General features: G+C 42.0%; 56 protein-coding genes, 1 tRNA gene and 1 pseudogene (2 of these 58 running past the window's edge). 5 read left to right on the top strand and 53 right to left on the bottom strand.

The features are described 5' to 3' along the window. The 46 genes and pseudogenes from recJ to rpsB all read right to left on the bottom strand — a co-directional run. A protein-coding gene (gene recJ / locus WC639_00450) for a single-stranded-DNA-specific exonuclease RecJ (GenBank protein ID MFA6306269.1) crosses the window boundary here: on the bottom strand, nt 1-16 show its beginning. The gene continues 1,787 nt to the left of window position 1, outside the view; only the first 16 of its 1,803 coding nucleotides appear in the window; its start codon is at nt 14-16; its stop codon lies off the left edge, out of view. A gap of 415 nt (nt 17-431) precedes the next feature. Further along, nucleotides 432-2,249 (bottom strand): translation elongation factor 4, encoded by a 1,818-nt coding sequence (lepA, locus tag WC639_00445; GenBank protein ID MFA6306268.1) that lies wholly within the window; start codon nt 2,247-2,249, stop codon nt 432-434. Between the two features lie 133 nt (nt 2,250-2,382). Continuing rightward, a complete protein-coding gene (locus WC639_00440) occupies nt 2,383-3,762 on the bottom strand; it encodes a phosphoribosylamine--glycine ligase (GenBank protein MFA6306267.1) in 1,380 nt (459 codons plus the stop codon). A gap of 119 nt (nt 3,763-3,881) precedes the next feature. Next, nucleotides 3,882-5,564 carry a murein biosynthesis integral membrane protein MurJ gene (gene murJ, locus WC639_00435; protein MFA6306266.1) on the bottom strand — a complete coding sequence of 561 codons (1,683 nt, stop codon included), beginning with the start codon at nt 5,562-5,564 and terminating at the stop codon, nt 3,882-3,884. 113 nt (nt 5,565-5,677) lie between these two features. Continuing rightward, nucleotides 5,678-6,730 (bottom strand): acetate/propionate family kinase, encoded by a 1,053-nt coding sequence (locus WC639_00430; protein ID MFA6306265.1) that lies wholly within the window; start codon nt 6,728-6,730, stop codon nt 5,678-5,680. Between the two features lie 5 nt (nt 6,731-6,735). Further along, on the bottom strand, nt 6,736-8,325 hold the full coding sequence (gene gpmI / locus WC639_00425) for a 2,3-bisphosphoglycerate-independent phosphoglycerate mutase (GenBank protein ID MFA6306264.1): 1,590 nt from the start codon (nt 8,323-8,325) through the stop codon (nt 6,736-6,738). Nucleotides 8,326-8,347: 22 nt separating this feature from the next. Continuing rightward, on the bottom strand, nt 8,348-9,931 hold the full coding sequence (gene gpmI / locus WC639_00420; protein ID MFA6306263.1) for a 2,3-bisphosphoglycerate-independent phosphoglycerate mutase: 1,584 nt from the start codon (nt 9,929-9,931) through the stop codon (nt 8,348-8,350). Nucleotides 9,932-10,111: 180 nt separating this feature from the next. Continuing rightward, nucleotides 10,112-11,371: a phosphopyruvate hydratase gene (gene eno, locus WC639_00415; protein MFA6306262.1), complete on the bottom strand. Its 1,260-nt coding sequence runs from the start codon at nt 11,369-11,371 to the stop codon at nt 10,112-10,114. A 123-nt stretch (nt 11,372-11,494) separates the two neighbouring features. After that, on the bottom strand, nt 11,495-12,253 hold the full coding sequence (locus tag WC639_00410) for an SIMPL domain-containing protein (GenBank protein ID MFA6306261.1): 759 nt from the start codon (nt 12,251-12,253) through the stop codon (nt 11,495-11,497). Nucleotides 12,254-12,299: 46 nt separating this feature from the next. Continuing rightward, nucleotides 12,300-12,449: pseudogene (locus WC639_00405) on the bottom strand (hypothetical protein). A 1,874-nt stretch (nt 12,450-14,323) separates the two neighbouring features. Continuing rightward, complete coding sequence (locus WC639_00400; protein ID MFA6306260.1) at nt 14,324-15,475, bottom strand: phosphoglycerate kinase; 1,152 nt, start codon at nt 15,473-15,475, stop codon at nt 14,324-14,326. Nucleotides 15,476-15,717: 242 nt separating this feature from the next. Then, complete coding sequence (locus WC639_00395) at nt 15,718-16,869, bottom strand: S1C family serine protease (GenBank protein ID MFA6306259.1); 1,152 nt, start codon at nt 16,867-16,869, stop codon at nt 15,718-15,720. Between the two features lie 30 nt (nt 16,870-16,899). Then, nucleotides 16,900-17,661, bottom strand: a complete 762-nt coding sequence (locus tag WC639_00390) for a hypothetical protein (GenBank protein ID MFA6306258.1) — start codon at nt 17,659-17,661, stop codon at nt 16,900-16,902. A gap of 32 nt (nt 17,662-17,693) precedes the next feature. Then, entirely contained in the window at nt 17,694-18,107 is a 414-nt protein-coding gene (locus WC639_00385) for a hypothetical protein (protein ID MFA6306257.1), read from the bottom strand. 202 nt (nt 18,108-18,309) lie between these two features. Continuing rightward, on the bottom strand, nt 18,310-18,639 hold the full coding sequence (locus WC639_00380) for a hypothetical protein (protein MFA6306256.1): 330 nt from the start codon (nt 18,637-18,639) through the stop codon (nt 18,310-18,312). A gap of 72 nt (nt 18,640-18,711) precedes the next feature. Further along, entirely contained in the window at nt 18,712-19,251 is a 540-nt protein-coding gene (locus WC639_00375; GenBank protein MFA6306255.1) for an epoxyqueuosine reductase QueH, read from the bottom strand. 315 nt (nt 19,252-19,566) lie between these two features. Beyond that, complete coding sequence (locus WC639_00370; GenBank protein MFA6306254.1) at nt 19,567-20,697, bottom strand: NADP-dependent malic enzyme; 1,131 nt, start codon at nt 20,695-20,697, stop codon at nt 19,567-19,569. Between the two features lie 4 nt (nt 20,698-20,701). Next, nucleotides 20,702-21,910: a replication-associated recombination protein A gene (locus WC639_00365; protein MFA6306253.1), complete on the bottom strand. Its 1,209-nt coding sequence runs from the start codon at nt 21,908-21,910 to the stop codon at nt 20,702-20,704. Between the two features lie 80 nt (nt 21,911-21,990). Continuing rightward, nucleotides 21,991-22,701: a polyprenyl diphosphate synthase gene (uppS, locus tag WC639_00360; protein ID MFA6306252.1), complete on the bottom strand. Its 711-nt coding sequence runs from the start codon at nt 22,699-22,701 to the stop codon at nt 21,991-21,993. Nucleotides 22,702-22,801: 100 nt separating this feature from the next. After that, the gene (locus WC639_00355; protein MFA6306251.1) at nt 22,802-23,083 is read right to left on the bottom strand and encodes a DUF167 domain-containing protein; all 282 of its coding nucleotides are present in this window, start codon (nt 23,081-23,083) and stop codon (nt 22,802-22,804) included. Nucleotide 23,084: 1 nt separating this feature from the next. Next, the gene (locus WC639_00350; protein MFA6306250.1) at nt 23,085-23,738 is read right to left on the bottom strand and encodes a trimeric intracellular cation channel family protein; all 654 of its coding nucleotides are present in this window, start codon (nt 23,736-23,738) and stop codon (nt 23,085-23,087) included. A gap of 61 nt (nt 23,739-23,799) precedes the next feature. Then, nucleotides 23,800-24,750 carry a DUF4349 domain-containing protein gene (locus WC639_00345; GenBank protein MFA6306249.1) on the bottom strand — a complete coding sequence of 317 codons (951 nt, stop codon included), beginning with the start codon at nt 24,748-24,750 and terminating at the stop codon, nt 23,800-23,802. Nucleotides 24,751-24,769: 19 nt separating this feature from the next. Then, the gene (locus WC639_00340; GenBank protein ID MFA6306248.1) at nt 24,770-25,165 is read right to left on the bottom strand and encodes a TspO/MBR family protein; all 396 of its coding nucleotides are present in this window, start codon (nt 25,163-25,165) and stop codon (nt 24,770-24,772) included. 64 nt (nt 25,166-25,229) lie between these two features. Then, nucleotides 25,230-25,745: a DeoR family transcriptional regulator gene (locus WC639_00335; protein ID MFA6306247.1), complete on the bottom strand. Its 516-nt coding sequence runs from the start codon at nt 25,743-25,745 to the stop codon at nt 25,230-25,232. A gap of 217 nt (nt 25,746-25,962) precedes the next feature. Further along, nucleotides 25,963-26,088, bottom strand: coding sequence for a hypothetical protein (locus WC639_00330; GenBank protein ID MFA6306246.1), 126 nt, complete (start codon nt 26,086-26,088; stop codon nt 25,963-25,965). Between the two features lie 13 nt (nt 26,089-26,101). After that, a complete protein-coding gene (locus tag WC639_00325) occupies nt 26,102-27,466 on the bottom strand; it encodes a restriction endonuclease subunit S (protein MFA6306245.1) in 1,365 nt (454 codons plus the stop codon). 1 nt (nt 27,467) lies between these two features. Continuing rightward, nucleotides 27,468-28,043: a hypothetical protein gene (locus WC639_00320; protein ID MFA6306244.1), complete on the bottom strand. Its 576-nt coding sequence runs from the start codon at nt 28,041-28,043 to the stop codon at nt 27,468-27,470. 2 nt (nt 28,044-28,045) lie between these two features. Beyond that, nucleotides 28,046-29,974: an N-6 DNA methylase gene (locus tag WC639_00315; protein MFA6306243.1), complete on the bottom strand. Its 1,929-nt coding sequence runs from the start codon at nt 29,972-29,974 to the stop codon at nt 28,046-28,048. A 5-nt stretch (nt 29,975-29,979) separates the two neighbouring features. Beyond that, nucleotides 29,980-30,621 (bottom strand): transcriptional repressor LexA, encoded by a 642-nt coding sequence (gene lexA, locus WC639_00310; protein MFA6306242.1) that lies wholly within the window; start codon nt 30,619-30,621, stop codon nt 29,980-29,982. Between the two features lie 353 nt (nt 30,622-30,974). Then, a complete protein-coding gene (locus WC639_00305) occupies nt 30,975-31,316 on the bottom strand; it encodes a phage holin family protein (GenBank protein ID MFA6306241.1) in 342 nt (113 codons plus the stop codon). A 65-nt stretch (nt 31,317-31,381) separates the two neighbouring features. Then, nucleotides 31,382-31,455, bottom strand: a tRNA-Ala gene (locus WC639_00300). 6 nt (nt 31,456-31,461) lie between these two features. After that, nucleotides 31,462-32,346 (bottom strand): peptidylprolyl isomerase, encoded by an 885-nt coding sequence (locus tag WC639_00295; GenBank protein MFA6306240.1) that lies wholly within the window; start codon nt 32,344-32,346, stop codon nt 31,462-31,464. Nucleotides 32,347-32,350: 4 nt separating this feature from the next. Next, a complete protein-coding gene (locus tag WC639_00290; protein MFA6306239.1) occupies nt 32,351-33,100 on the bottom strand; it encodes a hypothetical protein in 750 nt (249 codons plus the stop codon). A gap of 3 nt (nt 33,101-33,103) precedes the next feature. Next, complete coding sequence (locus WC639_00285; GenBank protein ID MFA6306238.1) at nt 33,104-34,549, bottom strand: CCA tRNA nucleotidyltransferase; 1,446 nt, start codon at nt 34,547-34,549, stop codon at nt 33,104-33,106. A gap of 402 nt (nt 34,550-34,951) precedes the next feature. Further along, nucleotides 34,952-35,488 carry a hypothetical protein gene (locus WC639_00280; GenBank protein ID MFA6306237.1) on the bottom strand — a complete coding sequence of 179 codons (537 nt, stop codon included), beginning with the start codon at nt 35,486-35,488 and terminating at the stop codon, nt 34,952-34,954. 152 nt (nt 35,489-35,640) lie between these two features. Continuing rightward, nucleotides 35,641-35,847 carry a 4Fe-4S binding protein gene (locus WC639_00275; GenBank protein MFA6306236.1) on the bottom strand — a complete coding sequence of 69 codons (207 nt, stop codon included), beginning with the start codon at nt 35,845-35,847 and terminating at the stop codon, nt 35,641-35,643. Nucleotides 35,848-35,851: 4 nt separating this feature from the next. After that, nucleotides 35,852-36,118 (bottom strand): hypothetical protein, encoded by a 267-nt coding sequence (locus tag WC639_00270; protein ID MFA6306235.1) that lies wholly within the window; start codon nt 36,116-36,118, stop codon nt 35,852-35,854. A 17-nt stretch (nt 36,119-36,135) separates the two neighbouring features. Continuing rightward, a complete protein-coding gene (locus tag WC639_00265; GenBank protein ID MFA6306234.1) occupies nt 36,136-37,908 on the bottom strand; it encodes a [FeFe] hydrogenase, group A in 1,773 nt (590 codons plus the stop codon). Then, nucleotides 37,905-38,897 carry an NADH-ubiquinone oxidoreductase-F iron-sulfur binding region domain-containing protein gene (locus WC639_00260; protein MFA6306233.1) on the bottom strand — a complete coding sequence of 331 codons (993 nt, stop codon included), beginning with the start codon at nt 38,895-38,897 and terminating at the stop codon, nt 37,905-37,907. The genes WC639_00265 and WC639_00260 overlap by 4 nt, the downstream gene beginning before the upstream one ends. Next, nucleotides 38,897-39,283 (bottom strand): hypothetical protein, encoded by a 387-nt coding sequence (locus WC639_00255; protein ID MFA6306232.1) that lies wholly within the window; start codon nt 39,281-39,283, stop codon nt 38,897-38,899. Before WC639_00255 ends, WC639_00260 begins: the two co-directional genes overlap by 1 nt. Before the next feature lie 4 nt (nt 39,284-39,287). Then, entirely contained in the window at nt 39,288-40,325 is a 1,038-nt protein-coding gene (gene gap / locus WC639_00250; protein MFA6306231.1) for a type I glyceraldehyde-3-phosphate dehydrogenase, read from the bottom strand. Between the two features lie 150 nt (nt 40,326-40,475). Beyond that, a complete protein-coding gene (locus WC639_00245) occupies nt 40,476-41,183 on the bottom strand; it encodes a hypothetical protein (GenBank protein ID MFA6306230.1) in 708 nt (235 codons plus the stop codon). Nucleotides 41,184-41,434: 251 nt separating this feature from the next. Continuing rightward, a complete protein-coding gene (locus WC639_00240; GenBank protein ID MFA6306229.1) occupies nt 41,435-41,734 on the bottom strand; it encodes a hypothetical protein in 300 nt (99 codons plus the stop codon). A gap of 44 nt (nt 41,735-41,778) precedes the next feature. Then, on the bottom strand, nt 41,779-42,612 hold the full coding sequence (gene ricT / locus WC639_00235; protein MFA6306228.1) for a regulatory iron-sulfur-containing complex subunit RicT: 834 nt from the start codon (nt 42,610-42,612) through the stop codon (nt 41,779-41,781). Between the two features lie 50 nt (nt 42,613-42,662). After that, a complete protein-coding gene (tsf, locus tag WC639_00230; GenBank protein ID MFA6306227.1) occupies nt 42,663-43,460 on the bottom strand; it encodes a translation elongation factor Ts in 798 nt (265 codons plus the stop codon). Between the two features lie 154 nt (nt 43,461-43,614). Continuing rightward, nucleotides 43,615-44,319 carry a 30S ribosomal protein S2 gene (rpsB, locus tag WC639_00225; GenBank protein ID MFA6306226.1) on the bottom strand — a complete coding sequence of 235 codons (705 nt, stop codon included), beginning with the start codon at nt 44,317-44,319 and terminating at the stop codon, nt 43,615-43,617. 395 nt (nt 44,320-44,714) lie between these two features. Here rpsB and WC639_00220 point away from each other — a divergent pair, with 395 nt between their 5' ends. The 4 genes from WC639_00220 to prmC all read left to right on the top strand — a co-directional run bounded on the left by WC639_00220 (nt 44,715) and on the right by prmC (nt 47,931). Beyond that, the gene (locus WC639_00220) at nt 44,715-44,975 is read left to right on the top strand and encodes a hypothetical protein (GenBank protein MFA6306225.1); all 261 of its coding nucleotides are present in this window, start codon (nt 44,715-44,717) and stop codon (nt 44,973-44,975) included. A 340-nt stretch (nt 44,976-45,315) separates the two neighbouring features. Beyond that, nucleotides 45,316-45,600, top strand: a complete 285-nt coding sequence (gene rpmE / locus WC639_00215; GenBank protein ID MFA6306224.1) for a 50S ribosomal protein L31 — start codon at nt 45,316-45,318, stop codon at nt 45,598-45,600. Nucleotides 45,601-45,985: 385 nt separating this feature from the next. Continuing rightward, entirely contained in the window at nt 45,986-47,020 is a 1,035-nt protein-coding gene (gene prfA, locus WC639_00210) for a peptide chain release factor 1 (GenBank protein ID MFA6306223.1), read from the top strand. Nucleotides 47,021-47,064: 44 nt separating this feature from the next. Further along, on the top strand, nt 47,065-47,931 hold the full coding sequence (gene prmC / locus WC639_00205) for a peptide chain release factor N(5)-glutamine methyltransferase (protein ID MFA6306222.1): 867 nt from the start codon (nt 47,065-47,067) through the stop codon (nt 47,929-47,931). Nucleotides 47,932-48,074: 143 nt separating this feature from the next. Here the strand turns inward: prmC and WC639_00200 are convergent, their stop codons facing one another. The 5 genes from WC639_00200 to WC639_00180 all read right to left on the bottom strand — a co-directional run bounded on the left by WC639_00200 (nt 48,075) and on the right by WC639_00180 (nt 52,235). Next, on the bottom strand, nt 48,075-48,581 hold the full coding sequence (locus WC639_00200) for a hypothetical protein (GenBank protein MFA6306221.1): 507 nt from the start codon (nt 48,579-48,581) through the stop codon (nt 48,075-48,077). A 5-nt stretch (nt 48,582-48,586) separates the two neighbouring features. Next, nucleotides 48,587-49,126, bottom strand: coding sequence for a type II secretion system protein (locus WC639_00195; protein ID MFA6306220.1), 540 nt, complete (start codon nt 49,124-49,126; stop codon nt 48,587-48,589). A gap of 181 nt (nt 49,127-49,307) precedes the next feature. Next, entirely contained in the window at nt 49,308-49,976 is a 669-nt protein-coding gene (locus WC639_00190; protein MFA6306219.1) for a 50S ribosomal protein L25, read from the bottom strand. Between the two features lie 79 nt (nt 49,977-50,055). Continuing rightward, entirely contained in the window at nt 50,056-51,162 is a 1,107-nt protein-coding gene (locus WC639_00185; protein MFA6306218.1) for an FtsW/RodA/SpoVE family cell cycle protein, read from the bottom strand. Between the two features lie 113 nt (nt 51,163-51,275). Then, the gene (locus tag WC639_00180; protein MFA6306217.1) at nt 51,276-52,235 is read right to left on the bottom strand and encodes a hypothetical protein; all 960 of its coding nucleotides are present in this window, start codon (nt 52,233-52,235) and stop codon (nt 51,276-51,278) included. Nucleotides 52,236-52,463: 228 nt separating this feature from the next. Here WC639_00180 and gyrB point away from each other — a divergent pair, with 228 nt between their 5' ends. After that, nucleotides 52,464-54,497 (top strand): DNA topoisomerase (ATP-hydrolyzing) subunit B, encoded by a 2,034-nt coding sequence (gene gyrB / locus WC639_00175; protein ID MFA6306216.1) that lies wholly within the window; start codon nt 52,464-52,466, stop codon nt 54,495-54,497. 53 nt (nt 54,498-54,550) lie between these two features. On the opposite strand, the gene thrS is transcribed toward gyrB, so the two are convergent. Together thrS and WC639_00165 are read right to left on the bottom strand one after the other, a co-directional pair. Continuing rightward, the gene (gene thrS / locus WC639_00170; protein ID MFA6306215.1) at nt 54,551-56,302 is read right to left on the bottom strand and encodes a threonine--tRNA ligase; all 1,752 of its coding nucleotides are present in this window, start codon (nt 56,300-56,302) and stop codon (nt 54,551-54,553) included. Nucleotides 56,303-56,728: 426 nt separating this feature from the next. Next, nucleotides 56,729-57,671, bottom strand: partial view of a hypothetical protein gene (locus WC639_00165; GenBank protein ID MFA6306214.1) — the 3' portion only. The gene runs 374 nt beyond the window's last position; 943 of the gene's 1,317 nt are visible here — the last part of the coding sequence; its start codon lies off the right edge, out of view; its stop codon occupies nt 56,729-56,731.

Below are 57,671 nucleotides of genomic sequence, written 5' to 3'. Positions count from 1 at the left end.
CCCATCTGCTAGACATATTTAAATGCTAAGGTTATTTGGAAAATTATTTTTCCTGCTTAGGCGAAAATTGTGCGTTTTTACGAAAATTATTTTTCAGTATATTTTTCAGGTGATAATTTTCGTAAAAACTGCTACATTTTCGTATGCGCGATAAAAATAATTTTCCAAATAACCTAATTTCAACAAAATTAAAAAAACACGCCCACGGTCCAGGCCAGCATGGAAAAAATTACCATGATGCTGATAATCGTCCAGATTATTCTTTGGAAAGGTTTTTTTTTCATAATATTATTGTCATTGCGAGGAGCATTCGCGACGAAGCAATCTCACTTATGACACATTTAAATTAAAGTGGCTATTTAAAATAATCATTAATCTTCGTGAGATTGCTTCGCTTCTTAAGAGAAGCTCGCAATGACAGATTAGTTGTTTTACCTTTTTAACAATTTTACAAAAGTATCGCTGGGAATTTCCACCTTGCCTTTGCCGTGAGCTTCCATCTTCTTTTTGCCTTTTTTCTGCTTTTCCAATAATTTTCTTTTGCGCGAAACATCGCCGCCGTATAATTTAGCCGTTACGTCTTTGCGCATGGCGGAAATCCTTTCGGCCGCGATAATTTTCCCGCCGACCGCCGCCTGCAATTTAATAGCGAACATTTGTTTGGGCAAAGTTTCTTTTAAAGTATTAACCACGTCTTTCCCCCGCTTAAAAGCATCGTCGCGATAAACTATCATGGCTAAAGCCTCAACCGCGTCTTCGGCCACTAAAATATCCATTTTAACCACATCGGCCGGCTGATAGCCTTTAAATTCATAATTTATGGAAGCATAGCCGGAGCTGGCGCTTTTAATCTTGTCATAAAAATCCGTTAAGATCGCCGCCATGGGAATTTCGTAATGCAAAATCACCCGGCTCTCGTCAATATATTCGGTATTTTTATAAACGCCGCGTTTTTCTTGCACTAAATTCAAAATCGCTCCGATATATTCTTTGGGCGCGATAATATCCAGACTGACCCACGGCTCTTCAATTTTATCTATCGCCGAAGGGTCGGGCAGTTTTTGCGGGCTGCGGATAATCGCGTTATCGCCATTTTTTTTATAAACCTTGTAAGCTACGCTGGGAATGGTAACCGTTAAATTTAAATTATATTCCCGGCTTAAGCGCTCTTGAAAAATTTCCAGATGCAAGAGTCCTAAAAAACCGCACCTAAAGCCAAAGCCTAAAGCCTCGGAATGCTCCGGCTCGTAAATCAGGGCCGCGTCATTTAATTTTAATTTGGAAATCGCTTCCCTCAACTCGTCAAATTCATTGCCTTCGCGCGGAAAAACTCCGGCGAACACCATGGGCTTTACTTCATCATAGCCCTTAAGCGGATTAATTTTATTCTCCGATTTCAGCCAAGCGACCGTATCGCCGACGCGGCACTCGCCGACATCTTTAAAGCCGGTCACGATATAGCCGATCTCGCCGGTTTTTAATTCTCCGGTAGATTTATATTCGGGCTTGAAAATCCCCACGTCCAACGCTTCGCTCTTAGCTTTGGTGGCCAAGAGCATTATTTTATCGCCCTTTTCAATCCGGCCGTCAAAAACTCTGATATAAGCCACCACGCCGCGATATTCATCATAAGTTGAATCAAAAATCAGGGCCCTAAGAGGTGCATTTTCAGCCGCCACAATAATCGGCTTGCCCTCCGAAGCTTCAGCGTAGGAGGGCGCCGGCACATGCTCTATAACCGCTTTTAAAACTTCTTCTATGCCCTGGCCGGTTTTGCCTGAAGCCAGAATAATTTCCTCGGCTGAACAGCCTAAAAGCTGAATGATTTCTTTTTTGGTTTTCTCTACATTGGCGGCCGACAAATCAATTTTATTGATTACCGGGATTATGGTTAAATTTTGCTCCAAGGCCAGATACAAATTCGCCAAAGTTTGCGCTTGGATGCCCTGCGACGCGTCCACGAGCAGCACCGCGCCTTCAACCGCCGCCAAACTGCGCGAAACTTCATAAGTAAAATCAACATGCCCGGGCGTATCAATTAAATTCAAAGCATATCCCTGGTAATCCATTTTTACCGGCTGCAGCTTAATCGTGATGCCTCTTTCTCTTTCTAGATCCATGCGATCCAATACCTGATCTCTCATTTTTCTTTTTTCAATCGTGCCGGTAATTTCCAGCATGCGGTCAGCCATGGTTGATTTGCCGTGGTCAATATGGGCGATGATGCAAAAATTGCGTATATTATCCATAATTTATTATACAAAAACAGGTTAAAAACCTGCGTCTACACTCTCAATCCTACTAGTTTTTTGCTGTTTGGTCAAATAAAAACAAGAACCAGCTATAATCAGTTCTTGTTAATTATTATTGAAAAAATAAAAATTATCTCAAATATTCCCAAGTATGCAGGCGGTCAGAATCCACGGCCCAGCGCGAGCCGATATCGGTGCGGTAGATCATATTGGGAATAATTATATTTTTTACCCGGCCATAAACCAAATGGCGGGCGTCTTCCACGGTCGTGCCGCTGCCGGTTATCACCAATAAGCAGCCGGAGACTCCGGCTACCCGCCAAATTCCCTTATCATTTTTAATGTCTTCAATATGCAAGCCTTCAAGATTATGATGATTTTTAAAAGATATCGCCAGGTCATGATATAAATCCACGATATCAGAGCCATCGTCTTTGGAAAAATAAGATTCCACTAAAATTCTGACGCCGATCTGGAAGCCGCGCTTGGTCTTTAATTCAAAATCTTCGCCTTTAGCCATTTTATACAGCCATTCGCCGGTCGGATTTAAGATTCCTTCCAGTTGAATCTGAATCGTCGGATAGCCGAATCTGGTAGTAAACTCCAAAGGGTAAATTCCCCGGCCGTTAACAATGCAATTTATATCAACATAGCCGACATAGCCGGACTCTTTCAGAGCTGGCAGCATTTTTTCCAAAGTGGCGCGGAACAAATTATTGGGCGAGCTCCAATACATTAAAGTTCCCATCTCGCCGGCGAACGGGCCGATGTTGCCCGGGTAAATCCTTTTATGCTCAAAATTCACGTTAATCGGATAAATAAAATCATGGCCGTTAAAATAAGCGCCCACGGCCACTTCCACGCCCGTAATATATTTTTGCAGTAAAAACAGAGGCGCTTTTTTCTGCCAAACGTCTTTATTCTGCTCTAAAAGCTCCAGCAAGTCTTTACCGTCTTCTTCCTGGCCTAAAAATAACAAGCCTTTGCCGCCGGAAGGCGTATTGCCCGAAGGCTTAAAAACATAGCGGGCGGGATTGGCTTTTATAAATTCAATGGCTTCGGCGTAATTATTAAACTGCCAGCTGGGCAAGATATTAATGCCGTGGCTTTTCATCTCGGCCTGGCCGAATTCGCGGTCTATTTCCAATCTGTCCGTATAGGCGCTGCCGCCGATGACTAATTTGCCCTGCTTCCTTAATCTCTCGGCGATCGGCCCGAAGCCGACGTCGTCAAACAATATGACATCCGCCCAGTCTTTATAAGCTTCCCAAGAATCAACTTTTTCCACAAAGCCGTCGTAAACGTCAGCATCGCTTTTAGCTTTAATATAAGCTTTAACCGAATGCCCCTCTTTAACCAAGCTCCAAGCCAAATCGCCGCTTAAGCTTTCCAGCGAAACAAACAAAAATTTTTTCGGCTCAACGGTTTTAGGAATTAATTCATGGCTTTCCCCGTTGTTTTTTTTATGATTGCCGTTTTCGCCGTTGGTCGGTTTTTTATCGTTTGACATAAATGGAATATGTTGAATAAAAAAAATAAAAAATATTTTCCGCGAAAATCGCCCGTTTGATAAAATTTTAATTCTCTGCCTTTAATTATATGCGATTAAAATAAATTGTCAACTAATTTTTAGATTCCCCGCGCTTCTCCCCGGTCGGGAGTTTCAATTTTTTTAATGCCAGCCAGGCGGCGCTTTAAGGACGACCAAAAATTAAATAATTCTTCGCTTTTTAAAATATAGCAGACCAAAACATAAACCAGCAGTCCGGCCAAGCCGGCGGCCAAGCCTTGAACCGCGACTTCCCAAAACCGATCCAAATCTATTTTGCTGCCGATCGCCAATTTAGCCCCCTGAACCGCTAAGCCGGCGGCCAAAGCGGCTAAAGAAAATTTTACTGTTGAAATAAGAATTTTCAGCTCATCAATCCTGCCTATTTCAAGATTCAGCCAAGCCCAAAGCAAGATTAAATTTAATACATTGCTTATGGAAAAAGCCAAAGCCAATCCGGCCACGCCCAGGCTTTGTGAAAATCTAAATGAGAGAAAAATATTAATCAAAGCCGACCCGAAGCCGATAAAAAAAGGCGTTTTAGAATCATGGCGCGCGTAAAAAACGCGGATTAACAGCGGAATCAAGGCTTGGGCGAAAAGCGATATGGCGAAAAAACCCAAAGTATCAATAGTTAAAAGCGTATCCTGCCAGTCAAACTTGCCGGTGCCTAAAATAACCCTGATAATTTGCGCGCGCAAAGCCAATAAAATAACCGTTGACGGAATGATAAAAAATAATATCTGCCTGACCGTCAAAGACAAATCTTTGACTAAATTCTTTTTATCAAAAGCCGAAGCCGCTAAGGCGGGAAAAGCGGCTATGGCGAAAGAAATGCCGAAAATACCCACGGGAAAAGACTGCAGATTATTGGCAAAATTAAAAACCGCGAGCGACCCCGAGGCTAAAGTTGAGGCGATTACGGTAATAACTAGGAGATTCAACTGCGAAATAGCCAAACTCATAGTCCGCGGCACCATCATCAGCCAAATTTTAATTACCCTGGGATTTTTAATTTCAAATTTAAAACTATATTTGAAACCTAGCTCCAGCAAAGCCGGAAGCTGCACCGCCATATGCAGAACCGCGCCCAAAACCACGCCCCAGGCCAAACCATAGATCCCCCAAAGCGGAACAAAATATAACGCGCCGATGATTATGCCGATATTATAAAATATCGGCGACATTGAATAGACAAAAAACCTTTTAAACGACTGCAGAATCCCGCCGAAAACGCTGGAAATGCCTAAAAATATCGGCGACAAAAACATAATTCTGGATAGACTTACGGTTAAATCCATTTTCTCTTGGCTAAAGCCCGGAGTAATTAAGCGCATAACCCCAGGCGCGAAAATCACGCCCAAGCCGCACAAAAGCAAAAGCCCGAGGCCCAGGATATTTAAAATATTACTGGCCAACTGCCAAGCTTCTTTACGTTCGTCTCCTCCCAGCAAAGATTTTATTTTCTCCAAAGGGCTTTTAATCAAGGCGGTAAAAATAGGGATAAAGCCGGCCGACAAAGCGCCTAAAACCAATAAATTAAAAATTAAATCCGGGATGCGGAAAGCGGCGTAATAAATATCCAAGGTATCGCCGGCGCCGAATTGCCCGGCCAAAATACGATCGCGAAAAATTCCCAGCAAGCGGCTAACTAAAGAAGACCCGCCGACCAGCAAGGCGGCCAAGGTAATGCTGTTTATTTCACCGCTGAATAATTTTTTTATCATAAATATCGTGTATGCATCAAGGTTTGGCTTTGTCATTTTTTGAAGTGAGGACTGCCTGCCTGCCGGCAGGCAGGTCTGAGCCCGAGTAATCTCGGGCGAGTTCCGCAACGAGAAAAATTACAAAGCCAAACCTTTGCCTACTGCCATTATCAATGATTACCAATCAATTCTTTTACTTCTCTCATTATCATCAGCTCCTCATTGGTTTTAACCGCCAGCATCGGCAATTTGCCCAAGCATTTTATTTTTTTCATCACTTGGTTGCGCGTCAGCGGATTGCCGGCGCCTATAGCCCCGGTAAAAACAATCGCCTGGGCTTTGCCTTCCAGCTCGGTCCAGTAAGCGCCGATATATTTTATTAAACGGTTAATAGCTAAATCAAAAGCCAGATTAGCTTCTTGGCTGCCGAGCGACACCATTTTAAGCAACTGCTGGAAATCATTAACGCCGGACAAGCCTTTGATGCCCGACTGCTTATTCAATAAATCATAAACCATGGCTAGCTTATCCCGGTTTATCTCTTCCGGCATTTCTTCCAAAAGCTTAAAAATTATTCCCGGGTCAATATCTCCGGCCCTGGTCATCATCACTAAACCCTCAAGCGGAGTCAGGCCCATAGAAGTGTCAATCGGCCGGCCGTTTTTTATGGCCGTAATTGACCAGCCGCCGCCCAAATGGCAGCTGATTAAACTGATTTTACTAACTTCCGTTTTAAGCAGTTTAGCGCTTTCCTGCATAGCGTATTTATGCGAAGTGCCGTGAAAGCCGTAGCGATAAATTTTATATTTTTCGCTTATTTCTTTAGGCAGGGCGTAAAGGCGGGAAATCTCCGGCAAATCAGCGTAAAAAGCCGTATCAAAAACCGCCACCTGCTTAATTTGCGGCAGATATCCAACCGCCGCTTTAATGCCGGCTAAATTATAAGGATTATGCAAAGGCGCCAGATTATTAAACTGCTCTAATTCCAAAAAATTATCTTGGTTTATTACCAGCGGTTTAAAAAATTTATGCCCGCCATGCACTATCCGATGGCCGACCGCCTCTAAATCCTGCAGCCCGCCGACATCCCTTAAAACTTGCTTTAACGCCGCTTGATGATCGGTAACGCCGGTGATTTCTCCCTGCTTAATTTCCGTTTCATCGCCAGCGAACAATTTATATTTAACCGAGGTTGAGCCGGAATTTATAACTAAAATAGACATAAAAATTATATTAAACTTCTCCCTGTCATCTCGCTTGGTTTTTCCAACCCCATGGCCTTAAGAACCGTCGGCGCCACGTCGGACAGCATGCCCTGGGGCTGAAGCAGGCTTAAATCGCCGCCGGGCGCGTCGGGCAAAGACAAGCTTTTACCTTCGTAATCTTTGCCGATAATCAAAAACGGCACCGGATTGGCCGAATGCTCTTTATCAATTTGCCCGGTTTGCATATTAAACAGTCCTTCAGCATTGCCATGATCAGCCGTAATAAACAACAAGCCGCTTTTGCCTAAAACCGTATTAACAATTTTGCCGACGCATTTATCAACCGCCTCAACCGCCTTGATAGTCGCGTTTAAATTGCCCGTATGCCCTACCATGTCGGTATTGGCGAAATTCAATAAAATAAAATCGTAATTGTCCTCTTCAATCGCCTTAATCACTTTATCGGTCACTTCCAAAGCCGACATCTCCGGCTTAAGGTCATAGCTCGGCACGGCCGGGGACGGAACCAATATCTGGTCCTCGCCTTCGGACTTTGTTTCGCGGCCGCCGTTAAAAAAATAAGTCACGTGGGCGTATTTTTCCGTTTCCGCGATCCGCAGCTGCTTTAAGCCGGCGCCGGACAAAACTTCGCCCAAAGTATTTTTTAAAACTTCCGGAGGGAAAACCACTTCCACCGGCAAATTTTTTTCATATTCGGCGAAGGTGGCGAAAAGAATATTCAAATATTTTTTACGCTTAAACTTTTCAAAGCCCGGCAAAACAAAAGCTTTGGTAAGCGCTCGCGCCCGGTCAGGGCGGTAATTAAAAAATATTACCGCGTCGCCGTCTTCAATTTTAGCCAGCGGCTTGCCGTCCGCGGTTATGACCGTCGGCATAAACTCCTCGTCATATATCTTTTTTTCATAACTGGCTTCAACCGCTTTCTCCGCCGACTCGCTTTTTTCACCCGCGCCTAGCGCCATAGCTTCATACGATTTAATCGTCCTATCCCAGTGATTATCCCGATCCATAGCGTAAAACCGGCCATGGAGAGAAGCGATTTTGCCTTTAGTTCCGGCTAGAGACGCCTCCACTTCTTTAATAAAATTCAAACCGGAATTAAACTGCGTGTCTCTGCCGTCTAAAATCGCATGAACATAAAATTCATTAACTTGCTTTTCCGCCGCTAAAGCGATTAAAGCCTGAAGATGCTCCAGCGAAGAATGAACGCAGCCGTTGGAAGCCAAGCCGAGAAAATGCAATTTTGATTTATTATTTTTAACATGATCAATCGCCTTGAGTAAAATTTTATTTTTATAAAAATTGCGGTCGGCGATAGCTTTATTGATCCTGGGAAGATTCTGGTATAAAATTCTGCCTAAGCCTAAATTCAAATGGCCGACTTCGCTATTGCCCGACTCTCCCCATGGCAAACCGACTCCTTCGCCGGAAGCCACTAAAGCCATGGCCGGATACTTAGCGATGTAACTTTTTATATTTGGTGTATTGGCTTGGCTGATAGCGTTGCCGGTATAGGGATTAGCTATGCCCCAGCCGTCAAGAACCATTAAAACTACCGGTTTAGGTCGCGCTTGTTGTTTTTTTTCTGCCATAAATGTTTTTTGAAATTGAAAATTATTTTATTAAGCTCTGTCCGGTCATTTCTTCCGGCTGATCAAAACCCAGTAATTTTAATATTGTCGGCGCGACATCGGCCAAGACTCCGTTGCTTCTTAATTTAGCCTTAGCGGCCATATTTTTATTTACCGCTATAAACGGCACTTGGTTGCTTGAATGCTCGGTATCTATTTCTCCAGTTTTTAAATTAACCATCTCTTCAATATTGCCATGATCCGCGGTTATAAGAATAGTGCCGCTCGCTCGTAAATAAGCTTTCACGATTTCTCCCAAACATTTATCAACCTCATGGCAGCATTCTATGCCGGCGGATAAATTACCCGTATGGCCGATCATATCCGGCGCAGCAAAATTCAAAACCGTAAAATCGTACTTTTTTTTAGCTAAATTATCCAATATCTCTTTAGTCAAGCCGTTTGAACTCATGGCCGGGGTGGCATCATATGATTTTACGTCAGGCGAAGGAATAACCCGCCTGGCTTCGCCGTTAACCGGATCGGCAAAGCCGCCATTAAAAAAATAAGTCACATGGGCGTATTTTTCCGTTTCCGCGATATACAGCTGCCTTAAATCCTTAAGCTGCATCGGCAAAGTCTTTTTTAAATCAGCCGACGGGAAAGCGGTTAAAATGCTGTCTAAATCCGGCCCAAAATCAGTCATGGCCACAAACAATAAATCCTTAAGAAATTTTTTTCTGGTAAAGCAGGACTTATTAAGCTCGCAAAGGTCTTTTTGCACAAAAAATTTGGCTAACTGCCTGGCCCGGTCGGACCTTAAATTAAAAAATATCACGCTATCGCCCGAAGCTATCCTCGGCAAAGGCCGGCCGTCTTTCATAATAATATACGGTTCAACAAACTCATCGCTTTCGCCCCTGTTATAGCTCTCGGTTATGGCCGCCTGGGCGCTTTCGGCTTTTCTGCCCGCGCCGTCAACCAGGGCATCATAAGCTTCTTTAGTCCTTTCCCAAGCCTTTTTTCTGTCCATGGCGTAAAATCTGCCCATAACCGTAGCGATGGCTTCGCCGTTTTTAAAGGCTTTTTGAATATCCGCGATCAATTTTAACGAAACATATTTCGGCGAATCCCGGCCATCGGTAAACAAATGCAGATAAACTTCTCCCACGCCTTTTTCTCTGGCTAAAGACATTAAGGCCAATAAATGATCCGGATCGCTATGCGCGCTCATGCCGTTGGAAATCATGCCCATTAAATGGAGCCGGCTTTTATTTTTTTTAACATGCCTGATTGCCTCAATAAAACCGGCATTCTTTAAAAAAGTGCCGTCATTAATGCTCTTGGAAATTTTAACCGCGTCCTGCTCAACTACGCGTCCGGCGCCGATATTCATATGGCCGGCTTCGCTGTTGCCTGATTGGAATCCGGGCAGTCCGACGTATTTGCCATGGGCGTAAATCTTGGTATTCGGATACTTCTTTATTAGGCCGTCCATGGTCGGAGTTTTAGATAAAAAAATAGCATTGCCTTTATTCGCCGCGGCCAGGCCCCAGCCGTCAAGGATGACGAGAATCATGGGCAGGATATTTTTTAACGGTTTATCTGATTTTTCTTGTTTAGGCATAAAAAACGTAAAATCTGTCATTGCGAACCCCGTACTCGGGGTGAAGCAATCTCACAAACAGTTTAAATAAAATAAATCTTTATTGCAGAAACAATCTGTAATTATAATAAATAGTACGTTAGATTGCTTCGTCGCCCTGAGTACAGGGCTTCTCGCAATGACAATTATAGAATTTATTTGTCATTTTAATCCATCTTCAATTTCCATCAGCCGATTGTATTTCGCCACTCTTTCGCCACGAGCGAGCGAGCCGGCTTTAATATAATCAGCGCCGGCCGCCACGGCCAAATCAGCGATAAAGTCATCCGTGGTTTCGCCGCTTCTATGGGAGACGATGATTTTATAATTATGTTTTTTAGCCAGCTTAACGCAATTAATGGTTTCAGTTAAAGTTCCGACCTGATTGGGCTTGATTAAAATAGCGTTGGCCGCGCGCTCTTTTAGCCCTTGCCTTAAACGCTCAAGATTGGTTACGAACAAATCATCGCCGACCAGCATAACGTTTGATCCCAGCTCTTTATTTAACTCCCGCCAGCCGGCCCAATCATCTTCGGCCAAACCGTCTTCAATGTAAATAATCGGATATTTTCTGAACCACTCGTAATACAAGCCGGTTAAGGTAGCCGCGGTAAAGCTGGCTCGGTCTAATTTAAAAATATATTTGCCGTCAGCTTTGTTATAAAGCTGGGACGAGCCGACGTCTACGCCCAAAGCGATTTGGCTTCCCGGCTTAAACCCGGCTTTTAGGGCCGCGGCCATGATTAATTCAATGGCCTGGATGGAAGAAACTATGTCAGGCGCGTAGCCGCCTTCGTTGCCGACGTCAGTGTCAAAACCGGCCCTTTTTAAAACCTGGCCCAAAGAGTGAAAAATTTCCGCGCCGATTCTGACCTTTTCCTTAAAGCTGGCGTCCAAAACCGGAATAATCATAAACTCCTGAAAATCCAAATTAGTATCCGCGTGCTTGCCGCCGTTAAAAATGTTAAAGCAAGGCGTGGGCAGAGTATAGCGTGTTATGCCTAAGGCATAGCTTTTGCTTATATATTCATATAACTCAACGTCCAAAGCCAAAGCGCCGGCGCGAGCGCAAGCCAGCGATACGGATAAAATAGCGTTAGCGCCCAGCTTGCTTTTATTTTCCGTGCCGTCCAGCTTTACCATTAAATCATCAATTTTTTCCTGATCGCCGGCTTCCAGGCCGATTAATTTCGGCGCGATTTTCTGCTCAACATTTTTAACCGCGTCTAAAACTCCCAGTCCGCCGTATCTGGCCTTATCGCCGTCGCGCAATTCCACGGCTTCATGCGCGCCCGTAGAAGCGCCCGAAGGCACGCTAGCCTTAAGGCGCGCGCCATTATCCAGCCAGACGCAAGTTTCCACCGTCGGATTGCCGCGCGAATCCAAAATTTCGCGGGCCGTAATTTTTTTTATTTTAGGCATACATCATTTGTAATCAAATAAAAATTTTATGGCCGTAGGGCTTTGCACGCTATAAAATTTTTATTTGATACCTTATATTTTTTGAAAATATTAAAAACTTTTTTAAAAAAAGTTTTTAAAGGTTTATAATATCTCATACTGCACCGTAGCGAATATCGTGATCTCATTGCTGCCGGCTTCAACCGCGGGCGCGGTTCCGCCGCCGCCCATGCCTGCCGCCGCTTTATCCATGGCGTAGAGCGGCACCGGCTGGCTGTCGTTGGCTGATTCGCTGAAAGAAATGACTTTACCCAGTTTAACGCCGACCACCTTAGCCAAAGCTTCGGCTTTTTCTTTGGCCTGCGCCAAAGCTTTCTCGCGGGCTTCTTGCTTTAATTTTTCCGGATTATCAATCTCAAAGCTTAGATTGCCAACCTGGTTTAAGCCGATTGAACCGGCGGCTTCAATGATTTTGGAAACTTTATCCATCTGCCTTAATTTAACATTTAAACTCTGGCTGACTAAATAGCTCCTTAAAGTTTGTTTGCTGTCATTCCAGTCATACTGTGGCGAAATATAATAATTGGCGGTCTGGATGTCTTTAACGTCAATTTGAAAATCTTTTTTCAGCTTGTCTATCATGGCGTTCATTTTATCGCTGTTATCTTTTTGCGCCGCGGCCACGGTCGGTTTTTCCACGCTGTAGCCCAGCTGAATTTTAGCTATGTCAGGCACGCCGGTCACCTTGCCTTCGCCGGTAATATAAAAAGAATGGCTTTCTTTAGGACTGACGCCGATATAATCATGGGACTTAACCGCGTTCCAGCTTAAAATACCCAGATAAATTGTACCGAGCGTTAAAAAAACGCCGATGAAAATTGTTACGATTTTGTTGGGAATCATAGATTTTAAGGGGTGCTAGCCCCACGTTAATTATTATTCATTAAAATTATAACTTGCCTTCTCCTTTCGGATTAAAGCCGCCGTTCACTTCTGCGCCGTCTTTAAAGCCGTCGCCGTCGGTATCGGCTTTGTTCGGATTAGTTCCATATTGCGCTTCCATCTCGTCGGACAATAAATCGCCGTCAGAATCTTTCTCGCGAGCCGCGCCTGAATAAGTAATGGCTTGCATGGTGTTCCAATCTTCGGTGGTTTTCGGCGTATAGCCGTAGATACTCTTGAAAGTTTTAATGCCGGACTTTTCGCTGTTTAAATTCCTGTTTTCCGCTTTCTGCCTTAGCCCGTAAGCCATAACTTTAATAGCGACATTATCTTTAGGATCATTTAAATCCGGAACTCTCTTATAAATTTTAATAAACTGCTCTTTAGCCGCTTTCTCGGCTTTATCGCTGATCAATGACGGAAATCGGCCATTGGCGATTTTAATGGCATCGGTTAATTCAGCTTCGGTTTCCGGTAATTTTGCGAAGGCCGCTTTATAAGAATTAATAACCGCCGCCCTCTCGCCGGCGCCCAGCTTCACCGTATTAGCGTCAACGCCGTAAGTAATAAAATCATTAATCGCATTTTTCATTTTTTCCGATAAATCTTTTAAATCGCTGGCTAATGATTTTAAATATTTAATTTCATTCTGCTGTTCTTTAACGATATTGCGAAGCTGTTTAAGCTCGGAAAGAATAGAGTCGTATTTGTCGTCAGCCATGTCTTTGGCTATATATTTCATTTCAATTATTTCTACTTTATTTTCCGTTATTTTAGGAGTTGCGGTTGGAGCCTGGACTTTGGTGGTAGCAGGAAGGGTAGAAACATCAGAGGGAATGGCGGCAGGGACGCAATTAAATTCCGCATACTCACCGCGCCCATCATATCCGCCGGTTCCATCCATCGTCGTATAGGCATAACCGCCGCAAGAACTTTTCCAGGTTATTTTTTCTCCTTTAGTTCTAACAACATCCATAATGCAAGATTCTTTGCCGGAGCAACTAAGGCCATCATTATCAACCGCGGCATAACACTTTTGTTCGGTTTGCGAGCCTTTAAACCAACATTTCACCTTTTCGGAAATAACATTAGTTTCTTGGCATGAATAAACCGTACAGCCGCTTGAATCTACTTTTCCTGTATTGATAAAATTGCCGCCATCACAGACAGGCCTGCTGCAAGTTTGGCTTACGCACTCATGAATTATACAGCCAAAAGAGTTTATTTTTCCGGTATCATAAAGTTTGGAACCATCTTTGCAGACAGGCACACCACATGTTTGCCCCGGACATAAATAAATTGGGCAACCATTTGCATCTGTCTTCCCGGTATCTGCTCCACCGACACAAGCAGCACATACCTTCGGCTGATCGGCAATCTTAAAATAGCTATCGCTTGAGTCGCAAGTTGAAGTGCCAGACTGGCAAACTTGAATGGTATAAGAACCTTCAGGAACAAGTCCGTCGGATAGTTCTTGAATCGCGCCAATAATCCAATTGTAATAGTTGACAGAAATATTTTTAACAATTTTGTAGATAGCGGAAGCAGATTGCACGCAAGCCATACCTGCCGGGCAAGGCGAGGAATAAGTGACTAGATTGATATCATACAAACGCGCATTATCAGCGCAAGTTGAGGAAATACCAGAAGAGGTTGAGTTGGTACATGTCGGCGTGGGCGTGTTGTCTTGCCACTTAATCGTCTGTTTTGTTCCTTTTGCCCATGTTTCCCCGCCGTTCGGCGAAAGGACAGTAATAGTTAATTTATCCGAAGAAATCGGACAACTTTCTACCTTGTTCCATCCGACCGGTACATCGCAAGGAGTAGAAAAATCTTTACATTCACCGGTTGTGGAATTTTGAGCCGGAGTAATAACTTGAGCGCAAGAGAGATCATCGGTCGCTTTAACTGACAAAACGCTTAAAATACCAACAACGCTTGTTATGATAAAAAAAGTTATAGCCACGAACATTTTTCCGAACTTTAATTTTTTCATAAACTTTTTTTAATTAATAAATATTTTAAAAAAAATTATTTCACAATCCCTTTGAGCCCGGGCATCTTCTCGCCGCTTAAATAAGCCAGCATGGCTCCCCCGCCGGTGGAAATCCAGTCAATATAATGATCCATTTTAGTAAGCTTCAGCGCTTCAATGGTTTCGCCGCCGCCGACCGCGCCGAAAGCCGAACCGGTGGAGCGGGCGGCCACGAAGCGGGCGATGGACAAAGTGCCGTGCTTAAAATGCTCATTTTCAAAATAGCCCAGCGGGCCGTTCCAAATTATGGTGTTGGCCTGCCTGATAAAATTTACGAATAATTTAACCGTCCGCGGCCCGATATCTAAAATAATATCGTCTTTAGCTACCTGGTTGACCGGCTTAACTTCCGCGTTTTTACTGTTAATTTTTTTAGCCACGATAACGTCAACCGGCAAAAGGATATTTTTATATTTTTTAGCCAGCTCGGCCGCTATTTTTATGCTGGCTTTATCGGCGAGCGACTTGCCGATTTTAAAACCATGGGCGGCGATAAAATTATTAGCCAAAGCGCCGCCGATTAAAACCCGGTAGGATTTTTTAGCTAATTTTTTTATCAAGGAAATTTTAGTCTGGATTTTAGCGCCGCCGATTATGGCAATCAAAGGCTCTTTAGGCTCTAAAATTTTATGCAAATTTAAAATTTCTTTTTCTAAAAGCAGGCCGGCGTAACTAGGCAGATATTTTTTAATGGCGCTAAGCGAGGCGTGGTCGCGGTGGTCAACGCCGAAAGAATCGTTGACGTAAATATCAGCCAAGCCGGCCAGCTCCCTGGCGAATTTTTTATCATTTTCTTCCTCGCCCGGATTAAAGCGCAAATTTTCCAAAAAAATTATGTCCCTATTTTCCATTTTCCCCGCGGCTTCTTTGGCTTTTCTGCCGGCGCAGTCATTAAGGAATAGTATCTTCTTATTTAGAAGCTCGGCTAATCTTTTAGCCGCCGGTTTAGCCGAATTATCCTTATCCATGTGGGTAGCGATGATTATTTTTGAGTTATGCCTTAATAAATAGCGGATGGTAGGTAGCGTCGCTACAATTTTATATTCGCTCTTAATCAGGCGATTTTTCATCGGCACGTTCAAGTCAGCGCGCAATAAAACAGCCTTGCCCGCCAAATTTTTAACATTTCTAATGGATTTTATCTTCATAAACACTATTACTTACCATCGATTGCTTACACAAAATTTGTTAAATTTTCGTGCGAGGACTGTTTGAGGACGCCAATAGGCGGACGAGTTCCCTGCCTACCGGCAGGCAGGCGCAGTAGAAAATTTAATAAATTTTGTGTAAGCTAAAATGTCGTATCTAATACTCATTATTATAACATAAACCGCTTAAAATAAAAACCTGCGTAACTTAGGCTAAGCAGGCTGTGATTTATCGCTTTTTTCTATTTCTGCTCCGCTAAAACAACTTCAACTTCTTTTTGAACGCCATCGCGCATAATCACTAAATTGATTTTATCTCCGGCCGCGCGGCTCTGAATAATATCCGCCAAACCGTTGCTTTTATCAAGATTAACATTATCAACCGAAATTATAATATCCTGCTCGCGCAAACCGGCCAAAGCCGCCGGACTGCCTTTTTTAACCGCGATGCCTTTTTGATCTTTATAGATAATTACGCCCTTCTGCCAATAATTATTTTGCTCATCTATAGCGACAAATAGCGCTAAATTAATATAATTAATTCCCAGACTCGGCCTGATTATAGCTTTATTTTTAAACAAACTATTAACCACGGCCGCCAAATGCGCCATAGGCTCAATTTCTCCTTTGGCGTCAACTATTCCTAAAGCGTCGCCGGCCAAATTAAAAACAACCGAACCTTTAAACTCCTCCGGCACGCCATTATTTAAAATTAACTTGGTGGAAAAATTATCGCTTGACTCTACGAGCCCGCTTTTTTCTTTAAATCCGAGAACTGAAGAAACCCAGCTTAATTCCAGCCAATTTACGCTAACAGTTGAATTGCCTCTCTTAATATCCTGCTTGGCCGCGAATTTCCTCACCGGGAAATCTCTGGCCGCGACATGAATAAAATTAAATCCGGTAGCACTGTCGCTAACGGCTTTGTCAATCTGGTATATTTTTTTATCTTTGGTAATAACCACATAATCGGCGTAGATTTTATCCAGCGCTAAGGTAGTTACTATCCAGCCGTCCGAAGTTATGATAAAGCCCTGCCCGGCCGCGTCGCTTATTTTATAAAAATTATTCGGAGAAAAAACATTGCTTGACTTAATAAGTTTCTGCTTTTTATAAATGCCGGCCAGGCTGGCGCCAACCGAATTAATGGTTTCTTCTATTTTTACGTCCTCTTGCACGATAACATTTTTAGCATTGCTGATTACTATGCCCTGATCCCTGAATTGCCCCTGGGAAAAATCAAAATTACCGAAAGAAAAACCAGACGAGGCGTCGAACAAATAAGACTTAGCGATTATATCGCCGAATAAGCCGCCGCCAATTCCTAAAATTAAAATAATTACCGCCAGAAAAACAAATTTATGTTTTTTAAAAAATTCTTTTATATAATTCATAGCTTTAAAAAAATTAATTATTAAAACGCGCTAAAGCCACCGGGCCGTGAATAATATTAATAATAAACTGGCTGACCCTAAAATTAAATACATTTTTATTCTGGCCATATCCAATTTATCAAGCAAATGGTTTTTAATCAGGCCGATAATCACGTAAAAGCAAATAGCCAGGCAAAGCCCGGAAATATTATAATTAAAAGGCAAAAAAGAAATTGACCAGCATAATTCAACTAAAATAAAACAACTAATTAAAATATAGGGCAAACCTTTTTTAAAATCAATCTTATTCACCCAGATAACCTGATAAACGATTAAAGCCGCTACGGCTAGCATAATTAACGCCAGGCGGAAAATCGGTAAATTTAAAAATGACTGTAAGCCGTATATCGTGGCCGAAAAAAGAAAAAAACTGAACCAGCTAACGTAAGAAGAAAAATTCTCTATGCTGAAAATTTCGTATTGGCTCGGGCTTAAAAGATAATAATAAATATAGCGCAAATAAAAATACAAAAACACCAAATTTAAAATAAACAGCAGCTGAATCGCCGCTTTAGAGCTTAAAAAAACCGAGTAGGCCATAACGGCCGTAGACATAACGGCCGGCAAGATTAAATAATTCCACCACTCTTTATCAACTTGGCTCGCCCGGCAAAACTGCCAAACCGCGAAAAATATCAACAAATTTATTAAAACAACGGCCAGATAAATCAGCTTGGGATAAAAAAAATACATTTCAGCCAAAGCATAAACCGCTAAAGGTATAATTAATGGCAGAAGACGATTTAATTTCATGTAAATATTCTATCAAATAAAAAATTTATGGCTTATTTATTTAACCAGCTATAGTCAGCCTTTAGCTGGTTAACCGCCTGCAAGCTATTGCTTTTTTCCTGCTCGTCTTTTTGCCTGAAATAATTTTCCATTTTAGTCAAAGCCAAGACAAATTGTATGTGCAGCTCTTTAAATTTTACCGGCACTTTTAAGCTTAACAATTTATTTTTCAATTCCGTAATGTTTTCTTCGGTAAAACTGCTGTCCTTGATTAAATTTTCAAAAGCCGTAAAAAATTCTTTAGCCTTTAGCTTATAATCGTTTTCCAGCAAAGCGGAATTATCCTGCTTTGTCTGCTCCGCGGGCTTACCCGCCTCTTTGATTGATCCTGAAGTAAAAATTAAATACAAAACCAGTGCAAATAAAATCGCTAACAGAAAAATCAAGGTGACTTGTTTTTTGTCCATATATTTTTTGTTTATCCCGCTCATCGGGGAAAAAGTTTTTAAAGTCGGAAATCATCAAATTAAAATTTTATGGCCGTAGGGCCCTGCCTACCGGCAGGCAGGTTTGCCCGCTATAAAATTTTATTTGATACAATATATTTTTTGAAAATATTATTTATCCCCGGAGGGGGAAAAACTTTTTCTAAAAAAGTTTTTAAAGCTTTTATAAATCAAACTTTTTAGCTTCCATTTCCAGCCAATCGTTTACCGCCTCATCCCATTTATAGGCTTTTAATTTATGGGATTTTTCATCCGGGCTGTAGATATAATCAATTACCGTTTCCGAACCGATGCGGTTTGAATATTTGGTTTTTTTATCTAAAATTACCGGTTTGGAAACAAACTCCAATCTCATTCTGCCCAAAGGGCCGTTAAAAACTATATATTCAACATCCGCGCCGCCTTCGTCGTTAAGATGCTCGCTGCCGCTCTCTTCAACTTTAAAATTGTCTTTAATGTTGCCGACTATTTCCTGCCATTTTTCTGGTAGCATAGAATTATGTATTATATATAAAACTCCTTAAATTATAACATAAAAAACCGCTGAAAGACAAATTATAACTTATTATTCCTTACGGCTGAATTCACAGCCGCAATAATTCTGGCGGTATAAATTTAGTTCTTTGGCGAGCGCGGCTGATTTTTTAAAGCCGTCTTGCTTTTTAAAATCGCCGGCTAAAAATTTCAAGCCGTATTCCCCGGCCGCCTGCTCGCCGATTTTATTTATAGCCGAAGCGTCTTTATGCGGGCTGGTGGTCAGAGTGGTTGCCAGATAAGCGCAGTTTATTTTTTTAGCCATGGCCGCGGCCGCGCCTAATCTGAACTTATAGCAGATTAAGCAGCGCTGGCCTTTTTCCGGATCGCTTTCATGCCCGCGCGCCGCCTTAAGCCATTTATCATGTTCATACTCGCCTTTAATCAACTCCAAATTAAATTGTTCGGCTATTTTTTCCGCTTCGGCCAATCTCTTTTTATATTCTTCTTCCGGCCAAATATTGGGATTATAAAAAAACAGTATTACATCATAATCCTGCTTAAGCTGCCGGCTGACATAAACGCCGCAGCCGACGCAGCAGATATGAAGCAGAAGTTTGGGCTTTTCCATATATAATTCAATAAATAAATTAAAATCACCTTGGGGTTTGGGGTGACGAATTGGCGACATGGCTTACAGCAGGAAGATTAATTGGCGTGATAGCCAATTGAGGCACCCCAAAACTTCCCTGCCTACCGGCAGGCAGGTTTGGTTACTTTCTTAGTTATAAGAAAGTAACCCTAGCGGAGCGACAGGATGATAATATATATAAACAGGCATAAATAAATGTTCAAATGAGTAATAGGTAAATCGGTTGGATTGGGTTTCATCTTCCTGCGGCTAATTACTAGATTGCGGCTCGGTGGCCGCAATGACAAATTATGTTTATCTCACCGCTTTAGCTATGGCTTTGACCACTTTCTTATCCGTAATCAAAGGCAAAATCTGATTTTTACTCGGCTTAATGACGCCGGCCAAAGCCAGAGCCGCTTTAATTTTTATTTTAGTCGTTACCTGTTTTACCCGGTTGTCTAGCAGGCCGCGGAAAATTCCGGGAAAAACCAAAGCGTTGTTAATCTGATTGGGAAAATCCGATCGGCCGGTGCCAACTATGCCGGCTCCAGCTTTTATAGCCAAGTCGGGCATAATTTCCGGCGTAGGATTAGCCATGGCGAAAATAATCGGCTCCGGGTTCATTGATTTAACCATGGCCGCGGTCACTAAATTCGGCTTGGACAGGCCTATAAAAACATCGGCGCCGAGCAAAGCGTCGGCCAAACCGCCGTTAATTTTCTTCTTATTAGTCTTTAAAGCGAACTTGCATTTAATCGGATTTAAATTTTCTCTGCCGGCGCAAATTATGCCTTGGCTGTCCAGTAAAATCAAATCGCTAACGCCAACCGCTAAAAGCAAGCGCGCCGCCGCGATGCCGGCCGCGCCGGCGCCGTTTATGACGATCCGCAAATTTTTCATGGCTTTGCCCATGACTTTACAGGCATTAATCAAAGCGGCTAAAACCACGATGGCCGTGCCGTCCTGATCGTCATGAAAAACCGGAATGGACAATTCTTTTTCCAGCCGCTCCAAAATTTCAAAACAGCGCGGAGCCGAAATATCTTCTAGATTTATGCCGCCGAAGCTCGGCTCAATCTGCTTGCAAAAATTAATAATTTCTTCCGTGTCGGTCGTATTGATGCATAGCGGCACCGCGTCAATATCGGCAAACTCTTTAAAAATCGCCGACTTGCCTTCCATAACCGGCATGGCCGCTTCCGGCCCTAAATCGCCCAAGCCTAAAATCGCCGTGCCGTCAGTAACGATCGCGACCTGATTGGCGCGGTTGGTTAATTGCCAGGATAATTTTTTATCCCGGCCGATAGCCGAAGACACCGCGGCCACGCCCGGCGTATAAGCCAGCGACAAATCATCTTTGGTTTTTAGCTTGATTTTCGCTTTGATTTCAATTTTCCCTCTGAATTTTTTATGCAGAGCGATTGATGGTTTAGAATAATCCATAATTTTATTTTAAATATTTTTTATTTTTCAGCTTTTCCGGCAAATACTCCTGCTTTTCTTTATAGCCGTAGTCAGGCGAATATTTATAATCTTTGCCGTAATTTAAATCTTTCATTAATTTGGTCGGCGCGTTGCGGATATGCAAAGGCACGGGCAGATTGCCTAATTCATGGACGTCATGCGCCGCCTGATTGTAAGCCGTATAAAGTTCATTAGACTTTTCGCACTTAGCCAGATAAACAACGGCCTGGGCTAAAATAACATTGCATTCTGGCAGGCCGATGAAATGGCAGGCTTGATAGGCGGCCACGGCTTGCTCTAAAGCGCGCGAATTAGCCAAGCCGATATCCTCGGAAGCGAAGCGCACTAAGCGCCGCGCTATATAAAGCGGATCTTCGCCGGCTTCCAGCATGCGCGCCAGCCAATACAGCGCCGCGTCCGCGTCCGAGCCGCGCAAGGCTTTATGCAAAGCTGAAATTATATTATAATGCTCTTCCCCGTCTTTATCATAAAGCAAATATGATTTTTGAAAAGCTTGCTTGATAATGTCGGCGGTGATATCGGCGTCCAGCGCGGCCGCATATTCCAAAACATTCAAGGCCGTGCGCGCGTCGCCGTTAGACATCAGCGCCAGCATATTTATGGTTTCAGCGCTTATTTTTACGGCCGCTTCGCCCAGCCCTTTTAATTTATCTTTAAGCGCATTCTTGATAATTTCTCCAATTTGCTCGGCGCTTAATTGCTTTAAAACAAACACGCGGCAGCGCGACAATAAAGCCCCGCGCACTTCAAAGCTGGGATTTTCCGTAGTGGCGCCGATTAAAGTTATTACTCCTTTTTCCACATGGGGCAAAAGCGCGTCCTGCTGGGCTTTGTTCCAGCGGTGGATTTCGTCAATGAATAAAACGGTTTTCCTGTCTTCAATGGCGTTGGCTCTGGCCTTTTTAATCACCTCTTTTAAATCTTTCACCCCGCTGGTTACCGCGCTGAACCTGATAAATTCCGCTTTGGTATGTTTAGCGATAATATAAGCCAAGGTGGTTTTGCCCGAGCCCGGCGGCCCCCAAAAAATCATCGACGGCGCCTTATCCGCTTCTATGGCCTGCCTAAGCATTTTCCCCTGGCCGACAATCTCTTCCTGGCCTAAAAATTCCTCTAAAGTTTCCGGCCGCAGCCGGTCGGCCAAAGGCGAAGTTTTAGCTTGATTATTCATGAACAAAGTTTAGCAAAATAACCATAATTATTCAACAAAAAAACCCTTCCGGAAAATAGAAAGGATTTTAGCCGCGAATTTCAATTTGCTCCATGCCTTCTGTTCCTATTCTCATATTCTTTTATAACAGCTTCGGCGTCCGACTCTTCAAAATCCGGCCAATATTTTTTCATAAAAAATAATTCGCTGTAAACCGACTGCCAGGTTAAAAAGCCGGATAACCGCTGTTCGCCCGAAGTGCGCACGATTATGTCCGGATCCGGCAGATCGGGGCTGTATAAATATTTTTTTATCATGCCTTCGTGCACCTGTTCAAGCTCAACTTTATTTTTTATCAGCTTGCGCGCCGCGTCGACTATTTCCGCCCGCCCGCCGTAATTCAAGCAGACGTTAACAGTCCCCTGATTGTTGGCTTTGGTTTCTTGGATTATTTCCAGGCATTTAGCCGGCAAATCTCCGGGCAATTCTTCCAAGCGCCCGCTGATTAAAATTTTATAGCCGTTCTTTTTAGCCAAAGCGCGCAAATTATTTTCAACCGCGTTCTGGAGTAACTTCATTAAATAATTCACTTCCACCGGCTGGCGGTTCCAATTTTCCGTGGAAAAAGCGTAAAATGATAAAATTTTTACGCCGCGGGAGAAAAACCATTCCGGCGCCTGCTTCATTTTTTCATAGCCTAAAAGATGCCCCTCAAAAGTCGGCAAATTCCTTTCCCGCGCCCAACGCCGGTTGCCGTCCATGATGATACCGACATGAAGCGGAATATTTTTTTGATTGGTTTTATCTGGCATATTTTTATTTGTCATTGCGAGGAGCCCCGCATCTACGAGGCGACGAAGCAATCTCCAATTTATTGTCATTGCGGACTTGATCCGCAATCCATTTCTTTTATTATTTTACTATCTTTACTAATTTAACCCTCTCCCCCGCTCCGCTGATTATCTTAACATTATTTTTATTTACCGCAAATTGTCCGGCTAAAAATTTTATTAATTCTTGATTGGCTTTATTCTTAACGGCCGGCGCCGCTATATCTATTTTAATGGTCTGGTCCGCCATAATCTCTTTAAGGCCGGTTTTAGCCGCGCCCGGCCGCGCCTTAATCCGCAGATAAATTTCTTTATTTTTTTCGAGCGCCGCCTTAAATTTTATAAGGTTAATTGGATTATCCATGCTACTTATTAAAGATTTTATTAAAAAATGATTTTTTAACTACTAGCTTTTTATATATCCCGTATTCTGACACGATTTCCCGTAAAACCAAAGTAGTAATAATTGATATGAATATCGCCAGATTGTTATTGAAAAACATTAAAAAATAATAAATGGAAGCTCCGAAAAAAGCGCTGGAAACATAATTTGACCCGGGCTTTAAAGCAAAGGGCGTATCGCCCATGATAGCGTCGCGCAAAACCCCGCCGCCGAAACCGGTCAGCATGCCTAAGAATACGCAGGCGAAAGAGGATAAAACCGTCGGCAGGATCGCGCCGTTAAATAAAAAAGATTGGCAGATAGAAGCTCCGATGATCACGAAAACCGCCAAGCCGATTGAATCAATCAAGCGGAAAATGGAATAAGTTTTTTTAAAAAAATTGGGGAGCAAATATGTCGCCAGTCCGGCCAATAAGCAGATTAAGAGATAATTAGAATCTCTAAGGTAGAATAGCGGCGTCCGGCCGATGATTAAGTCGCGGATCGTGCCGCCGCCGACCGCGGTTATGGCGCCTAAAAAAACCACGCCGAATAAATTTAATTTTCTGCCTTTGGCTTTATAGGCTCCGCCCACGGCAAAAGCCAGCGTGCCCAATAGGTCAAGCAGATAGATCATATTATTTTATGCTTAAAAAAATAAATTATAAAATCGCCGGTACTGATTCTCTATTTTTCAACTATAAGCCTTTAGTCCGGTTATAAATTTTTTTGCCGATAAGGTAAAGCGCCCAGATTATCAGGCCGTAAATTATGAGCATGGGCAGAACGACAATCAAAAAAGCGATCAGGCCGTCAACGAAATTCTGGCCGGCGGTTATAAGCTGTTTAACCGAAAGCTTAATTACCTGCCAGGGCCGCCAATCTTGGCTGGCCGCCGCGATTTCCACGTCTTCGCTTAAGCTGGCCGTGATGGTTGACATATCGGTTTGGGAATTTAAATAGCGCAGTTGGCCCTGAAGCTGTTCAATTTCGCCGCGCACCCTGGCCAGCTCTCTGGTTACGGAAATTATTTCTTCAAGCTTGCCGGCGCGGTTTAATAGCGCGGCAAACGACACTTCCTCGGCTTGCTTATTTTTAAGCCGCGCTTCCAGGTCAATATACTGCTCGGTTATGTCCTGGGAATTGCTTGACTCGGAAACGACTTGAGTGGCGACTTTTTTTATTTCGGCAAAGGCGGCGTCAAAATTATTGTACGGCACGCGCACGGTAATAAAGCCGGATTTTACGCCCCGGGTGGATTCGTAAAAATTGGAGCCGGCCACTTCGCCTTTGTTCACTTTGGCGATATTGGTGATGCTCTCGGCCGCGGTTTCCGCGCGCTCAACCTTTAAGCTTAAGTCTCCGGTTTTTATGATTTTTTTATCAATCGGCTGAACCACCGAGCTCGGGCTTAGCGCTTGCTCTATGGTCGCGGCCGAATCCCTAGCGCTTTCGCCGGAAAACATCGGAGCGGATTTCATTGACGGCGCCGCGGTTTGGAATATTCCCATGCCGGCACCCGATTCCACGGACAAAGTGTTGTAAGATTTATTGCCCATGCCCGTAAGCATGGCCATGATGCCGAAATATGAAACCAAAATAACCAGCGCGATAAACCCGGCGATTTTCAGATACTTTTGCATTGGCATAAAATTGTTTTTAAAAAAATTATTTATTTAAATAAGTTATGGTTAGCTGTAAAACCGTGGCGAACGACACCCAAAGTAAATACGGAATCTGCGCGTAGGCGATCCATCTGGCATGCGGCCAAATCGCGATCATCGCCCAAATTAAAGTGCCTAAAACCAGAAGAATATCAACCGCCGCCAAAAGATTATTTTTCAAGCCGAACTGGATGGGCGTAAAAATAAAATTAAACAGCAAATTAAGCGCGAAGGGCAAAGCCACTAGCAGGGTGACTTGCTTCTGCCAGGCCATTAAAAATACTTTGCCGAAAGAAACCGCGATTAAAACATAGAGCAAAGTCCAGACCGGGCCGAACAGCCAGGCCGGCGGCGACCAGGCGGGCTTAATAAGCTGGGCATACCAATCGTAGTTAGGCATATATTTAAGTTTAAGGCTCAAATGGTGGAAATGAGCCGCGGCCGCGGATCAACTGACCCGCGAATTAGCCGTTAATTTCATAAAAAGCGTTATTGGCCGGCCCAACCCGCCTTAATCTCCCCTGTTTTACCAGTTCGGCTAAATAGCGCGTAGCCGTAGCGTCAGACACGCGCAAAAGTTTTTGCGCGTCATTATTGGTAATTTTTCCCCGGCTTTGCGCCAGCGCCATAATCTTTTCCAATTTCGCCCGCTTCCTAAACTGAATTTTCTCTTTGGCTTTCATAAGCAAAGCGGTTATGCCGGTTTGCTTTGCTCCCTCTCCAGAGGGTTGGCCGGTTTGCTTTGCTCCCTCTCCTTGATAAGGAGAGGGTTGCTCGCCCGCCATAGCTTCAGCGTCGGCGGGGGGTGAGGTGTTTGTCGCGTTAACCGGCTCTGCCGGCGGCGGCGGAGTTTCGGCCGCAGGCGGTTGAGCTTCCGGAGTTAGCACAGGTGCCACGATCGGAATAGCAGGCTCTGCCGCAGGCTCAACCGGCGGAGTTGGGGTTTCTACTATTGGTTCATTGGTATTTTCGGTTGGCATAAAAATTTATAACTGCATATTTACCAATAATAATTTGGATAAAATCTAAAAACATACTTCTATTATACCTTATTTTCGCTTAAATTAAAAGTAAAACAAAAACAGGCCATTTAACCTGTTTTTGATAATTTTAAGATCGCTATTGGATTGATAAATTTCATTAATATTAACTCTCTCACCCTTCCAAATCATTCCGTAAGCTCTATCTTAGTTAAAATTATTTTTTTTCAAGCTTGAGTTTAATCGGGTGTTTTGGCTCATTATTTAGCGATACTGCTTCACCCTTTTTTTCTAACTTTAAACTAACTTTATGTTTTTTCTCTAATTTCAATTTTTTCAACATATTTTATAAATAATTATTTTTTATTCTCAATCATTTCCTCAACCTTTAATTTTGCCTCTTCCAATAACTCTTTGGCCTTTTTTCTCGCTTCGTGCGACTGCCGTACTAAATCAGCAATTTTTTCTTGAATTTCTTTCGGCAAAATTGGAATCAACATGTTTTTTATTTGTTCAGGTTTCCAATGAGCGATAACCGATCCGCCGGAATCCCGTTCCGCCTGCATTTTCCCAATAACAGAGTTTAGGCAAAGGGTTAAATATTCCGCATTGATATTTTCTTTTATTTTTAATCTTAAAATCCCGCCCGACATTATCCCTTCAACCGGTTCTTTAACGGTATAAGCTATTCCGGGCGTAGCATCTTTAGTTAATAAAATTTCTCCGACTTTGGGCTGATAATTATCTTTTAATTCATTATACAATTTTTCACTTAAATATTTTTCGTCCGTTAAATTAATTCCATTCACAGATAAACTGCTGACCCTAATAAATAATTTTCCTTCTTCATAATATTGTTCACTTCCCGGCTCAAAACCTTTTTTTATTGAAACCAAATCTCCCAGTCTTTTTGCGTTATTTAATTTTATTTTTTTTACCAACTTTTTATATTTTTCCTGGAAATATTCGGCATCTATTCGATCGGCATCTTCTACCTCGGATAAATTCACGACGGAAAATAAGCTTTTATCTGCCTTAAAATCAACTAATTCTAATTCCTCAAAAAGTATTCTTTCGGCTTGCGCGTAAAAAGTTTTTAAGTTTTCAAGCTCGTTAAGAAAGTTTTTATATTTTTGCTCCACTTCCTTGGTTTCCGCGTTATTAAAAACGGGAATCTTGAATTTTTTAATAGTTCCAAGAAAAATATTTGCCTGAACGCTACTGACTATTTCTCGCTGTGTTTGTAATCGGCCGTATTTTGAATTTAAAAATGCCGCTAGATAGTATGGTGAAATACCTTTGAGCGGAGTAATCTTGGCTATCGCTTGGTTAGCGTTGGCTGGCCGAGGAATATTATGTACCACGGCTGCATTGCCAATCGTACCTGCCATTGTCAGTAAAACTTGGCCGTTATTTACCCTTGATTTATTCAAAATCCCATCAACTTTTTCGCTAATATATTTAACATTGCTAAAATTAATATATCCGTTATGGATGTCGCCAACATTAATATAAGGCACCCCATCATTTTTCCATACTATATTACTTGTAAGTGAATACGCTCCAAAACTAATAACAGACTCGCAAATTTCATCTATAGTTTTTGTTTTTAATGAATTTAGCCTTTTCTCCAATTCTAAATATTCCGGCTGATAATATTCAGCATCAATCCGCAAAGCGCCTTCAAGTTTTGATTTTTGGATTATTGAGTAAATAATCATTTTAGGAAGCAGAAATTAAATAAATATTTTTTAAAATTGATATCATATACAAAACAATAGCTATGGAAGTAAAAAATAAAACCTTAAAGTTAACCAAATAATTAGTAAAACTTAATTCAAGGATGCAAACAGAAATTAAAATAAATCCAAAAATAAGACTTTCTTTAAGTCTTTTATATATATCCTCTTTTAATTCCACTTTTTTCTCATAATAAGTTTTTGTCTCATTATTTAAGTTATAATACTTTTCTTGAAATAAATTACTTTTAATAGGGTAAGATTTTATCCCCAGTTTATCTGGTTCTTTGTCGCGCACTTCTAAAATTTTATTGAATACTAATATTAATTCTCTGTCAGATTTTACGCCAAGCATTTCCTCGCTATATTTAGTAAAATCCGTTGTATTAAGAGAAAAATGAGATAGAATTTTTACGGTAATATTCCGCACATCCTCGAGGGAAGAGCTTAGCCCTTGTAATTTATAAACTACAAATACAGCAAAAAGTCCAACTAAGGCGGCTAGCACCTGCGCAGATGTACTTAATGTATAAAACCAAATATTTACTAATTCAGTCATAATTAAAAATTAATTTTTTGCTCTTTCGCGAACTTCTCAAACTCCTCCGCAATCTCATCCAAATCATGGTCAATAATTTTCTTACCTTCCATATTAAACATAACATTTCCATCTTTATCTTTTCTATAAATATATTCCCCGGATGTATCTTTCCCGCCCTTTTTAGAAACCGCCATAAAAATCGGATAGTCTTTCGGTGCTTCTTCGCCCTCGTTCAATTTTTGCAAAAATATTACCGAAGTTTTTGTACCGGTATGAGGCTTAAAGGTATTGCCGTGCAGACCGACGACCGCTAAAAGCCTAGCTTTAGTTAAAATAAATTTTCGGACATATTCCATCTGGGTATTATTTAATACTCCTTGCGGTAAAACTATGGCCATGCGCCCGCCCGGCTTTAAAAAATTTAAGTTGCGTTCAATAAATAAAACGTCGCGCGAAACTTTATTTTGATGCTTTGAAGTTTTTTCAAAATTTTTATCCCATTTAAAGCCAAGATCATACCGGTTAAGTAAAACTCCTTTTATTTCTCCGGCAAACGGCGGATTGGTTAAAACTATGTCAAAATTAAAATCACTCATCTTTTCCTGATTTCTCCGACTTTCTTCGCTATCTTTAAATGTCCGCAAAAACGGACGGAAGCGCGCTTTCGTTTCTTCGCTCCAAATTTCCGAATCTAAAGAATTAGCATAAGTTACATTGGTTTTCCCGTCTCCGGCGATAAGCATCATGGCTTTGCCGATTTTAACCGAGCGCGGATCAAAATCAATGCCGAACAAATGCTTTTCGGCATAATCTTTTTGCTTAACATCATAACTGTCGCCATATTTAACTTTAGTCAGTTCGTTTTGCCAAACATATTGCATGGCGTGCAGCAAAAAACCGCAGCTGCCGGCCGCCGAATCAATAATAAAATCTTTTGAGGTCGGATTTAGCATCTTTACCGCCATATCAATTACGTGCCGCGGCGTAAAATATTGGCCCTTTTCTCCCTTAGCGTCCAAATTAATAAGATATTCAAAAGCATCGTCTATAATCTGCAGGTTTGAGCCGAAAAGCCGATATTTTTGCAGAAGAGAAACCGCCGGCACGACTACGTTTTCCGGAATTTCTATTTCGTCATTGGCCTTAAAAACATCCCGCCATTGGCTTTTAGCGTCTTCAAATAAACGACAAATATTATTTAAGTTTTCCTTATTCGTCGCGCCGGCCATAACCCTAAATCGCCTATTTTCATTTCTGGGAGTTTCAATTTCGTCGTAAAGTTTCGCGTAAATCAGCTTAAATATCTCATCAAAAGAATCAACCCCGCTATTGGCTAAAACAACTTCCTGCAAATCGTAAATCAGCTGTTTTAAATTGGCGATTTCTTCAAGGTCTTCATAAACGATTTTTTTAGAGCGCACGTCTTCCACGGTTTCATTAAATTTAGGAATCTCCAAGAGATCTTCAAAAAGATTCGGATCAGTCCTCAAAATATTATTTTGAATTTTCCCGTCGGTTAAAACTAAGATGGGCGCGCCGGTAGCGTTGGCATAACTTTTTAACTGCCCCAGTCCGTCTTTAACGTCCGGTTTTTTAACTTCTACCACTAAATATGGCGTTTTGCCGTCGTCGCGATATATAACTATATCGGCTCGTTTTTTTCCGACTTCCCGGCCGAATTGCACGTCAACCTCAACGTCAATTCGGTCAAGCGGATATTTATATTGATTAATCAATTTATAAACCATGAGCTGGCGGATAATTTCCTCCGGCTTGGCTACCAAATTTTTATTTCTCTTCAGGCACTTTAAATAATATTTTCCGTCTTTTTCTGAAAATTCAAGCACTAACTCCGGCTTAATGCCTTCAAATACGGATAAGCCGTATTGCATATCCGGATTACGAAATATCTTACCGATAATTTCACTGGCTAATTTTTGATTTGCCATATTTTTTATTTTACTTTACTAAGATTTAAAATTACTTTGCCTTGGAATTCCACTTCGCCGGGAATAATAGTAATATTTTTATAATTCGGATTTTCCGGTTTTAAATATCTCTTTCCTCCGTCAGCTATAAATCTTTTTACGGTAGTTCCTGCGTCGGTTCTCGCCAGGATAATATCACCGCTTTTAAATTCTTTAACTACTTTTACCAAAAGCATATCGCCATTATCAATCCCGACATTTATCATTGAATCTCCGTTGACTTTTACGGCAAACATTTTTTCATTTGATTGAGTAATTTTTTCATCGTTCAATATCTGCCCCGGCAGAGAGGTCCAGGTGAATGAAGTTTCTTCAAGAGTTTCAATAAAAGGGCCTGCCGCAGTCTCGCCGACGACAGGCACTAACTGATCTTTATTTAAAATCTTATAGCCTAAAGGCAAAATTCTTATTCCTCTGGCTTGTCCTTCTGCTCGCTCGATACACCCCTTACTCTTAAGGGCCGCTAAATAATTTAAAACTGCCTGGTTAGAAGATACGTCTAATTCATTCTTTAAGTCGGCTAAAGTGGGAGGAAAGCCGGTAGATTTTATATTATTATATATTATTTCTAGTACTTTTTTCTGTTTTGGAGTAATATTTTTTATCATATATCTATATTATATATGACTAAAATATGACTGTCAAATAATAAAAAATAGCTTATAATAGCTATTTTAAAAAATACTTATCCACAACTAATTAAGAGGAAAAATATAAAATTAAAAATAAGAAGGAATTAGGCTGCATTATTGGATCACAACGAAAAAGGTTCTCTTTGGGGTTAATCCCAAAGAGAACCTTTTTTATTTACCTGTCGGGCCACTGGGAATTGAACCCAGTCTACACGAACCCGAATCGTGCGTACTACCGGTATACGATGGCCCGAAAATCAATTATTAATTACGAATAATAAAATCCCCCGCCCTTATGGGCGACCCCTTTGCTAAAAGGGGCTGAATTCTTATTTCGCCCTTGTCAAAGCGTTTAAAAAATAACTGACAACCGATAAAACAATGCTGAACAGCATGGCGATCCAAAAACCGCCGACCGAAAAACCTTCAATCACCGACGATGCCAGTAAAATCAGCAAAGCGTTAATGACAAAAGTGAACAAGCCTAAAGTTAAAATGTTAATCGGCAGAGTTATTAAAATTAAAATCGGCTTGACTAAAACATTGATAATCCCTAAAAACAAAGCCAGCCATAAAGCCGCCCAAAATCCGGCCACGACTACGCCCGGAATTAAATACGAGCTTATCATAATCGCTAAGACCATGACCAGCCATTTAATGATAATGGACATAAATTTGTTATTTATTATTTATAATGAAATGGATTCCCGCCTGCGCGGGAATGACAAATCGTTTTTGGTGGACCTAGCCAGAATCGGACTGGCGTCTCGACAATGCGAATGTCGCGTCATACCACTAGACCATAGGCCCAAAAATTTATTCTTTTAATTTAAAATCCCCTGTTTCTTCTTCTCCGACCGCGGAGGTTGAACTGGCCGAATTTATTTCCGGAGTTGAACTGGCGCCGGGCGCCGGTTCCGGCCCGGTAATTTCCGGTTGATCGCCGGCTCCGCCTTTGGTTAATTCAATGCTATTTATAATAACGTCTTCGGTCGGATGATCGTTCTCGTTGACTTTAACTTTTTCTATTTTTTCCATTACCTCCAGCCCGCCGGCCACATAGCCGAAATTCGTATGCTTGCCGTCAAGCCAGGCCGTAGCCGCGGCCGTAACGATAAAAAACTGCGAGCCGTTGGTATTGGGTCCGGAATTGGCCATGGCCAAACTGCCGCGCACTAATTTATGCTGGTTGATTTCATCCTGGAACTTATAGCCCGGGCCGCCGGTACCGTCGTTTGACCAATCATCGTCTTTACTTAAAGGATCGCCGCCCTGAATCATGAAATCTTTTATCACCCGATGAAATTTCGTGCCGTTATAAAAACCGTCTTTGGCCAAATTTAAAAAATTATTCACCGTCACCGGCGATTCCTGGGCGTAAAATTTAACCGTTAAATCGCCGAAATTGGTTTTAATAACCGCGCCGTCATATTGAGCGGCTAAATTTTGGAGCTGTCTCTGTCCGGCTGGCTCGGCCGCGGCTTGCCCCGCCGCCTGACTTGATCCGCCGGCCGCGGATTTGCCGCTTGGTTTGATTTTCGGCGTTAAGCCGTTTTTTAGATCGGTCATTCTACCTATTATATCCGCTTCATTGAAATTGTCCATAGTTTTAGGCGCGCTCGATTCGTCATAGCTAAATTGGCTATTAGAGCAGGCGGTTAAAACCAGCAATAATATTGCCGGTAAAATTAATTTTTTCATATAATTAAAATATCTGAATATTTTCTTGATTATTTATTATTTTATTATTTTTATAATAGTTTGAAGAAAAAATTAAAAACAGCATCTCCAGCTGGTTCACAACCGCTTTAATGAATATCTCCGTTTGTTTGGCGATTTCAATTTTCGGAGTAATGCAATAAACTTTAATTTTTAAATCATTCTGATCGGAGCGTAAAATATTATATGCTTCCAAGCTGATTTTATCAATCAAATCGTGGTTGCCGATTTTATTTATCGGAAAAACCGCGCCCTCCCGGCATTGGCTATGCTCGCCTAAAGTTTTAACGCTATTTATGTCAATTATTTTAAACAAAACCCAGTCAACGGCGATGATGCTTAATACTTTTTCGGCAAAATATTTTAAAATGTTTTTAAAATCATTTTTGTTTTCCGGATATTTCTTCAATCCGCTGAAAATAGACCTGATTTCCTGAATCTGCACATTCACTTGGCCGATATGCTTAAAAGCTTCGTCCAGCCTTTCTTCAAGCGTTAGCCGATGATTTTCTGAATCTTTTAACGCCTCTAAATTTTTTTTAATTTCATTTTGATATAAAACATAAATGACATAGCTGACGATAAAAAGCAGGCCGATGATTATTACTTCTAAAGTTTCTTCATCAAGAATGGAAAAGCCTTGCCTGATTAGCCAGGGAGTAAGCAAAATTACAGCAACAATTATTATAAATAAAAAAATATAAAAATTTTTTAGCGCGATTATATTCTTTTTCATATTTTACTTAACATAAAATTCTTTTTTTATCTCTTCGTCGTCTTCCATTTTTTTGTCTTCAATTTTCTCTTTGGCTTGTTCGCGCAGCTCGCGCAAATCCATTTTATTCAATTCCAAGCTCCGTTTTTCCAAATAGGCTTTTTCATTCAACGACTGATCTTCAATCACTTCGGATAACAAGACGTCTAAAATCGCGCCGATTTTCGGCCCGGGCTCTATCTTTAAAACCTTCATTAAATCATCGCCGTTGATTTTCAGCATCTTAACCGAAACCGCGTCAAACCTGACTTTTTCCATCATATATTCAAGGTGGCGCAGTTTATACGGCTTGGCCTTAGGCACGCCCGAGCCTAAGCGGTCGGCAACGCGCAGATCAATCAAATCGGCTAAATTTTCTTCGCCGACTTTTCTGATTAGCCGGCGCACCGAACTTTCCGTGACCTCGCCGACATTATAATAAAACATATGGTTCCTGATTAAAGTCGTTATTTTTTCCGTGTCAGCGCTGGAAAATTTAAGCCTTTGCATAATTTTAGCCGCCACTTTGGCGCCGACCAGGTCGTGGTTATAAAAAGTGGCGTCGCCTTTAATCATCCTCTTGGTCTGCGGTTTGGCTATGTCATGGAGCAGCGAGGCGAATTTAACCTGCCATTTTTTATTGGGCGTGTATTTTAAAGACAAAACGCTATGCTTAAAAACCGTATAAACATGGTGCTTGTTTTGGTTAACGCCAACGCCGCGCTCCAGCTCGGGAATAATGTATTGTAATAGCTTGAATTCATGAAGCATCATTACGCCTTCATAAGCTTCGCCCGTTTCCATTATTTTTACGAGCTCATCGCGGATCCGTTCGCCGGAAATAAATTTAATGCCGCCGGCCATTTTCATGATCGCCCGTTCGGTCTTGCCTTCTATGGAAAAATTAAGCTGGCAGGCTAACCTGACCGCGCGCATCATGCGCAAAGCGTCTTCTTTAAACCTGTCTTCCGGCTCGCCCACGGCGCGGATAATTTTTTTCTTTAAATCTTTTTCCCCGCCAAACAGATCTGTAATTTCTTGATTTTCACCCGACAGCCGAAGCGCCATAGCGTTAACCGTAAAATCGCGCCGCGACAGGTCTTTTTCCAAACTGTCTTCAAAAGTAATTTTATCCGGATGCCGGCGGTCCGAGTAGCCTTGCTCCGAGCGGTAAGTCGTTATTTCTATTACATCTTGAGTTTCGCCGTTGGCCGATTTTATCGGCAATAAAACCGTACCGAAAATATTTTCGTATTTGCCTTGAGGAAATATTTCCAATATTTTTTCCGGCCGCGCGTTAGTCGTTATATCCCAGTCTTTAGGTATTTTTTCCATTAGTAAATCGCGCACGCAACCGCCCACGACGTAGGCTTCAAAGCCGGCCTGCTCTAATTTTTCCACTATATTTTTTACATAATCAGGGATCTGCATAAAAATACATAAAAATTTAAGGCAATTTACGCCTTAATTATAGCTAAAATATACAATAAATAATTCTTTATGTCAAAATATCCCAAAAATAAATAACCCCAAAAAAATGGGGTTATTTTTTATAAATTAGCATATAGCAATCTTTTAAATATGGCGGAGAATAATAATTATATTTTTAGTTGACTTACCCCCGAGAGAATAATATTATAAATTTATAAATTTGTATTTAAGCTATCTGCTAATAGCAGTAGTTAAATCAAAAATGTTATTCTCAAACGCGAGGGAGTACTTATAAAAATATTTTCTTACTCTCCAGACTATTTATCATATTAAAAACTTTAAAAATAGTCAAGACGTAAAATGCCTAACTTTTCAACTATTATTCCACAAGTTATTCACAATTTAAAACCTCTTCAGCCATTTTAAAATTATCCAGGCAATCAGGCCGCCGAGAACCGCGGTGGCGAATTGCGGCCAGCTCATCATCTCGGCCACTTTAACCGCCAACTCTTGCTTAAATAGCAAGCGGGTAATAAAGCCAACGCTTAAAAACAAAAAAACGAATTTTAAGGCCGCGCCGAAAATAACCCCCAGCCAATAGCCCCGGCCGCTGTCTTTAGCCTGATTATAAAACCAATCAACGGTTAAAATAAAAATTACGTTGCCGATCATAATAAAAGGCACGGTCGGCGCTAAAACCGCCGGGAGTAGCCCGCCGGCTAAAGCCATTAAGCTCGGCGCCAGCGCTACAACCATGGCGCTTCTTATGCCGGCTAAAAATAAAGTTAAAATTAAAATGGCGTTGACGATCGGGCCGGTTATCCATTGCAGATGGATAAAAAATGGCAGGAATAAAGCTAAGCCGGCCAGGCCGATAAACTCGCTTAAAGACCGGACGTTAACTTTTTCTAAAACTTCTTCTTTAATGATATTAAGCATATATTATGTAAATTATACTTATTGATTGGGCTAAATTTATTAAATTTTTGAACGAGGACTGTTTGAGGCCGCTTCAAGCGGGCGAGTTCCGCAGAAGAAAATTTAATAAATTTAGCCCAATCTATTATGAAATTAATAAATAAATATGCCACTTAAACCAAAGTAATCGCTCCGTGCTTACAGGCAGCAACGCAAGCCCCGCAATTTATGCAGATTGCCTGATCAACTTCAACTATTTTTTTTCGGCTGATCGCCTGAACCGGGCAAGCTTCAACACAGCCAGTACATGCCCCGCCGCAGGAACAGCTTGAGCATTTGCCGTCTTTAAAACAGCACTTTTCATAATCTATTTTTATCATATATTTACTCGGTTATAATTAAGCTTTTAGCTACGATGCCGTAGAGGCCGTCAAGCTTTTTAGTCAGCGCGCTGATTTCTTTGGCCGTGCCCTGGACCGCGACGGTAATCAGCCCGTAGCAATTACTGGCGCAAAGCGGCTGGACGTTAACGCCTAAGCGCGCCATAACTAAGTTGCCCTGTTCGCTCAATACTTTATTGACGTCGGGTGAATTGGCGTGGCGGTCTTTAACTAAAATCGTAATCGTGCCTAAATGTTTTTTCGTCGCCATAATATTTTAATTATTTTTTATCGTCTCTTTTTATACCCGGTATATAGCACCTGCTTTTTAAGCTTGCCTTTGCCTTCCAGCCATTTTAAAGCCTCGACCGCTTCTTCGTTTTCATGCGCCCGCCGAATTTTGCTTCGGCCGTCAATTTTATACAAAGCTTCCAGCCTTTTTTTCCTGATAGCCGCGTTGGTCGGAATCGGCTGGCCGCCGCCGCCGATACAGCCGTCCGGGCAGGCCATAACTTCTATATAATCATAGTCTTTAAGATTTTTTAAAATCGGCCCGATATTGCCGATGCCGTTAACGGCCGCGATCCTTAATTTTTTCCCGGCCATTTCAATTACAGCTTCCTTAACGCCGGCCTGGCCGCGCGCGTCCTTAAATTCTATCCGGCTGTTGCAAAGCTTTAATTTATTTTTGTCTTTTATTTCGGCGCAGACCGAGCCTTGGGCCGTAGTTAATAAATATTCCGCGGTCCTTAAAGCCGATTCCATGACTCCGCCGGTGGCGCCGTAAATCGCCGCCGCCCCGCTGGCCTCGCCTAAAGGATTATCGGCCGCGGCCGGCTTCAGCCGGCAAAAATTTATTTTGTTCTTTTTTATCAGCCAGGCTAATTCGCGCGTGGTTATGACGTAATCAACCGGCGGCTGGCCGTTAATTTTTAATTCGCTCCGATCGGCTTCAAATTTTTTGGCCGTGCACGGCATAACCGAAACCACTACGATTTTTTTCGGGTTAATCTTCATTTTTTCCGCCCAATAAGTTTTTATGAGGCCTCCGCTGTGCATTTGCGGGCTGCGCGCCGTGGTTAAATTCGGCATTAAATCCGGGCGGTAAAATTCAATATATTTCACCCAGGCCGGACAGCAGGAAGTGAACATGGGAAGAGTTCCGCCTGATTTTACTTTTTCCACTAGCTCCTCGGCTTCAACCATGGTAGTGATATCAGCGCCGAAATTCACGTCAAAAACATAATTAAAGCCTAGCCTTCTTAAAGCCGCCACGACTTGGCCGGACATTATTTTTCCATGCTCGGCGCCGAATTCTTCGCCGATGCTTACCCTGATTGACGGCGCGAATTGGGCGACCGTGATTTTGGATTTATCCTGCAAAGCTTTTTCCACCAGATGCCAATGGGCTTGCTCCTGGGCCGCGCCGACCGGACAATGCACGGCGCACTGGCCGCAATAAATGCAATCAACTTTATCGGCTTTTTTATGGATAAAAGGAAAAATGCTGGTTTCGCCAACCGGCACGACCTCTTGATTAATCCCCTTGCCTTTTAACTCCAAATAATTTATTTTCTGCAGCGTATTGCAAGCCTCCAGGCAATTGCGGCAGTCAATGCATTGCGTGCCGTCAATCTCCACCGCGTTGGCGAATTTATAAACCTTGCGCTTGGCTTTGCGGTCGCTGAATTTTGTTATTTCAATTTTATATTTATCGGCCAATTCCAATAATTTGCAATTAACCCGCCAAATGCAAGTCGGGCATTTTTCAATATGCTCGGCGAAAATTAATTCAATGTTTAAATTGCGCGAACGTTTTACCCGCTCGGTATCGGTCCTGACTTCCATGCCGTCTTCGGCTTGAGTTGAGCAGGAAGTGGCCAGGCCCTTGCGCCCGGCGATTTCCACCACGCAAATCCGGCAGTTGGCTTTAGGCGAAAAATCCGCGTGGCCGCATAAGCCGGGGATAGCAATCCCGTTGGCTCTGGCGGCTTGCATGATGGTTTTGCCTTGATCGCAGATTATCTCCCGGCCGTTTATTTTTAAATTTATTTTTTTCATTTATTTAAAATTGGATAAACATTTTTCATAAAGCTTTTTATGGCTATAGGCGCGGAGCCGCCGAGGGCGCAAAGCGAAGCATCGCTTAAATTATCCAGTAAATCATTAAACAGCTCCCAGTCAATATTCTCTTTACTGAATATTTCATTAAGCCGGTAAGTGCCTTCGCGGCAAGGCACGCACATGCCGCAAGACTCGTTGATAAAAAAAGTAAGCCAGTTTTTTATGACTTTTTTATAGTTATTTTTAGCCAAGCTATAAACGGCGACTGAACCGGCGCCCGAGACCTGCTTTTTAAGCTGGGCGCTGTTTAAGGCTTCGCCCGAGGCATTGCCGCCGATTTGCACGAAAAAAGGAAATTTCGGATAATTTTTAGTTTGCTTAAGCAGTTTTTCAATGGTTAAATTATCCGGCAGTTCATAAACTCCCTCGTTAAGGCAATCGCCGGTAATCGTATAAAATCTTTTATTTTTATATTGATCGGCCGCCGCTAAACTGACGTTATAAAAAGTTTCCACATTATTTATTAAAGTCGGGCAGTTCCATAATCCGGCGGTTGTGGGAAACGGCGGCTTTAACCTTGGCTCAATCCTTTTACCCTGAATGGTGTTTAAAACCGCGCTTTCTTCTCCGCCGATATAGCCGGCGTTGGCCGGCTTAACCGATATCTCAATCTTGGAATCTTTTAACAAAGCGGCTAATTTTTTATTTAACTTTTTATTATAACCATAATTTAAAAATATATAGCCCTTTTCGGCGTTTAAAAAATCAATGGCTATTTTCATGCCGTCTATCACTTTTTCCGGATAATGCTCTAAAATATAGCCGTCCTTAAAAACGCCCGGCTCGCCTTCAGCCGCGTTGCAGATGATATATTTTTTATCACCGACAGCATTTTTAACCGCCGCCCATTTCTGGGCCGTAGGAAAACCGGCGCCGCCGCGCCCGACTAGATTGGCTTGTTGAATTTTAGATAAGATATCCTGCATTATAGTAAATATTTTATTTTTATCATTATAAATAAACCGCCAACCCCTGTAATCACAAAAAAACAACCAAAAATTATAGACCAGACAGGGTTAATTAAAATTATATCTTTTTTAATTTTTTCTGGATTATTTATTTTATCAATCATTCTGCCTACTCCTTCGACACGGTTAAAAATATTTTCACTGTCTATTATCCCTTTATACAAAATTCCTTTATTTAGTAAAAGCCAAAAGCCGATCGCTAAGCTTACCAAAGAAAATGCATCAATAATTATCAATGAATCATTCCCGTCTACGATAGGAAATGTAAACACACCAATCAAGGTAAACAAAAAAATAGTAAAATATGTTTTAGGTATTACCAAATCTACATTATTAATTTTCATAAACTTAAATTAAACCTTTCTTACTAATATACTCGCATAAATCCGCCAGCCGACAACTATACCCCCATTCATTATCATACCAAGAAATAATTTTCAGCATATCGCCGCCGATAACTTTGGTTAAAGGTAAATCAACGATCGCGCTGGCCGGGTTGCCGATAAAATCCGATGACACTAAAGGCTCGTCGGTCGCGTCCACATAGCCTTTATAATTTCCGGCCGCGGCTTTTTTAAAAACTGCGTTTACCGCTTCCGCGGTCACCGGCTTTTCCGTAATATAAACCGTATCGCAAAGCGACACTACCGGAGTGGGCACCCTAAAAGACAAGCCGTCAAATTTTCCGATCAGCTCCGGCATGGTTTTAGCCGCGGCTTTAGCCGCGCCCGTAGTCGTCGGCACGATATTCACAGCCGCGGCGCGGGCCCGGCGCAGATCCTTATGCGGTCCGTCCACTAAATTCTGATCGGCCGTATAAGAATGGATAGTGGACATAATGGCTTTTTTAACGCCGAAATTATCCGAAATTATTTTGGTCACCGGCGCTAAGCAGTTAGTCGTGCAGGAGGCCATGGAAATAATTTTATCGTTCTTGGTTAAATCTTTTTCATTAACCGATAAAACGATAGTTTTGATATTTTCGTCATCAGACGGCTTGCCCGCCGTAGCTTTAGCGGAGGCGGGCGCGGACAAAATTACTTTTTTTGCTCCGGCTTTAAGATGCTCTCCGGCGCCAGCTTCATCTAAGAATCTGCCGGTGCATTCTAAAATAATATCAATTTTCAGTTTGCCCCAAGGCAATTTAGCCGGCTCTTTTTCCGCCAGCACTTGGTACTTTTTACCGTCCACTACCAAATTACCAGCCTCGGCGCTGACTTTTTTTTCATAAATCCCGTAGCAACTGTCATACTGCAACAGCTGCGCCAGCGCTTTAGTCTCGGTCAAATCATTAATCGCCGCGACATTAATGCCCTTTTTATTAAGCAAAGCTTTAAAAACCGCCCGGCCGATCCGGCCAAATCCATTTATTGCGATGTTAATCATATAATTTATTTATAAAAAATAATTATGTAATTTATTATAGCATAAATTCTTAAAAACAAAAAAACAGCCCAAAAATAAAAAACCCGCGGAAGAATAAAAATTCCGCGGGGAAAATGCTAAAGGGCAAAAAATTCGAAAAACGCTTAAAATCTAAGCGACCGAGGGCAACTCGCAGACGGCCAGAAAGCGAACATGCTCATCCCAGCTATCGCCGGGATTGAACTGGTAAACGTACAGGTGGCGCTCGCCGTTATTCTCACTAAGGCAAAGACTCCAGGACCGGCCCCCCTTGTCTATAAAAGATATAGCCAACTGGTGTTTCTTCTGCCGATCGGGTTTAGTCCAAGCGAAACGCAGGGCGGTAAGCGGATCCACAAACTTAAATCCGCCTTTATAGCCGAGCTCTTCGCCTCTCTGCTTAAGCGCGTTCGGCAGGTCGCTATTATACATCATTCGGCCGAAAGGCACTTCATGCACATCCCATATAGCCCGGCCGGTGCCGACAAGCGGAATTTCCGCGGGTGATAGTCCGACATATTTCCAGTCGAACTTATTCATTTCAATCGCCTTAGCGATCGCTTCCGGTTCATCATAATCGACCGGAATGAGAAAAGTGCTGATAAAATCCTGAAACCGCTTTTCCAGCAGTTCTGCGCCGATAAAATCTTGAAACCGCTTTTCCAGCAGTTCCACCCAGGCATCCCTTAAACCCGGACCGACTTTTTTGATAAACCGGTCCACTTCAGCGGTCGGGGTGTCTTGAAACACGGTTGACTTTAAAATACCGTGTCCTATCATCTCCTGTATTTTGCCGATTTGGCCTCGGCTAAGACCTTTGGATGGGGACAAATTCTTCATGGCGACATCCTCCTATGTAATTTGGGCTTGCCCTTTATTTCGACCCCATGCCGAAATATCAGGCTCGCAGTTAAAGGTACAATTTTGACCTTAATTTTTACCACGATATTAAATTTTTGTCAACCGTTTAAATAATTTTTGCTTATACTAAAAAAACAACATAATAACCCCCAGCCCCCTTTATCAAGGGGGACAAAAAAACAAAAACCCCGCTTTTGCAAGCCGGGTTATAATTTCTGATTAACTAAAAATTAAGCATAAAGCTTGGCAAACGGTTCCATGGACAATATTTCTTTTTCTTCAGCCTCGGTAATAACGGCGCGCCTTTTTAAAATTTCCACTAATTTTATCATCTTGGTGTCTTCTTTGCGCATCAATACCACTAAATCGCCGCGCAAATCCCCGAGCTTATCGTCAAGATAATCCTTAGTCACCATAGTAGCTTCAATTTTGCCGACCCTTCCTTCCAATCTGTCAAACCTCTCGTCAACTCTAGTTGAAAATTCATTAATAGCTTCTAAAATTTCATTTTTTGATGTTTCTTTTTCCATATTTCACACTATAGCATAATAATATTAAACGGACAATACTATTATTATAGCTTCTTTATTTTCCCGGCTTCAACTTCAACCACTCCGCCGGCTTCGCCATTGCCTTCGCTTAAGAGCACTTTCACCGTCTGCTTTAAAATATAGCGCGCTAAAACTCGCCCCTTTCGGCCTTCAACTTTTACTTCGCTGTCAATCGGCGGCAATTTTTCCGCCAGCTTTTTATAGCCGTCTTCTTCATAGGCCAAACAGCACATCAAGCGGCCGCAGATGCCGGAAATCCGTTCCGAGCCGCGGTGCACGCATTGCTGGAGCTCGGCCATTTCCGAAGTTATGGAATTAAGGTCGCCTAAAAAGCGGGCGCAGCATAGCGAGCGGCCGCAATGGCCGAAGTCGCCGCAAAATCTGGCTTCATCGCGGATGCCGATTTGCTGCAATCTTATACTGCGGCTAAAATGCTTGGTTAAATCTTTAACCAGCTCCCGAAAATCAATCCTGGAATCGGCGATAAAAGGAAAAGTGATTCTGGCGTCGTCAAAAGAGTAGTGCACGTCAACCAACTTCATGGGCAGCTGGTATTTTTCAATAATTTTTTTGCAGAAAGCGAAATCTTTCTTTTTCTGCTTTTCGTCCGGCAATTTTTTAAAATCAGCCGGTCCGGCGATTCTGATAATTTCTTTTATTTCCATAGCCGGCGCGCCATCTTCGGCCTTAGCCTTGATTTTTGTATCCGGCAAATCTTGGCAGCCGACTACTTTGCCGATCTCAACGCCTAATTCAGTCTTAACAATAACTTGATCGCCGATATTTACGGTAAAATCGGCCGGATCAAAATTATATCTTTTATCCCAAGGTGAAAATTGTACTTGGATTGCTTTCATATATAAATTACAGCGAGCGGATAATTGCCCGCGAAGCTATCTATGTGTGCTTATAAACTATACCTAATAAATTTCTCCACCTTGACGCCCCCGAGGATATCTTCAATTTTCTTTTTATCGTCTTTAATATACTCCTGCTTGACCAGGCAGACTTCTTCGTAGAATTTGGCCAATTTTCCCGGCATGATTTTATCAATCATATTTTCCGGCTTGCCCTCTTTTAAAAGCTGGGCCTTATAAATTTCTTTTTCTTTTTCAACTTCATCGGCCGGGACATCTTCCGGATAAATATATTTCGGATTAGCGGCCGCGATTTGCATGGCTAGGTCGTAGGCGATATCGCTTTGGCCTTCTTTATTTAAAGCTGCTAAGACGCCGATTTTCCCGCCCAAATGCGAATAAGCCGCTACCGTGCCGATGGCATTAAGCAGCTCATATCTTTTTATGTCTAATTTTTCGCCGATAATTCCGCTTAAGCTGTCTAAATTTTCTTTAACCGTAGCGCCGTCAATATCTAAAGCCATTAACTCGGCTAAATCTTTAGGCTGTTTTTCCCTAATCAACTGCATAATTTTTTCGGCAAACTCCTGAAACTTTTCGCTTTTAACCACAAAATCGGTTTCAGCGTTTATTTCTAAAATGTAGCCGGTCTTAGCGTCGCCGCTTAAAGCAACTTTAACCACGCCTTCGCCGGCTTGGCGATCGCTTCTTTTCGCCGCCTTGGCGATGCCTTTCTTTCTTAAAATTTCCACGGCCTTATTAATATCGCCGCCGGATTCATCCAGGGCGATTTTACAATCAACCATGCCGGCGCCGGTTTTATCGCGTAAAATTTTTATATTTTCCATATGTACATATATTGTCATTGCGAGGAGTTTTTTACTGTCATTCCGGCCCCCGAGCCGGAATCCAGGATTCAGTGCGATAAACAAGTTTCTGGATTGCGGGTCAAGCCCGCAATGACAAATTAAATTGCATCGCTCACAATGACAGATAATTTTATTATTTATTTTCTTTATTTTGAGCTTCCGCCTTGCCTTCTAAAATCGCTTCCTTAACTAAATTCATCACCAGCTTTATGCCTTTAGAGGCGTCGTCGTTAGCCGGAATGATATATTTAACGCCGTCGGGATTAACGTTGGTGTCGCAAACCGCCACTACTGGAATTTTCTTTTTTACAGCTTCGGTAAAAGCGGTTTTTTCTTTCTTAATATCCCAGATAAAAATTACATCCGGAGTCTTAGTCAGGCTGACTAAACCGCCGACGTTAGTTTCTAGCTTGGCGATCTGGCGGTCAAAATCCAGCCGTTCTTTTTTAGTATATTTATCCAATTTTCCGCCGGCTCTTTTCTCCGATAAATCCTTAAACTTTCTGATTAAATTTCTGATAATGGGAAAATTGGTTAAAAATCCGCCCAGCCATTTTGCGGAAACATAAGGCACGCCGGCTTCTTCGGCGGTTTTTTTCAAAATGCTTTTAACCTGCATTTTAGTGCCGACTAGAAGGATGGATTTGCCTTCGGCCGCCTGCTTTTTTAGATACTCTAAAGCTAGGCCCAGCATTTTTTGCGTCTTTCTTAAATCAACGATGTGCACGCCTTTTCTTGAGCCAAAAATAAAAGGCTCCATTTTAGGGTGCCATTTTGAGGTGCGATGCCCGAAGTGCATTCCGGCCTTAAGCATCTCTTCGATTGAAGGTAGTTTCATAGATGTTTTTCCTTTTTTACCCGCCCGTAGCTTTAGCGAAGGCGGGTACCGCCGAAGCGGTTTGCCTCTACTCCCAATTATTTCGCTAAAAGCGAAACAAGGAAAATTTTTACGGAAGTATGAGAGATTTAATAAATTAAAATTTTATCCGCCGAATAAGGCGGAAGCCGATTAAAGCTATGTCAGTAGATTATAATATTATTAATATTTTGTCAACCCTGCCTACCGGTAGGCAGAACATCATATAGGCCTAGACTGGACAAAAACTATTATCTTTGCTATCATAGCTTAATTAAGGGATTAAATTTTGGTGGAATAAATAATAAATTTTAATTATTCTTATTGATTTAGAACTTTTTTAAAAAAACGTCTATATAAAAGAAGGAGGAATTAAAATGGCACTTATCAAAATGGAATTCGGTAAACTTGAGAGCGGTTTTTTTCTTCTCAATGATGGCGGCGAGAATAAACTTTTTTTCGCCTACCTGCATGGCAGATGGTCATTTCCTTTTCCAGTGTGTGATGGCAAAATCCAAGGAAAATCAATGCATGGCTACGAGGCGATATGCCCCAAACAGATAATTGAGGTTATTCCTCGTGAAGATTGGGACAAGTTCAGTCTCAACGATCAAATGATTAGGGAGTTTGCCGGTTAGTAGTATGAAACGTTTTTTCAAACGAGCCTTCGTACGTCAAACATCAATCGTACAGGGCTCTTTTTATTTTTTAAAAAAAATCATTTAATAAAGAAGAATAACTAAAATTTATTATTTATAAAACCAGATACAACTTGTTAAATGACCCGAAGGAGCGTTAGCGAAGTGAGAATGCGACGTCTCCTTGAGTTTTAAAAAATAAACTTACCTTATTGAAAGAGCCCTTTTGAAATTTTTTTGACAGCTGACGGGCTGATCTTGCCAAAAATAAACCTCTATGTTAATATATAGTTTAGCAAATACGATCTTCTGAAAGATTGTTTTTAATTCTATAAATCTTATGAAAAAAGACATTCACCCGAAATATTACCCCAAAGCCAAAATGACTTGCGCTTGCGGAAATAGTTTTGTTACCGGTTCAACTTTGCCGGAGATAAAAACTGAAATTTGTTCGGCCTGCCATCCGTTCTATACCGGCAAGCAGAAGCTCTTAGACTCGGCCCGCCGAGTGGAAAAATTCCATGCCAAAGTCGCGGCCAAAGCTAAAACCGCGCCTAAAAGCAAACGAGCCAAACGCGCCACTAAAACCAAAGCTAAAGCGGCCCGAAAAACCGAGAAAAAATAGCTACTCTAAACGGTTATTCTTTTTGCCTGCCTGACGGCAGGCAGGTTGTGCTATAATATAATTATGGCATAATTAAGGGAATAACCGTTTTTGTTATTACTATTATTTAAAATCAAGTTAAAATCACCCCGGGGTTTGGGGTGACGAATTGGCGCCAAGGCTTACAGTAGGAAGATTAATTGGCGTGATAGCCAATTGAGGCACCCCAAAAGTTCCCTGCCTGCCGGCAGGCAGGTTTGGTTACTTTCTTAATTACCCGCCCGCCTCGCAAGCGAAGCGTTGCGGGCGCGGTAAGAAAGTAACCCCTAGCGGAGCGTCACGAATGGAAAAATTTAAAGCGAGTATAATAAAATATTCAAATGAGTATTTGCCTAATAGATAAACTATGCACGAAGATATAATCAAAAAATTTAACGATTTGGAAATCAAGCTTGCGGATCAAAGCGTCTTAAGCGACCCTAAAAAATTAAGGGAAATTTCCAAACAGCATAACGACTTAAAATACGCGGTCGGGTTGATTTTAGAATTGAATAAAAAGCAAACCGAGCTAAGTCAAAGCGAAGAGATGATTAAAAGCGAATCCGACCAGGAATTATTAAAAATCACTAAAGATGAAATCGCCGAGCTAAAACAACAAATTGAAAAATTAACCAACGAAATTAAAACCGAGCTCAACCCGGCCGACCCGAACGATAAAAAAAATATTATTATGGAAATCCGGGCCGGCACCGGCGGCGATGAATCGGCTTTATTCGCAGCCGAACTTTTTAGGCTTTACGCCCATTACGCGGAAAAACAAAATTGGAAGTTAAAAATTTTATACGCCAGCCGCATCGGCATCGGCGGCTATAAAGAAGTCATATTTTCCGTTGAGGGTAAAAATGTCTACGGAGACTTAAAATACGAAGCCGGTACCCACCGCGTGCAAAGAGTGCCGGAAACCGAAAAAGCCGGACGAGTGCATACCAGCGCCGTCACGGTCGCGGTTATGCCCGAAGCCGAGGAAATGGACGTGGAAATAAAGCCCCAAGACATAAAAATTGATACTTACTGCTCTTCCGGACCCGGCGGGCAAAGCGTTAATACGACCTATTCGGCCATTAGAATAACCCATCTGCCAACCGGCCTGGTAGCGACCTGCCAAGATGAAAAATCCCAGCACCAGAACAAAGAAAAAGCCATGCAGATTCTGCGCTCCCGCCTCTATGCTAAAATGGAAGAAGAAAAACAAGCCCGCGAATCCGCCCAAAGAAAACAGCAAATCGGCTCGGGCGATCGGAGCGAAAAAATCAGAACTTATAATTTTCCCCAAGACAGATTTACCGACCACCGCATCAAGCAAAATTGGCACGGGCTGGCGAGGATTATGGACGGAGATATCGCCGACATCATAGAAGCGTTAAAAAAGGCGACAAAATAATTTAGACATCCGACGTCTCCAGGACGTCGGATGTCTTCTAAAAAATGACCATCTCCCAAACTCTTAAATTCGCCATCGCCAAGCTAACCGCCAGCGACATAACCGATCTTCCGCACCTTGAGGCGGAAATTTTATTATCCGCCATTTTAAAAAAACCGCGGGAATTCTTACTGGCGCATGGAGAGAAAAAATTGTCAAAAAAGCAAATAAATAATTATCTAAAATTACTAGCCAGGCGCCTTAAGGGCGAGCCGGTCGCCTATTTAACTGGACATAAAGAATTTTACGGGCTTGATTTTATTGTCAATAAAAACGTCTTGATCCCCAGGCCGGAAACCGAGCTGATGGTTGACGAAGCTTTAAATATCTTGAAACACAACCAGCAGCACGCTACTTTAATTGACGTTGGCACGGGCTCAGGTTGTGTAATTATTACTTTAGCTAAAATATCAAAATCAAAAGCCAACAATTTTATCGGCATTGATATCTCGGCTAAAGCCCTGACCATAGCCAAAAAAAATGCTTACGCGCATGGGGCAAAAAATATAAAATTTCTGCATGGCAACCTGCTTGAACCGATTACGAAAATCCGTAATCAAAAGTTTATTATTCTCGCCAACCTGCCCTACGGCTGGAAAGCCTGGAAAAATAACAGTTCCGCGGATACTATCGGCCTAAAATTTGAACCTGAAATCGCGCTCTATACTGGTAAAAATGGACTCGAACTATACGAAGAACTATTTAAACAAATAAAAGCGTTGCAGATTGCCGGTTACGCGCTTTGCGAATTCGACCCGCGCCAAACTGTCAAAATGAAACAACTCATTAAGCGCAAACTGCCTCGGGCAAACTGCCAAATAAAAAAAGACCTAGCTGGCCTTAATAGATTGGTAATTATTGAAGTTGCCTAGTCTGGCTTGGTAAAATTATTTTTATCGCGCATATAAAATTGTAGCGATTTTTTACAAAAATTATTTAAAATAATTTTTTGTAAAAAACGCCCAAATTTTATCTAAGCAGGAAAAATAATTTTACCAAGCCAGACGAAAATATCTTAATTAAAATTTTGCGCCGTATAGCCGTTCGGCATTAACTGCGCCCAATTAAATTCCAGACATTGCCCGGCGCCATTATTGTTTGTCGGCAGCTCAAAATTGCTCGCTTGCAGAATATAAAAAGAATTCTGGCAGCCGAATTCCCCGGCTGAAAAATTTTGATAGCGATAATAATAGAGGTCATTATTTATCGGATCTCTTACCGGCCTGTCAATTAAGCCTTCTTTCCGCAAAATGCTTAAAAAATCTTCTTCGCCTTTATTATAGCTAATGCTTATATCCCAGCCTTGCCAATCATCGGCCGAATCAGGATATTGGCCGTATTTATCATGATACAAATCCAAGGCTTTTATTAAAATTTTAATATCAGCCCGCCTTTTTATATCTCTAACCTTTGATTTGATCACGTCAAAACCGGATAAAAATATCGCCAGCAAACAGCCAATAAAAACAACCGCCACCAATTTTTGCATCCTATAGCGCGTGACGCCGCTGATTTCCGGCATATTGTTTATTGAAATTGATTTATGGTATGGGATCCGGCCGCGCCCGAGTTGGAAGTAGATTCCAGAAAATAGCTTAAGTCAAATAATTTTTGGCTGCTGCTGACATACCAATAACAGAAACCGTCCGTATCGCCGGCGACGCTAGGGTTAGGCGCGGCGCTCTGCAGTTGGGGCAAAGGGTCTAACGGCACGGTCAATAAAACTTTAGAAGTTTTTAATATGGCGCCAACGCCGGCGCCGGCGCTTAAGCACTCGCCGACCGAAGCCGGATAACCGCCGCTATCGTTTAAATACATGGCTAAAGCGCGCTTGATAGTGGTAATATTGCCCACCCTGACGGCGTCGCGGGAATTTTTCCTCACGATATTGAAAACCACCACCGAAGATACTGTTATAAAACCGATAATTGAAATTACCACCAGAAGTTCAATTAAAGTAAACCCGGTTAAATTGCTTCGCTCCGACCTTGTCGAATTTAATAGGGTAAACCCGGTGGATTTATTTTTATTTAGCCGATTAGCGCTCTTAAATATTTGTTTAAGCATACTTTTATTTTCTCGCCGATACATTATATCAAACGAGAAGAAAATATATTTTAAAAATAATTATTCTTAATATTAATTATACCAGATTTTAACTTAGACCGCAAATTCGTGTATTATCGCCGAATAAAAAAACAACCTTGGCTTAGGCTGTTTTTTATCTTTAAAAATATGTTGGCAAAATTTACTTTTTTTCCGGCGCGGCTTTGGTTTCGGCGCCGGCGCCCTCTTCGGCCGGAGCGGCTGCCTCGCCTTCAACCGGCGCGGCTTCAACCTTGGGGGCTTCCACTTCAATCTTAGTCTCTACCACGCCGACCACGGCTTCGTTGGTTTCCTGGGCTAAAGTTACGCCCTTAGGCAAAACTAAATCATGCAGTCTGATGAATTGATCGAAAACTTCCAATTGGGAAATATCAACGTCAATACCGCTGACTAAGTCTCCGGGCAAACATTCAACTTCCACCGCGTCCATATTTTTTACCAAAGTTCCGCCCAATTCTTTAACCGCTTTAGCTTCACCGATGAAATTCAAAGGAATCTCGGTGGTAATTTTTTTGGTCATATCAACCTGGTAAAAATCAATATGGATGACGCCGTCGGTTAAACTATCGCGCTGAACATCCTTAATAATAACTTTCTCCGGCACGGCCTCGTCGATTGATAAATCAACCAAATTAAACTCACCGGCTACGGCGAAAACTTTTTCAAAATCATGCTTTTTAACTTTGATACTCTTGTTGGCCTTGCCAAAGCCGTAAATAACCGCCGGAATAAAACCGGCCGTTCTGATTTTTTTAGCCTTGCCGTTGCTCTCGCCTCTCGCTTGAGCGTTTAGCTGTACTTTTGTTGTCATAAATTTGCAAATTTTAACGAATTCAAGCTAACCAAACGAATTATCCATTCGCAATATTCGCTCACATTCGCGTATATTATTAGTAGTTTATTTTTGATCTGATAACAATGCTTTCTATCACTCCGACCAGCATTAAGCTGGATATCAGGCCGCTGCCGCCATAACTTAAAAAAGGCAAAGAAATCCCCACTACCGGCAAGATGCCGAGGTTCATACCAATATTAATAAACATTTCAATAAAAATCAAGCTCATGGAGCCTAAAATAAAAAATATGCCGAAATCATTGTTGATTCTTTTCAAGTGATACAGACAGCGATAAAAAAATATACCAAAAAATAACAAAATTAGCAAGACCCCGGAAAAGCCAAGCTCTTCGGCCACGACGGCGAAAATAAAGTCAGTCTGGGCTTCAGGCAGAAATTTCAATTGCGATTGCGAGCCGAAGCCAAGCCCGCGGCCGATTAAGCCGCCGGCGCCAACTGCGATGATCGCCTGCGAGACATTATAACCCTGGCTTAAGGGATTGAATGAAGGATTTAAAAAAGTAATTATTCTCTCTTTTTGATAATCTTGCAAAACGAAATACCAAGCGCCGGAAAAAACCACGGCGAGAATCAAACCTATAACCAAAAGATATTTTTTATTAAAACCGACTAAAACAATCATGGCGAGCCAAAGCGAAAATAGAATAAACGCCGAGCCGAAATCAGGCTGGGCTAAAACTAAAATTATAAATAATAAAGCGCCGCTGAAGGAAAGTAACAGGCGTTTAAATTCTTTGATCTTAGGCGGGACGGAAGAAAAATATTTAGCCAAAAATAAAATTAAAACAAATTTTATGAATTCAACCGGCTGGAGATTAAAACCGGCTAAACTATACCAGCCTTTTGTGCCGCGGATAGTTTGCCCGAAAAATAATACTCCAATCAATAAAACAAGGCCTAAAACATAAAAATACTTGCTATAGCTTCTTAGGCTGTGATAATCAAAACCGGCCAATAAAAAAAGCAGTATCATGCCTAAAATAATAAAAACAATTTGTTTCTCAAAATTAAGCAAATCCAACTGCGACCGGCTTAGGGCGACGCTGTAAATTTCCGCCAAACCGAAGCAGATTAAAAGCAGGACCGAGGTAAACATTATCCAGTCAAAATTTTTAAAATATATTAAGAGTTTGTTGAACATTGATTTAAATTACCAATGACTAATGACAAATGTCAAATCAATGTCAAATGACAAATTTCAAATATGCTTTTGATTTATATTTGTCATTGGAAATTAGTCATTTGTCATTTTTCTTACTTTTCCTGTCCCGTTCCTCCCTCGTACTTTATATATATATTGTCGGCCATTATATTTATTTCCGGGATAATTTCCGCCCTGTCCGCCCGGCCTAAATCTCCGGGCCAGCTGATTTCCACGTATCGTTCCTGCTCTGACATAAAATCATTTATAATATAATGATTAATGCCGGTTATTCGGTCGCCGGCGTAAAGCAAAATAACAAAGCCAACGCTCCAATAATTATAAGCCGTCTGGTTAATGGCTTTAAAGCTTAGCTGATTTAAGCCTAACTTTTCCGATAACGGGCTGGCATAAGCCGGAATAAATTTAAGATCCGTACTGGTAATATTTAAATGGCTGGTTCGGTAAGCGTCCCAATCGGCAATCTCGTGCTGATTAATTCTCTGCCAGCTGATATTTTCCACAACTAATTGGGCGCCTTCCGGATAATAAGGAAAATCTTCGGCTAAAGCCGCCAGATATTTAACCTCATCCGGCAAAATATAGCCTTTATTTTTTTCCGTCTGCCGGCCGGCGGCGGTAAAATAATAATCAAACTCCACCCACCATTTCGGATTATCGTTTTTTAGCCTGGTATAAAGATCGTATTTTTTGTCAGACGACCTGATAATTTCCACCGGCCCGAGAATTAAATCCTTGGCCCCGACTTGCTTAATATAATCATGGCCGACGCTGTTAACCTGCACCATCTGCTTAAGCAAAATATCGTCTTCGCTCATGCCGCGGGCGATATAATTGGCAAAACCATAAATAGTATAAACCCAAGAAACCGCGGAAACTAAAATTAAAAAACCGATTAAAGCCATTCTAAGCTGCTTTTTATGCTCAACATACCATAAGCCGATTTCCAGCTGCTTGGTAGTGATGCCTTCGGTCGAGACATAATTTTTCATTCTGGCCTCAACGTCTTTAGTTTTAATTTCATCTTGATTTAAATTTTGATTGTTATCCATATATGCATATTTTAACATAAATTTAACTCTTGTGGCAAACTAGTTTTAGATGTCCGACGTCCTATGGGACCTCGGACATCTTTGTTGTTAAAAGAGGCCTCTGATATCAATTCATTCTCTTGCCATGCCGACATTTTTTTGCTAAAATTAAGGTATAATAAAAAGCCTAAAGCATTGGCTTTGTTTTCATGTTAAAATGGCTAATAATAAATAAAAAATTCAATATTTATGACAGATAAAAAACCAAGTAAAAAAATCACCGAGCCGGCTTATGACGCCGAATCAATTACCGTGCTTGAAGGGCTTGATCCGGTTCGTAAAAGGCCGGGCATGTATATCGGTTCAACCTCGGCTACCGGCTTGCATCATTTAGTCTGGGAAGTGGTTGACAACGGCATTGACGAAGCCATGGCCGGCTACGCCACGGAAATCGCCGTCACCTTACTGGCCAACGGCATGGTTGAAGTCTGGGACAACGGCCGCGGCATTCCGGTAGGTATGCATAAAGTAACTAAGGTCTCGGCGCTAGAGACGGTTTTAACCAAACTCCATGCCGGCGGTAAATTCGGCGGCGGCGGCTATAAAGTTTCCGGCGGACTGCACGGCGTCGGCGTCAGCGTAGTTAACGCTTTAAGCGAATATCTAAAAGCCGAGGTGCACCGCGAAGGCAAAATCTGGATGCAGGAATACGAGCGGGGCAAACCTTTAAAAAAAGTCAAGCCGATCGGCAATTCCAAAAAAACCGGCACCATGATTACCTTTAAGCCGGACGCGCAAATTTTTGAAACTGTTGAATTCAGCTGGGGCACGATCTTGGACCGCCTGCGCCAGCAAACCTATTTAACCAAAGGCATAACCATTAAAATAACCGACGAAAGGAAAGGCCACCGCGCTAAAAATTATAAATTCTATTTTGAAGGCGGCATTAAAGCTTACGTAAAATCTTTAAACCGCAACAATCAGGTAAAAAACGAAACCATTTTTTATGTTGATAAAGAAATAAATGATTCTCGGGTTGAAGTGGCTTTACAATATAACGACGGCTTTAATGAAACCGCTTTGGCTTTCGCCAATAACATCATCAACCCCGAAGGCGGCACGCATGTGGCCGGTTTTAGAACCGCCTTAACCAGAACTCTGAACAGCTACGCCCGAGGCCAAAATTTGATTAAAGAAAAAGATGAAAATCTGACCGGCGAAGACGTGCGCGAAGGCTTGACCGCCATTATCAGCGTAAAACTGACCGATCCCCAGTTTGAAGGCCAAACCAAAGGCAAATTAGGCAACGCGGAAATTAAAACTTACGTTGAGCAAATTTTCGGCGACAGCTTCGCCGCCTTTTTGCAGGAAAATCCCCGCCAAGCCGAAGCTATAATAGCTAAATGCTTTTTATCGGCCCAAGCGCGCATCGCGGCTCGCACGGCCCGCGCTTCAATTTTAAGAAAAGGCGCTTTAGAGGGCATGACCCTGCCGGGCAAGCTGGCGGACTGTTCAAGCCGCAAGCCGGAAGAAAGCGAACTTTACATAGTAGAGGGCGACTCGGCCGGCGGTTCGGCTAAGCAGGGCCGCGACCGAAAATTCCAAGCCATCCTCCCGCTTAGAGGAAAAATTTTAAACGTGGAGCGGGCGCGCTTGGATAAGATGCTGGCCAACAATGAAATAAAAAATCTGGTTATCGCTTTAGGCGCGAATATTGACGACCAATTTGATTTGGGAAAATTGCGCTACCACCGCATCGTTATCATGACTGACGCCGACGTTGACGGCGCGCATATCAGGACGCTGTTGTTAACTTTATTTTACCGGCATTTTAACGCGCTGGTAACTAACGGCAATTTATATATCGCCCAGCCGCCGCTTTACCAGGTTAAAAAAGGCGCGGCCGTAAAATACGCTTACTCGGATGAAGAAAAAGAAAAAATCGTTAAAGAATTCGGGGGTGGCAAGGAAGAAGCAATAGAAACCGAAGCTAGTGAAGAAGAGCTGGCCGAAGAAAATCAGACTGAAGAAGAAGTTAAAATAAATAAAGCCAAAGCTTCGGTGCGCATCAATATCCAGCGCTATAAAGGCTTGGGCGAAATGAACCCGCAGCAGCTTTGGGAAACTACCATGAACCCGGAAACCCGCATTATGAAGCAGGTTAACGTTGATGACGCGGCTTTGGCCAACGAAACTTTTGAAATGCTCATGGGCGTTGACGTGGCGCCGCGCAAGCACTTTATCCAGACTCATGCCAAAAAAGTGGAAAATTTGGATATCTAAAAATTTACAAATACAAAAAACGCCTCGCATTTTACGAGGCGTTTTTTGTATATTTATTTTCTCTCTTTTATTTTCTCTTTCACCTCTTTTATAAACTCCTCTTTCCCGATTTCTCTGGTTATCTTCTCTCCCCTGTCCCTGACCGCCAGTTTACCGGAGGCTATTTCCCGATCGCCGATTACCAGCATATACGGAACTTTTTCTTGAGCGGCTTTTCTGATTTTATTGCCAACGGTTTCGTCGGTTTCATCAACTTCTACTCTGATATTATTTTGCTTAAACTCATCGGCCAACTTTTTACAAAATTCTACGTGAGTCGAACCGACCGAAACGATTTTAACCTGTACCGGCGACAGCCAAACCGGAAAAGCGCCGGCGTAATGCTCAATTAAAATACCCATAAATCTTTCCATTGAGCCTAAAATGGCGCGATGGATTACCACCGGCGTTTTACTTGATCCGTCAGAATCAATATAATTTAAACCAAAACGACCCGGCAATTGAAAATCAAGCTGAATGGTTGCTAATTGCCATTCCCGCCCAATTGTATCTTTTACTTTTACATCAATTTTCGGTCCATAAAAAGCGCCATCGCCTTCGTTAATTTGATATTTTAGACCGGCTTTTTCTAAAGCTTCTTTTAAATTATCTTCCGCTTTATCCCAAACCGACTTTTCTCCTAAATAATTTTCCGGCCTAGTTGATAGATGTATTTCATCAATTTGCAAATTAAATATTTTATATATGGTTTTAACTTTGCCTAATAATATTAATATTTCATCGAGTATTTGATCCGGCCTTAAAAAAATATGGGTATCGTCCTGCGATAAACTTCTAACCCTAGTTAGGCCATGAAGCGTGCCTGATTTTTCATTTCGATAGAGGGTGGTCGTTTCGGCTATTCTTAAGGGTAAATCACGATAAGATTGGATATCGCGCTTAAAAATAAGCATATGCGCCGGGCAATTCATCGGCTTTATCCCAATGTCAGTATTATCCTCGGCATGATGCAGGCAAAACATATCAGCTTGATAATGTTCCCAATGGCCGGAAATTTTCCAAAGTTCTGAATTTAATAATTGCGGCGTCCTGACTTCCCGATAACCATCGCCGTAAGAATATTCTCGCACAAATTTAATTAATTCATTTAATATAATCATGCCGTTAGGCAGGAAAAACGGCATGCCCGGAGCAACGTCATGCATCATAAATAAATTTTGCTCTTTACCGATTTTTCTGTGGTCGCGCTTTTCCGCTTCCGCTTGCATTTTAATATAATTTTCCAGCTCCGACCTGCTCGCGAAAGCCAAGCCGTAAACGCGAGTCAGCATTTTATTTTTCTCGTCGCCGCGCCAATAAGCGCCGGCTAATTTCTCAAGTTTCCAGCTGCCGTTTTGAACCTGTCCGGCTGATTTTAAATGCGGGCCGCGGCATAAATCTTCAAATTCGCCCAATTTATAATAACTGACGGTTTTCTCGCCGGCTTTTTTCAAATCTTTTATCATCTCTTCCTTATAAACCTGCCCGCTCTTTTTTTCGCGCGCTAAAGCCTTGGTAACTGGCAAAGAAGATTTTTCAAAAGGCAAACCAGCCTTAATGATATTTTTCATTTCCGCTTCAATCTTCGTTAAATCGCCGTCGCTGATTTTAATTTTGCCGAAATCCACATCATAATAAAAGCCGTTATCTACGGCCGGGCCGATGGCGAATTTCGCTTTAGGGTATAATTTAGCAACCGCGGCCGCCATAATATGCGACAGTGAATGCCGCATAATTTCTAGTTTGTCATTTTTTTCTTCTGGCATATTTTTTGTTTAATTATTTATAATTACATTTCTGTTGGGAGATAAAATTAATTATTTTTTAATTTAAAAAGCTCGCCTCGAACATCTAAAAAATAAATGTTCGGGGCGAGCTTTGAAATTAGCCCGTGGTTCCACCCGACTTCTTTCGTTTAAACGAAAGCTCTTTAAAAACGGCTTAGATCCGCTAAGCGGATTCCACTTAAGGACTATGGCTGGTAACCATAGCAATCGCCTTTAGATAATATTAGTATATTTTAAAAAATAAATATTGTCAATTATTCATGGTTGGAAAAAATTGTTTTTGCCGCGCATACGAAATTGTAGCGACTATAAGGAGCCCAAATTTCGTCTAAGCCGGAAAAACAATTTTTTCCAGCCATAGCATATATGCAGGATTGCCGGTCAATCTCGGGATGACAAAAAAATTTACTTCTTTATTTCTATCTCAATCCGGTCAACTAAATTAGGCGCCTTTTTCACGAACGAAGGAAAAAAATCTATTTGATAGCCGGCCACTTCCGGCAGTCCGTTTAAATAGGTTTTCAACTGCTCGTAATCCAGCCCGGTTAAGTTATTTTTCTTTATTATTTTAGCGCTGTCTTTTAAAGCCGCCTGCGCCATGGAATCAATGTTAACCATGGCCGATCCCCGGCTTATGTCAAAACTGGCCAAAGCATAAGACATATCTTGCTTGTCAAATTTGGAAACTTCCTTATCATCGGCCAAGGCCGCGGCCAATTTAGCCTTAATCTGATTGTAAATTTCATCATCGTTAAAAGCCACTACCGTCACCATGGTTTTCATTTTAATCGTAAATTTTTCTTTGGCTTCGCCAACCTTGCCGTTCACTTCCTGCGTCACTGAATTATTGTCAACCGCGAAAATCGACTGGTCATAATCGCGGTAGGCCTCTTCAACCTGGCTTTTGGCGTTAGCTAAAAGATCATTTTTTAACTGGCTGACCGCGTTATCAATATCGCTTTGCCCTATGATATATTTAACCTTTTGGCTGTAGGCCATCGGCGCTTGGCTCTGGGCGTATATTTTATCCTGAAGGCCGGCCCATAATCCCGGTATGGTGAATTTGCCCGGCCCGACCGCCATTTCCGGCTTAGCCGTATCGGCATAAATTTCCGCCTCCACCCGGCCTCCGGCCGGAACATTAACCGTGTTCTTCAATCTGAAAAGCTTATTGTCCGAGCTTAACAGCCTGGTAGTCGCTACCAGCGGCTGATTTTTTATATAATCATTAATAATCGTAACTTTGCCGGCTACCTCTTCGCCTAGAATTTCTTTGCCGCTGGCGCTAAACTCTCTGGATAATTCCACCGGCACCTGTTTGACTACGCCATATATCTGATCCTGGCCG

The sequence above is a fragment of the Patescibacteria group bacterium genome, assembly GCA_041662965.1.
Taxonomy (GTDB): domain Bacteria; phylum Patescibacteriota; class Patescibacteriia; order Patescibacteriales; family GWC2-42-12; genus JACPHD01.
This window is presented reverse-complemented; position numbering and strand designations above follow the sequence as displayed.

Coding starts and splice junctions, on each gene's coding strand:
- lepA (MFA6306268.1), bottom strand. CDS start 2,249: ATGGATAATATACGCAATTTTTGCATCATCGCCCATATTGACCACGGC.
- WC639_00440 (MFA6306267.1), bottom strand. CDS start 3,762: ATGTCAAACGATAAAAAACCGACCAACGGCGAAAACGGCAATCATAAA.
- murJ (MFA6306266.1), bottom strand. CDS start 5,564: ATGACAAAGCCAAACCTTGATGCATACACGATATTTATGATAAAAAAA.
- WC639_00430 (MFA6306265.1), bottom strand. CDS start 6,730: ATGTCTATTTTAGTTATAAATTCCGGCTCAACCTCGGTTAAATATAAA.
- gpmI (MFA6306264.1), bottom strand. CDS start 8,325: ATGGCAGAAAAAAAACAACAAGCGCGACCTAAACCGGTAGTTTTAATG.
- gpmI (MFA6306263.1), bottom strand. CDS start 9,931: ATGCCTAAACAAGAAAAATCAGATAAACCGTTAAAAAATATCCTGCCC.
- eno (MFA6306262.1), bottom strand. CDS start 11,371: ATGCCTAAAATAAAAAAAATTACGGCCCGCGAAATTTTGGATTCGCGC.
- WC639_00410 (MFA6306261.1), bottom strand. CDS start 12,253: ATGATTCCCAACAAAATCGTAACAATTTTCATCGGCGTTTTTTTAACG.
- WC639_00400 (MFA6306260.1), bottom strand. CDS start 15,475: ATGAAGATAAAATCCATTAGAAATGTTAAAAATTTGGCGGGCAAGGCT.
- WC639_00395 (MFA6306259.1), bottom strand. CDS start 16,869: ATGAATTATATAAAAGAATTTTTTAAAAAACATAAATTTGTTTTTCTG.
- WC639_00390 (MFA6306258.1), bottom strand. CDS start 17,661: ATGAAATTAAATCGTCTTCTGCCATTAATTATACCTTTAGCGGTTTAT.
- WC639_00385 (MFA6306257.1), bottom strand. CDS start 18,107: ATGGACAAAAAACAAGTCACCTTGATTTTTCTGTTAGCGATTTTATTT.
- WC639_00380 (MFA6306256.1), bottom strand. CDS start 18,639: ATGCTACCAGAAAAATGGCAGGAAATAGTCGGCAACATTAAAGACAAT.
- WC639_00375 (MFA6306255.1), bottom strand. CDS start 19,251: ATGGAAAAGCCCAAACTTCTGCTTCATATCTGCTGCGTCGGCTGCGGC.
- WC639_00370 (MFA6306254.1), bottom strand. CDS start 20,697: ATGGATTATTCTAAACCATCAATCGCTCTGCATAAAAAATTCAGAGGG.
- WC639_00365 (MFA6306253.1), bottom strand. CDS start 21,910: ATGAATAATCAAGCTAAAACTTCGCCTTTGGCCGACCGGCTGCGGCCG.
- uppS (MFA6306252.1), bottom strand. CDS start 22,701: ATGCCAGATAAAACCAATCAAAAAAATATTCCGCTTCATGTCGGTATC.
- WC639_00355 (MFA6306251.1), bottom strand. CDS start 23,083: ATGGATAATCCAATTAACCTTATAAAATTTAAGGCGGCGCTCGAAAAA.
- WC639_00350 (MFA6306250.1), bottom strand. CDS start 23,738: ATGATCTATCTGCTTGACCTATTGGGCACGCTGGCTTTTGCCGTGGGC.
- WC639_00345 (MFA6306249.1), bottom strand. CDS start 24,750: ATGCCAATGCAAAAGTATCTGAAAATCGCCGGGTTTATCGCGCTGGTT.
- WC639_00340 (MFA6306248.1), bottom strand. CDS start 25,165: ATGCCTAACTACGATTGGTATGCCCAGCTTATTAAGCCCGCCTGGTCG.
- WC639_00335 (MFA6306247.1), bottom strand. CDS start 25,745: ATGCCAACCGAAAATACCAATGAACCAATAGTAGAAACCCCAACTCCG.
- WC639_00330 (MFA6306246.1), bottom strand. CDS start 26,088: ATGTTGAAAAAATTGAAATTAGAGAAAAAACATAAAGTTAGTTTAAAG.
- WC639_00325 (MFA6306245.1), bottom strand. CDS start 27,466: ATGATTATTTACTCAATAATCCAAAAATCAAAACTTGAAGGCGCTTTG.
- WC639_00320 (MFA6306244.1), bottom strand. CDS start 28,043: ATGACTGAATTAGTAAATATTTGGTTTTATACATTAAGTACATCTGCG.
- WC639_00315 (MFA6306243.1), bottom strand. CDS start 29,974: ATGGCAAATCAAAAATTAGCCAGTGAAATTATCGGTAAGATATTTCGT.
- lexA (MFA6306242.1), bottom strand. CDS start 30,621: ATGATAAAAAATATTACTCCAAAACAGAAAAAAGTACTAGAAATAATA.
- WC639_00305 (MFA6306241.1), bottom strand. CDS start 31,316: ATGTCCATTATCATTAAATGGCTGGTCATGGTCTTAGCGATTATGATA.
- WC639_00295 (MFA6306240.1), bottom strand. CDS start 32,346: ATGAAAAAATTAATTTTACCGGCAATATTATTGCTGGTTTTAACCGCC.
- WC639_00290 (MFA6306239.1), bottom strand. CDS start 33,100: ATGAAAAAGAATATAATCGCGCTAAAAAATTTTTATATTTTTTTATTT.
- WC639_00285 (MFA6306238.1), bottom strand. CDS start 34,549: ATGCAGATCCCTGATTATGTAAAAAATATAGTGGAAAAATTAGAGCAG.
- WC639_00280 (MFA6306237.1), bottom strand. CDS start 35,488: ATGCTTAATATCATTAAAGAAGAAGTTTTAGAAAAAGTTAACGTCCGG.
- WC639_00275 (MFA6306236.1), bottom strand. CDS start 35,847: ATGATAAAAATAGATTATGAAAAGTGCTGTTTTAAAGACGGCAAATGC.
- WC639_00270 (MFA6306235.1), bottom strand. CDS start 36,118: ATGGCGACGAAAAAACATTTAGGCACGATTACGATTTTAGTTAAAGAC.
- WC639_00265 (MFA6306234.1), bottom strand. CDS start 37,908: ATGAAAAAAATAAATTTAAAAATAAACGGCCGGGAGATAATCTGCGAT.
- WC639_00260 (MFA6306233.1), bottom strand. CDS start 38,897: ATGCAGGATATCTTATCTAAAATTCAACAAGCCAATCTAGTCGGGCGC.
- WC639_00255 (MFA6306232.1), bottom strand. CDS start 39,283: ATGAAAATTAATAATGTAGATTTGGTAATACCTAAAACATATTTTACT.
- gap (MFA6306231.1), bottom strand. CDS start 40,325: ATGATTAACATCGCAATAAATGGATTTGGCCGGATCGGCCGGGCGGTT.
- WC639_00245 (MFA6306230.1), bottom strand. CDS start 41,183: ATGAAGAATTTGTCCCCATCCAAAGGTCTTAGCCGAGGCCAAATCGGC.
- WC639_00240 (MFA6306229.1), bottom strand. CDS start 41,734: ATGGAAAAAGAAACATCAAAAAATGAAATTTTAGAAGCTATTAATGAA.
- ricT (MFA6306228.1), bottom strand. CDS start 42,612: ATGAAAGCAATCCAAGTACAATTTTCACCTTGGGATAAAAGATATAAT.
- tsf (MFA6306227.1), bottom strand. CDS start 43,460: ATGGAAAATATAAAAATTTTACGCGATAAAACCGGCGCCGGCATGGTT.
- rpsB (MFA6306226.1), bottom strand. CDS start 44,319: ATGAAACTACCTTCAATCGAAGAGATGCTTAAGGCCGGAATGCACTTC.
- WC639_00220 (MFA6306225.1), top strand. CDS start 44,715: ATGGCACTTATCAAAATGGAATTCGGTAAACTTGAGAGCGGTTTTTTT.
- rpmE (MFA6306224.1), top strand. CDS start 45,316: ATGAAAAAAGACATTCACCCGAAATATTACCCCAAAGCCAAAATGACT.
- prfA (MFA6306223.1), top strand. CDS start 45,986: ATGCACGAAGATATAATCAAAAAATTTAACGATTTGGAAATCAAGCTT.
- prmC (MFA6306222.1), top strand. CDS start 47,065: ATGACCATCTCCCAAACTCTTAAATTCGCCATCGCCAAGCTAACCGCC.
- WC639_00200 (MFA6306221.1), bottom strand. CDS start 48,581: ATGCCGGAAATCAGCGGCGTCACGCGCTATAGGATGCAAAAATTGGTG.
- WC639_00195 (MFA6306220.1), bottom strand. CDS start 49,126: ATGCTTAAACAAATATTTAAGAGCGCTAATCGGCTAAATAAAAATAAA.
- WC639_00190 (MFA6306219.1), bottom strand. CDS start 49,976: ATGACAACAAAAGTACAGCTAAACGCTCAAGCGAGAGGCGAGAGCAAC.
- WC639_00185 (MFA6306218.1), bottom strand. CDS start 51,162: ATGTTCAACAAACTCTTAATATATTTTAAAAATTTTGACTGGATAATG.
- WC639_00180 (MFA6306217.1), bottom strand. CDS start 52,235: ATGGATAACAATCAAAATTTAAATCAAGATGAAATTAAAACTAAAGAC.
- gyrB (MFA6306216.1), top strand. CDS start 52,464: ATGACAGATAAAAAACCAAGTAAAAAAATCACCGAGCCGGCTTATGAC.
- thrS (MFA6306215.1), bottom strand. CDS start 56,302: ATGCCAGAAGAAAAAAATGACAAACTAGAAATTATGCGGCATTCACTG.